The organism is Lentzea sp. NPDC020367 (assembly GCF_044387305.1).
GTDB lineage: Bacteria > Actinomycetota > Actinomycetes > Mycobacteriales > Pseudonocardiaceae > Lentzea.
Genome location: NZ_JBIRVV010000003.1, coordinates 1,025,466 through 1,080,797, shown reverse-complemented (window position 1 = coordinate 1,080,797; position 55,332 = coordinate 1,025,466). Strand labels below are relative to the sequence as shown.

51 protein-coding genes, 4 tRNA genes and 1 other RNA gene (1 of these 56 cut by a window edge) are annotated in these 55,332 nt (G+C 68.7%); 24 read left to right on the top strand and 32 right to left on the bottom strand.

The genetic code is table 11. From position 1 onward, the window contains the following. Nucleotides 1-393: 393 nt before the first annotated feature. The gene (locus ACH413_RS17660) at nt 394-2,460 is read right to left on the bottom strand and encodes a DNA polymerase III subunit gamma and tau (RefSeq protein ID WP_360047892.1); all 2,067 of its coding nucleotides are present in this window, start codon (nt 2,458-2,460) and stop codon (nt 394-396) included. A gap of 30 nt (nt 2,461-2,490) precedes the next feature. Continuing rightward, nucleotides 2,491-2,587: signal recognition particle sRNA small type (gene ffs / locus ACH413_RS17655), an RNA gene on the bottom strand. A gap of 115 nt (nt 2,588-2,702) precedes the next feature. On the opposite strand from ffs, the gene ACH413_RS17650 reads away from it, so the two are divergent. Continuing rightward, complete coding sequence (locus ACH413_RS17650; protein WP_360047894.1) at nt 2,703-4,439, top strand: beta-N-acetylglucosaminidase domain-containing protein; 1,737 nt, start codon at nt 2,703-2,705, stop codon at nt 4,437-4,439. On the opposite strand, the gene ACH413_RS17645 is transcribed toward ACH413_RS17650, so the two are convergent. The 3 genes from ACH413_RS17645 to ACH413_RS17635 are packed head-to-tail and all read right to left on the bottom strand — an operon-like array spanning nt 4,436 to nt 6,529. Continuing rightward, complete coding sequence (locus ACH413_RS17645; RefSeq protein ID WP_360047896.1) at nt 4,436-5,008, bottom strand: maleylpyruvate isomerase family mycothiol-dependent enzyme; 573 nt, start codon at nt 5,006-5,008, stop codon at nt 4,436-4,438. The genes ACH413_RS17650 and ACH413_RS17645 overlap by 4 nt on opposite strands. Next, nucleotides 5,005-6,183, bottom strand: a complete 1,179-nt coding sequence (locus tag ACH413_RS17640; RefSeq protein WP_360047898.1) for a sigma-70 family RNA polymerase sigma factor — start codon at nt 6,181-6,183, stop codon at nt 5,005-5,007. The genes ACH413_RS17645 and ACH413_RS17640 overlap by 4 nt, the downstream gene beginning before the upstream one ends. A gap of 7 nt (nt 6,184-6,190) precedes the next feature. Continuing rightward, nucleotides 6,191-6,529, bottom strand: coding sequence for a YciI family protein (locus tag ACH413_RS17635; protein ID WP_360047899.1), 339 nt, complete (start codon nt 6,527-6,529; stop codon nt 6,191-6,193). A gap of 130 nt (nt 6,530-6,659) precedes the next feature. Between ACH413_RS17635 and ACH413_RS17630 the strand changes: the two genes are divergently transcribed. The 3 genes from ACH413_RS17630 to ACH413_RS17620 all read left to right on the top strand — a co-directional run bounded on the left by ACH413_RS17630 (nt 6,660) and on the right by ACH413_RS17620 (nt 8,113). After that, nucleotides 6,660-6,744: transfer RNA gene (locus tag ACH413_RS17630), tRNA-Ser, on the top strand. Nucleotides 6,745-6,806: 62 nt separating this feature from the next. Then, nucleotides 6,807-7,466, top strand: coding sequence for a GPP34 family phosphoprotein (locus ACH413_RS17625; protein WP_360047901.1), 660 nt, complete (start codon nt 6,807-6,809; stop codon nt 7,464-7,466). Then, complete coding sequence (locus ACH413_RS17620; RefSeq protein WP_360047902.1) at nt 7,466-8,113, top strand: GPP34 family phosphoprotein; 648 nt, start codon at nt 7,466-7,468, stop codon at nt 8,111-8,113. Before ACH413_RS17625 ends, ACH413_RS17620 begins: the two co-directional genes overlap by 1 nt. Before the next feature lie 20 nt (nt 8,114-8,133). Here ACH413_RS17620 and ACH413_RS17615 read toward each other — a convergent pair whose 3' ends face one another. Continuing rightward, the gene (locus tag ACH413_RS17615) at nt 8,134-10,572 is read right to left on the bottom strand and encodes an endonuclease/exonuclease/phosphatase family protein (protein ID WP_360047904.1); all 2,439 of its coding nucleotides are present in this window, start codon (nt 10,570-10,572) and stop codon (nt 8,134-8,136) included. Between the two features lie 199 nt (nt 10,573-10,771). Between ACH413_RS17615 and ACH413_RS17610 the strand changes: the two genes are divergently transcribed. Then, entirely contained in the window at nt 10,772-11,545 is a 774-nt protein-coding gene (locus ACH413_RS17610) for a maleylpyruvate isomerase family mycothiol-dependent enzyme (RefSeq protein WP_360047905.1), read from the top strand. A gap of 2 nt (nt 11,546-11,547) precedes the next feature. Further along, a complete protein-coding gene (locus tag ACH413_RS17605; RefSeq protein ID WP_360047906.1) occupies nt 11,548-12,318 on the top strand; it encodes a maleylpyruvate isomerase family mycothiol-dependent enzyme in 771 nt (256 codons plus the stop codon). A 43-nt stretch (nt 12,319-12,361) separates the two neighbouring features. Here the strand turns inward: ACH413_RS17605 and ACH413_RS17600 are convergent. The 3 genes from ACH413_RS17600 to ACH413_RS17590 all read right to left on the bottom strand — a co-directional run bounded on the left by ACH413_RS17600 (nt 12,362) and on the right by ACH413_RS17590 (nt 13,413). Beyond that, nucleotides 12,362-12,446 (bottom strand) — tRNA-Ser (locus ACH413_RS17600). Nucleotides 12,447-12,478: 32 nt separating this feature from the next. Next, on the bottom strand, nt 12,479-12,910 hold the full coding sequence (locus ACH413_RS17595) for a nucleoside deaminase (RefSeq protein WP_360048017.1): 432 nt from the start codon (nt 12,908-12,910) through the stop codon (nt 12,479-12,481). A 14-nt stretch (nt 12,911-12,924) separates the two neighbouring features. Continuing rightward, nucleotides 12,925-13,413, bottom strand: a complete 489-nt coding sequence (locus tag ACH413_RS17590; protein ID WP_360047908.1) for a tRNA adenosine deaminase-associated protein — start codon at nt 13,411-13,413, stop codon at nt 12,925-12,927. Between the two features lie 60 nt (nt 13,414-13,473). Here ACH413_RS17590 and ACH413_RS17585 point away from each other — a divergent pair, with 60 nt between their 5' ends. The 5 genes from ACH413_RS17585 to ACH413_RS17565 are packed head-to-tail and all read left to right on the top strand — an operon-like array spanning nt 13,474 to nt 20,153. After that, nucleotides 13,474-14,679 carry a M20 family metallopeptidase gene (locus ACH413_RS17585; protein WP_360047910.1) on the top strand — a complete coding sequence of 402 codons (1,206 nt, stop codon included), beginning with the start codon at nt 13,474-13,476 and terminating at the stop codon, nt 14,677-14,679. Between the two features lie 25 nt (nt 14,680-14,704). Then, nucleotides 14,705-15,652, top strand: a complete 948-nt coding sequence (locus tag ACH413_RS17580; RefSeq protein WP_360047911.1) for a prephenate dehydrogenase — start codon at nt 14,705-14,707, stop codon at nt 15,650-15,652. A 9-nt stretch (nt 15,653-15,661) separates the two neighbouring features. Continuing rightward, complete coding sequence (locus ACH413_RS17575) at nt 15,662-17,206, top strand: hypothetical protein (RefSeq protein WP_360047913.1); 1,545 nt, start codon at nt 15,662-15,664, stop codon at nt 17,204-17,206. An 18-nt stretch (nt 17,207-17,224) separates the two neighbouring features. Beyond that, nucleotides 17,225-18,949: a hypothetical protein gene (locus ACH413_RS17570; protein ID WP_360047914.1), complete on the top strand. Its 1,725-nt coding sequence runs from the start codon at nt 17,225-17,227 to the stop codon at nt 18,947-18,949. A gap of 19 nt (nt 18,950-18,968) precedes the next feature. After that, nucleotides 18,969-20,153: a thiolase family protein gene (locus tag ACH413_RS17565; RefSeq protein WP_360047916.1), complete on the top strand. Its 1,185-nt coding sequence runs from the start codon at nt 18,969-18,971 to the stop codon at nt 20,151-20,153. On the opposite strand, the gene ACH413_RS17560 is transcribed toward ACH413_RS17565, so the two are convergent. Further along, nucleotides 20,150-20,860, bottom strand: a complete 711-nt coding sequence (locus tag ACH413_RS17560) for a helix-turn-helix domain-containing protein (protein ID WP_360047918.1) — start codon at nt 20,858-20,860, stop codon at nt 20,150-20,152. The two genes, ACH413_RS17565 and ACH413_RS17560, sit on opposite strands and share 4 nt — an antisense overlap. A gap of 187 nt (nt 20,861-21,047) precedes the next feature. Here ACH413_RS17560 and ACH413_RS17555 point away from each other — a divergent pair, with 187 nt between their 5' ends. Next, the gene (locus ACH413_RS17555) at nt 21,048-21,653 is read left to right on the top strand and encodes a DUF4097 family beta strand repeat-containing protein (RefSeq protein ID WP_360047920.1); all 606 of its coding nucleotides are present in this window, start codon (nt 21,048-21,050) and stop codon (nt 21,651-21,653) included. Between the two features lie 25 nt (nt 21,654-21,678). After that, the gene (locus ACH413_RS17550) at nt 21,679-23,787 is read left to right on the top strand and encodes a prolyl oligopeptidase family serine peptidase (RefSeq protein WP_360047921.1); all 2,109 of its coding nucleotides are present in this window, start codon (nt 21,679-21,681) and stop codon (nt 23,785-23,787) included. Between the two features lie 68 nt (nt 23,788-23,855). Here the strand turns inward: ACH413_RS17550 and ACH413_RS17545 are convergent, their stop codons facing one another. Then, the gene (locus tag ACH413_RS17545) at nt 23,856-24,497 is read right to left on the bottom strand and encodes a putative glycolipid-binding domain-containing protein (protein WP_360047923.1); all 642 of its coding nucleotides are present in this window, start codon (nt 24,495-24,497) and stop codon (nt 23,856-23,858) included. Beyond that, nucleotides 24,498-24,668: an antitoxin gene (locus ACH413_RS17540; protein ID WP_360047924.1), complete on the bottom strand. Its 171-nt coding sequence runs from the start codon at nt 24,666-24,668 to the stop codon at nt 24,498-24,500. A gap of 188 nt (nt 24,669-24,856) precedes the next feature. Here ACH413_RS17540 and ACH413_RS17535 point away from each other — a divergent pair, with 188 nt between their 5' ends. Continuing rightward, nucleotides 24,857-26,170 carry a BNR-4 repeat-containing protein gene (locus ACH413_RS17535; protein WP_360047926.1) on the top strand — a complete coding sequence of 438 codons (1,314 nt, stop codon included), beginning with the start codon at nt 24,857-24,859 and terminating at the stop codon, nt 26,168-26,170. 77 nt (nt 26,171-26,247) lie between these two features. Here ACH413_RS17535 and ACH413_RS17530 read toward each other — a convergent pair whose 3' ends face one another. Further along, entirely contained in the window at nt 26,248-27,483 is a 1,236-nt protein-coding gene (locus ACH413_RS17530; RefSeq protein ID WP_360047928.1) for a thioester domain-containing protein, read from the bottom strand. Between the two features lie 311 nt (nt 27,484-27,794). Next, nucleotides 27,795-29,000, bottom strand: coding sequence for a DNA cytosine methyltransferase (locus tag ACH413_RS17525; protein WP_360047929.1), 1,206 nt, complete (start codon nt 28,998-29,000; stop codon nt 27,795-27,797). 62 nt (nt 29,001-29,062) lie between these two features. Here ACH413_RS17525 and ACH413_RS17520 point away from each other — a divergent pair, with 62 nt between their 5' ends. Further along, nucleotides 29,063-29,821, top strand: a complete 759-nt coding sequence (locus ACH413_RS17520; protein ID WP_360047931.1) for a hypothetical protein — start codon at nt 29,063-29,065, stop codon at nt 29,819-29,821. A gap of 6 nt (nt 29,822-29,827) precedes the next feature. Here the strand turns inward: ACH413_RS17520 and ACH413_RS17515 are convergent, their stop codons facing one another. Next, the gene (locus ACH413_RS17515; protein ID WP_360047932.1) at nt 29,828-31,081 is read right to left on the bottom strand and encodes a hypothetical protein; all 1,254 of its coding nucleotides are present in this window, start codon (nt 31,079-31,081) and stop codon (nt 29,828-29,830) included. Between the two features lie 18 nt (nt 31,082-31,099). Here ACH413_RS17515 and ACH413_RS17510 point away from each other — a divergent pair, with 18 nt between their 5' ends. Further along, nucleotides 31,100-31,240 carry a hypothetical protein gene (locus ACH413_RS17510; RefSeq protein WP_360047934.1) on the top strand — a complete coding sequence of 47 codons (141 nt, stop codon included), beginning with the start codon at nt 31,100-31,102 and terminating at the stop codon, nt 31,238-31,240. Nucleotides 31,241-31,432: 192 nt separating this feature from the next. Here ACH413_RS17510 and ACH413_RS17505 read toward each other — a convergent pair whose 3' ends face one another. Next, the gene (locus ACH413_RS17505) at nt 31,433-31,642 is read right to left on the bottom strand and encodes a hypothetical protein (protein WP_360047935.1); all 210 of its coding nucleotides are present in this window, start codon (nt 31,640-31,642) and stop codon (nt 31,433-31,435) included. 66 nt (nt 31,643-31,708) lie between these two features. On the opposite strand from ACH413_RS17505, the gene ACH413_RS17500 reads away from it, so the two are divergent. Beyond that, the gene (locus ACH413_RS17500; protein ID WP_360047937.1) at nt 31,709-32,566 is read left to right on the top strand and encodes an NAD-dependent epimerase/dehydratase family protein; all 858 of its coding nucleotides are present in this window, start codon (nt 31,709-31,711) and stop codon (nt 32,564-32,566) included. Here the strand turns inward: ACH413_RS17500 and ACH413_RS17495 are convergent. Then, entirely contained in the window at nt 32,511-33,422 is a 912-nt protein-coding gene (locus tag ACH413_RS17495; RefSeq protein WP_360047938.1) for a ribonuclease Z, read from the bottom strand. The genes ACH413_RS17500 and ACH413_RS17495 overlap by 56 nt on opposite strands. A 23-nt stretch (nt 33,423-33,445) precedes the next feature. Here ACH413_RS17495 and ACH413_RS17490 point away from each other — a divergent pair, with 23 nt between their 5' ends. After that, nucleotides 33,446-34,267 carry a serine hydrolase domain-containing protein gene (locus tag ACH413_RS17490; protein WP_360047939.1) on the top strand — a complete coding sequence of 274 codons (822 nt, stop codon included), beginning with the start codon at nt 33,446-33,448 and terminating at the stop codon, nt 34,265-34,267. Here ACH413_RS17490 and ACH413_RS17485 read toward each other — a convergent pair. The 3 genes from ACH413_RS17485 to ACH413_RS17475 all read right to left on the bottom strand — a co-directional run bounded on the left by ACH413_RS17485 (nt 34,251) and on the right by ACH413_RS17475 (nt 36,415). Further along, nucleotides 34,251-34,622: a hypothetical protein gene (locus ACH413_RS17485; protein WP_330271611.1), complete on the bottom strand. Its 372-nt coding sequence runs from the start codon at nt 34,620-34,622 to the stop codon at nt 34,251-34,253. The genes ACH413_RS17490 and ACH413_RS17485 overlap by 17 nt on opposite strands. Next, nucleotides 34,609-35,436 (bottom strand): SDR family oxidoreductase, encoded by an 828-nt coding sequence (locus ACH413_RS17480; protein WP_360047940.1) that lies wholly within the window; start codon nt 35,434-35,436, stop codon nt 34,609-34,611. Before ACH413_RS17480 ends, ACH413_RS17485 begins: the two co-directional genes overlap by 14 nt. 133 nt (nt 35,437-35,569) lie before the next feature. Beyond that, nucleotides 35,570-36,415: a methyltransferase domain-containing protein gene (locus tag ACH413_RS17475; protein ID WP_360047942.1), complete on the bottom strand. Its 846-nt coding sequence runs from the start codon at nt 36,413-36,415 to the stop codon at nt 35,570-35,572. Nucleotides 36,416-36,637: 222 nt separating this feature from the next. Between ACH413_RS17475 and ACH413_RS17470 the strand changes: the two genes are divergently transcribed. Continuing rightward, nucleotides 36,638-38,026: an alpha/beta fold hydrolase gene (locus tag ACH413_RS17470; RefSeq protein ID WP_360047943.1), complete on the top strand. Its 1,389-nt coding sequence runs from the start codon at nt 36,638-36,640 to the stop codon at nt 38,024-38,026. 326 nt (nt 38,027-38,352) lie between these two features. On the opposite strand, the gene ACH413_RS17465 is transcribed toward ACH413_RS17470, so the two are convergent. After that, nucleotides 38,353-38,793: a MarR family transcriptional regulator gene (locus tag ACH413_RS17465; protein ID WP_360047945.1), complete on the bottom strand. Its 441-nt coding sequence runs from the start codon at nt 38,791-38,793 to the stop codon at nt 38,353-38,355. Between the two features lie 109 nt (nt 38,794-38,902). On the opposite strand from ACH413_RS17465, the gene ACH413_RS17460 reads away from it, so the two are divergent. Further along, complete coding sequence (locus tag ACH413_RS17460; protein ID WP_360047947.1) at nt 38,903-39,802, top strand: alpha/beta hydrolase; 900 nt, start codon at nt 38,903-38,905, stop codon at nt 39,800-39,802. A gap of 134 nt (nt 39,803-39,936) precedes the next feature. On the opposite strand, the gene ACH413_RS17455 is transcribed toward ACH413_RS17460, so the two are convergent. From ACH413_RS17455 to ACH413_RS17420, 8 genes are all read right to left on the bottom strand, one after another. After that, nucleotides 39,937-40,227, bottom strand: coding sequence for a hypothetical protein (locus ACH413_RS17455; protein ID WP_360047948.1), 291 nt, complete (start codon nt 40,225-40,227; stop codon nt 39,937-39,939). A 168-nt stretch (nt 40,228-40,395) separates the two neighbouring features. Continuing rightward, nucleotides 40,396-40,468 (bottom strand) — tRNA-Arg (locus ACH413_RS17450). Nucleotides 40,469-40,509: 41 nt separating this feature from the next. Continuing rightward, nucleotides 40,510-40,599: transfer RNA gene (locus ACH413_RS17445), tRNA-Ser, on the bottom strand. A gap of 155 nt (nt 40,600-40,754) precedes the next feature. Further along, nucleotides 40,755-42,698, bottom strand: coding sequence for an acetoacetate--CoA ligase (locus ACH413_RS17440; RefSeq protein WP_360047950.1), 1,944 nt, complete (start codon nt 42,696-42,698; stop codon nt 40,755-40,757). Between the two features lie 75 nt (nt 42,699-42,773). Next, entirely contained in the window at nt 42,774-43,529 is a 756-nt protein-coding gene (locus ACH413_RS17435) for an ESX secretion-associated protein EspG (protein ID WP_360047952.1), read from the bottom strand. Then, on the bottom strand, nt 43,526-44,827 hold the full coding sequence (locus tag ACH413_RS17430) for a PPE domain-containing protein (protein WP_360047953.1): 1,302 nt from the start codon (nt 44,825-44,827) through the stop codon (nt 43,526-43,528). Before ACH413_RS17430 ends, ACH413_RS17435 begins: the two co-directional genes overlap by 4 nt. Beyond that, entirely contained in the window at nt 44,824-45,297 is a 474-nt protein-coding gene (locus ACH413_RS17425) for a hypothetical protein (protein WP_360047955.1), read from the bottom strand. Before ACH413_RS17425 ends, ACH413_RS17430 begins: the two co-directional genes overlap by 4 nt. A gap of 195 nt (nt 45,298-45,492) precedes the next feature. After that, nucleotides 45,493-46,134 (bottom strand): dienelactone hydrolase family protein, encoded by a 642-nt coding sequence (locus ACH413_RS17420; protein ID WP_360047956.1) that lies wholly within the window; start codon nt 46,132-46,134, stop codon nt 45,493-45,495. A gap of 75 nt (nt 46,135-46,209) precedes the next feature. Here ACH413_RS17420 and hisC point away from each other — a divergent pair, with 75 nt between their 5' ends. Next, the gene (gene hisC / locus ACH413_RS17415) at nt 46,210-47,277 is read left to right on the top strand and encodes a histidinol-phosphate transaminase (RefSeq protein ID WP_360047958.1); all 1,068 of its coding nucleotides are present in this window, start codon (nt 46,210-46,212) and stop codon (nt 47,275-47,277) included. Here hisC and ACH413_RS17410 read toward each other — a convergent pair. The 3 genes from ACH413_RS17410 to ACH413_RS17400 form a co-directional block, all read right to left on the bottom strand. After that, entirely contained in the window at nt 47,267-48,016 is a 750-nt protein-coding gene (locus ACH413_RS17410; protein WP_360047959.1) for a sulfite exporter TauE/SafE family protein, read from the bottom strand. The two genes, hisC and ACH413_RS17410, sit on opposite strands and share 11 nt — an antisense overlap. Before the next feature lie 121 nt (nt 48,017-48,137). Continuing rightward, a complete protein-coding gene (locus ACH413_RS17405; protein WP_360047960.1) occupies nt 48,138-51,287 on the bottom strand; it encodes a carboxypeptidase-like regulatory domain-containing protein in 3,150 nt (1,049 codons plus the stop codon). A gap of 166 nt (nt 51,288-51,453) precedes the next feature. Further along, the gene (locus ACH413_RS17400) at nt 51,454-54,051 is read right to left on the bottom strand and encodes an SdrD B-like domain-containing protein (RefSeq protein WP_360047962.1); all 2,598 of its coding nucleotides are present in this window, start codon (nt 54,049-54,051) and stop codon (nt 51,454-51,456) included. A 171-nt stretch (nt 54,052-54,222) separates the two neighbouring features. On the opposite strand from ACH413_RS17400, the gene ACH413_RS17395 reads away from it, so the two are divergent. From ACH413_RS17395 to ACH413_RS17385, 3 genes are all read left to right on the top strand, one after another. Continuing rightward, complete coding sequence (locus ACH413_RS17395; protein WP_360047963.1) at nt 54,223-54,654, top strand: helix-turn-helix transcriptional regulator; 432 nt, start codon at nt 54,223-54,225, stop codon at nt 54,652-54,654. A 10-nt stretch (nt 54,655-54,664) separates the two neighbouring features. Further along, nucleotides 54,665-55,075: a VOC family protein gene (locus ACH413_RS17390; protein WP_360047965.1), complete on the top strand. Its 411-nt coding sequence runs from the start codon at nt 54,665-54,667 to the stop codon at nt 55,073-55,075. Between the two features lie 158 nt (nt 55,076-55,233). Beyond that, a protein-coding gene (locus ACH413_RS17385; RefSeq protein WP_360047966.1) for a class I SAM-dependent methyltransferase crosses the window boundary here: on the top strand, nt 55,234-55,332 show its start. It continues 609 nt past the right edge of the window; the window shows 99 of its 708 coding nt (coding positions 1-99); it begins with the start codon at nt 55,234-55,236; its stop codon lies beyond the right edge, outside the window.

The window sequence follows — 55,332 nt, the reverse complement described above, 5'->3', positions numbered from 1 at the left end:
TCGAGTTGACATCCCTTCCTGGCTGCAGCAAGAGCTATGGCACGACTCGTGACGAAGCCACCCCACCCAGACCGCACGGTAAGGACGGCTCGCCTGCGGCATCGCGGATGATTGGGCGCTTGCCGTGACCGCGCGCTCGGGCTGTCCACCCTCACCCGCCCCGCCTGTCCCGCCCTGCCTGTCCCGTCCCGCCTCGCCCGTCCGCCTGACGGTCCCGCCACTTTGGCTTCGCGGGAGTGTCAGACCTCGTCGCTAAGTTGGGTCGCGGGGGATCCAACTTCGAAGGGGACCCCTGCGCGAGCATGCCCTCCGAGTCCGCGCTGAGGCACCCTGCGCCCGGCATGCGGGCGATCAGGCGTGGGCGATCAGGCGTGGGCGGTTAGGCGTGGGCGGTTAGGCCTTCTTCAGTGGGCGGGCGCCTAGTTCGTCGGCCAGGAGTTGGAGCATTACCGACTCCGGGTCCTTGGCCTGGACCTCGTTCACCTTGTCCGGGTCTGCCGGGCGGGCGGCCTCGGCCAGCATTGCCTCTTCGTCGTCCGGTTCCGGCGGGAGGGGGTCGTCGGGCTCCGGGGGCTCCGGCGGGGGTGGGACGTCGTCCATCGGCTGGCGCGGGGCCTGGTTTTGTTGTGGTTCTGGTTGGGGGCGGGACTGTTGGTTGTTCTGGGCCTGGCTTGGGCGGGTTGGGGCTGGGCGGGCCGCCTTGGCCGGGGTTGATTGTTGTGCGGCCGCGCCTGGGGTGCCGTGGGTGCAGCGGACCTGCCAGGTGCCACCCAGTACTGACGACAGGGCCGTGGCGATGGCCTCGGTGTTGCGGGATTCGGCCAGGCGGCGGGCCAGTGGGGCCGAGGTGTGGGTGATCGTGACTACGTTGCCGTCTACCTCGCTGACCATGGCGTTGGTCAGCATCGCCTCGGTGCTTCGGCTCGTCGCTCGGACCGCGGCCAGCAGTTCGGACCAGATTCGGCGGACCGCCGTCGCGTCCATGGCTCCGCCGGCCGACGAAGCCGCTGGCTGCGGGGGTGCCACGGGCGCGACAGGTGCCGGGGCTGCGGAGGCGGCGGAGGCGGCGGGCGCAGGGGCCTGCACGGCAACAGGAGCGGGAGTCGGGGTTGGCGTCGGTGCCGCGACCGGTGCCGGAGTGGGGGCGACGGCTGCTGCGGGCTGGACCGGAGCCGGGGGCTCGGCGCGCGGTGGTTCCTGCTGCCTTGGTTGTTCTGGTTCCGCCGGTTGCTGGGACCTGCGGGTGAAGACTGGGGCGCCTGGCTGAGCCGGGGCTTCGCCCGGGGCCGCTGCGATTGTGGCTGGAGGGCGGCGTTCCAGCTGTTCCAAGCGTTGGAGGAGGGCGGCTTCCGACTGGCTCACCGACGGCAGGAGCATGCGGGAGACGAGTAGCTCCAGCAGGAGGCGCGGGGCAGTGGCTCCTCGCATGTCGACCAGGCCGGCGTGGACGATCTCGGCGTAGCGGGTGAGGGCCGCTGGGCCGATTCGTTCTGCCTGGGCCGACATCGTGGCCACTTCGTCGTCCGGGGCGCTGACCAGGTTGCGTTCTGCGGCGTCGGGGACCGCGCAGAGCAGGACCAGGTCGCGGAGGCGGTCGAGGAGGTCCGAGGCGAAGCGGCGGGGGTCGTGGCCTGCGTCTACCAGGCGGTCGATGGTGCCGTAGACGGCTGCGCCGTCGCCTGCGGAGAGGCCGTCTACGACGTCGTTGATCAGGGCCGAGTCGGTTACGCCCAGGAGTGAGATGGCTCGCTCGTACTTGACGCCGTCCTCGCCCGCGCCGGAGAGGAGCTGGTCCATCACGGACTGGGTGTCTCGGGCCGAGCCGCCGCCCGCGCGGATCACCAGCGGGAAGACCGACGGTTCTACGGCCACGCCTTCCGCGGCGCAGTTGCGTTCCAGCAGGGTGCGCATGACGCCGGGCGGGATCAGGCGGAACGGGTAGTGGTGCGTGCGCGAGCGGATCGTCGGGAGGACCTTGTCCGGCTCGGTCGTCGCGAAGATGAAGATCAGGTGCTCCGGCGGCTCTTCCACGATCTTCAGCAGGGCGTTGAAGCCCTGCGTGGTGACCATGTGCGCCTCGTCGATGATGAAGACGCGGTACTTCGACTCCGCCGGGGCGTAGAAGGCCTTGTCGCGGAGGTCGCGGGCGTCTTCCACACCGCCGTGCGAGGCCGCGTCCAGTTCCACGACGTCGACGCTGCCGGTGCCGTTCGGCGCGAGGCCGATGCAGCTGTTGCACTCGCCGCACGGGTCGGGCGTCGGGCCCTTCACGCAGTTCAGCGAGCGGGCGAGGATGCGGGCCGACGACGTCTTGCCGCAGCCGCGCGGGCCACTGAACAGGTACGCGTGGTTCACCCGGCCTGCCGACAAAGCGACGCGCAGCGGATCGGTCACGTGCTCCTGGCCAACGACCTCGGAGAACGTGGCCGGACGGTACTTGCGATACAGAGCGAGCGCCACGCCCGGAACAGTACCGGTGGCCACCGACACAAAAAGGGGACCCCGTGCACCCACCAGAGCCCGCTTATCCTTGCTGCCTTCCGGCCCTGGGGAGGTTCGCGAGATGTGTGCCGCACGAGGTCCGACGCAAGTGTAGCGAAGGGTCCTGATCGAACAAACGTTCGAGTTGCCCACAGTGTTGTCCCCAGCTGTGGACAACCGGCCACACACTTACCGGACACGGCTCCTGCACACTGATCGACATGCGCAGAACGGGCCTCGTGGTGGCCGTGATCGTCGTGGCCGCGACCGCCGTCGCCGGGGTCCTGATCTATCGCTCCAAGGGTGACGCGGTGCCGAACCGCGCGACCGACGTGACGGTGTGGCCGACGCCTCAGACACTCGAACGAGTGACTGCGGACGTACCGATCCCCGCCTCCGTGACCATCGAGGGTGACGTCGAGGCCACCACGAAGCAGATCGTCGAGAAGGCGCTCGCGGGCGGCACCGGCGGCGCCGCGCTGAAGATCCGGTTCAGCACCGACAAGGCGCTGTCCGCGGAGGCCTACCGGATCACCGTCGGGTCGACCGAGGTCAGCGTGTCGAGCGCGGACTCCGCGGGTGCGTTCTACGCCGCGCAGACCCTCCGCCAGCTGGTGCGGCAGGGCAAGCTCGCGGGCGTGAAGATCGACGACCGGCCGTCGCTGCCGCAGCGCGGGATCGTCGAGGGCTTCTACGGACGGCAGTGGACCTACGCCGAGCAGCAGGCCCAGCTCGACTTCGCCGCGACGGTCAAGTTCAACTCCTACGTGTACGCGCCGAAGGACGACCCGTTCCACCGCGACCGCTGGCGCGACCCCTACCCGGAAGATCGCCTCGCGCAGATCGCCGAGCTGGCCAAACGCGCCGCCGCCGGGCACGTGAAGTTCACCTACTCGCTCGCTCCCGGCCTGTCGATCTGCTACTCGAAGGACGCCGACCGCGACGCCATCCAGGCCAAGCTCACCCAGCTGCACGGCGCGGGCATCAGGTCGTTCGCGCTGCTCCTGGACGACATCGACTACGCCAAGTGGAACTGCCAGGAGGACCGCGACACCTACGGTCCGCCCAACCAGGAGAACGCGGCCCGCGCGCAGAACGACCTGCTCAACGACACCGCGCAGACCATCCGCGACCAGCTGCCGGGCTCCGGGCCGTTGATCACCGTCCTCACCGAGTACGGCGACATCAACCAGACCCCCTACAAGAGGGTCTTCCGCGACAACCTCGACAAGTCCGTCGTGGTCATGTGGACCGGCACCGCCGTCATCCCCACGACGATCACCAGGGACCACTCGAGGCGCGCCGAGCAACTGTGGGGCCGCAAGACCCTGATCTGGGACAACTACCCCGTCGCCGACTACCCGGACGCCAGGGGACGGCTGCTGCTCGGCTCGTACTCCGGCCGCGAACCGGGGCTCAGCGTCGTCGGCCTGCTCTCCAACCCGATGAGCCAGGCCTACGCGAGCCGCGTCGCGATGTTCGAGATGGCCGACTACGCCTGGAACGACGCCATGTACGACGAGGACGCGGCCGAACTCGGCTACGCGAACCTCCTCGCCGGCGGTGACGAGCAGGTGCGGACGGCGCTGCTGGCGTTCTTCGACATGAGCTCGTGGACGGCACCGAGGCTCGCCGCCGAGCTCAGGGAGTTCCAGGACAGGTGGAAGGCCGGTGACAAGAAGGCCGCCGTCGCCGACCTGCGCACCTACGCGAACGTGCTCGCCGGTGCCCCGAAGACGATCAGGGAACGGGTGGACAAGGGGTTCGCCACGGACTCCGAACCCTGGCTCGCCCAGACCGAGCTGTACGGCAGGGCGTTGCAGGCGACGGCGGACGGACTGGACGGCAGGCGCGAGCGGTTCACCGAGTCGGCAGAGCTCGTGAAGCAGCTCGACAAGAACCTGAAGCTGGGCGACGGGACCCTCGACAAGTTCCTCGCCGCGGCACCCAGACTCTAGATCGAACGTGTGTTCGAGTTGTCCACCGAACCATCCACACCTGTGGGCAACTCGCGTCCCGTGGCCAGCATCAGCAGGTCAGGGGCGGGCAGGTCCGGGATGCCCGACTCGCGGAAACGCTTGCGCGCACCCCAGAACGGACTCTTCAACACGTGCTCCAGCGCGGCCTGGGCCGGTTCGAGCGGCATCTCCCGGACGCGTCCCAACGGCCGTGCGATGTCCTGACCGTGCACGAGGAAGTCGACCAACGGATCGATCGGCGCGGCCATGGGCGCACGCTTCGACGAGCCGGCCGTCTCGCGGATCTGCGCGATCAACTCCGATCGAGTGAACTTCGCCGCGATCGTGCGGGCCTTGTCGTCCTCCATGCGCTCCCAGTCGAAGCGCGCCTTCACCACGCCGATGAGCACGTCCCGCCAACGGGTGCGCGTCGACGTGGTCAGGTGCGCGGCCATCTCCTGCATGCTCCAGCCGGTGCAGAGGGTCTCGCGCCGCCACTCGTCGTCGCTCAGGTCGTCGAGGAGGGCGGCGACGCTCAACCGTTCCGCCTCCAGCCATTTCATGATCATGATCGCCCCTCGATGACGGCCAGCCTGCGGCGCAGGAAGTCCTGTTCGGATTCGGTGCCCGCGAGCGCGATGGCCTCGCGGTAGGCCTGGGCGGCCTCGTCGTCACGGCCCAGGCGGTGCAGCAGGTCCGCGCGGGCCGCCCGGTACGGGTGGTAGTCGCGGAGCTTGGGCACACCGGCGAGCTCGTCGAGCAACGCGAGCCCGGCCGCCGCCCCGTCCCGCATTGCGATCGCGGCTGCCCTGTTCAGCGTGACCACCGGCGACGGGCTGAGTTTCCCGAGCACGTCGTAGAGCGCCACGATCTGCGGCCAGTCGGTGCTCGCGAAGTCCGGCGCCTCGTCGTGCAGCGCGTTGATCGCCGCCTGCACGCCATAAGGGCCGTATCCGCCCGTGAGCGCTCGTTCTGCCAGTGCGCTGCCCTCGTCGATCAGGTCGCGGTCCCAGAGCGCGCGGTCCTGGTCCTCCAGCAGTTCGGCGCGGGCGTCACGGCGGGCGTGGATCAGCAGCATCAACGCCAGCAGCCCCGTGACCTCGCGTTCCGGCAGCAGGCCGTGCAGGATCCTGGCCAGCCTGATGGCCTCCTCCGCAAGATCGGCGCGCTGGGCCGCGTACCCCTCGGTGAAGATCGAGTAGACGGCCTGCAGCACGCCCGGCAGGCGTTCCGGCAGTTCGTGCGCATCCGGCACGCGGAACGGGATGCGCGCCTCCTTGATCTTCTTCTTGGCGCGCACGATCCGTTGCTGCATGGTCGGGACCGGCACCAGGTAGGCCCGCGCGACCTCCGGCGTCGTGAAGCCGGCCAGGCAGCGCAGCGTCAGCGCTCCCCTGTCCTCCTCAGGCAACGCGGGGTGCGCGCACGTGAAGAACAGCTCCAGCCGCTCGTCCGGCATCGGGTCGGCCACGGGAGGATCGGCCCGATCGACCTCCACCTGCAGCAACGCCAGCCGCGCCGCGTAGACCTGGTCGCGCCGCAGGCGGTCGACGGCCTTGCGGCGCGCGGTCGTGAGCAACCACGCGCCGGGCCGGTCCGGCACCCCGTCCACCGGCCAGTGCCTCAGCGCCGCCTCGATCGCGTCGGAGGTGACCTCCTCGGCCAGGTCGAGGTCGCCGAACCGCTTGACCAAGATGGCGAGCAGCCTGCCGCGCTCCTCCCGGAACACCTGCTCGACGTTCATCGCAGGATCAGAAGTCGAACTCGGCGATGGGCCGGACGACGACAGCCCCGCCGTCCCGCGAGCCGGGACACTTCGCGGCCCACTCCAGCGCCGCGTCGAGGTCCGGCACGTCGATGATGTCGTAGCCGCCCAGCACCTCGCGGGTCTCGGCGAACGGCCCGTCGGTGACGGTGCGCCTCCCGTCCTGTCCGACCTGGACGGTGGTCGCCGTGACCAGGTCGGCCAGCGAGTGCCCGGAGACCAGGACGCCCGCGTCCTTCATCTCCTTCTCGTAGGCGATCCAGTCCTGCACGGTGCAGCTCGCCTGCTGGTCAGAGGCCGCGTAGATCAACAGCATGTACTTCACGAATGCCCTCCTCGGTCCGGTCTTACGGGATCACGACGATCGGGCCACCGCCAGATCGACACGGGCCTCGAACTTTTTCCGGCGACCCCCGTTTTGGGCTCCGGAACACCCGTCCGGTAAGGTTCTCGACGGAGGATTCGCATAGCGGCCTAGTGCGCACGACTGGAAATCGTGTTGGGTTCACCCCCTCACGGGTTCAAATCCCGTATCCTCCGCTCTCGCTGCGAAGGGCGCCGAACTTCAACGTTCGGCGCCCTTCGCGCGTTAACGTTGCATGATGCTGCCCGAAGACCTGATGCTGCTGTTCCTCGACGAGGAAGACGGCCGCGTGCTCATGGACTCGACGGCGATCCACAACGCTCTCGCCGGCGCCGTCCTGCTGGAACTGGTCAGGTCCGGGCGGGTCGCGTTCGAGCCGGACGGCAGGAAGCTCGCCGTCGTCGACCCCGCGCCGCTGACCAACGCGTTCCTGCAGGAGTCGTTGACGCGCCTCAACAAGCCCATGAAACCGCAACGGGCAGTGGAACGGCTGCGGACTCACGTGCGGGACAACGTGATGGCGCAACTCGAAGGCCAAGGCGTGCTGTCGGTCGAGAAGACCAAGATGCTCGGGATCTTCCCCACCAAGAGCTACGTGATCCAGGACCACAAGGCGGTCAGTGAGATCCGTGACCGTGTGGGCAACGTGGCGCTGGGGTACACGGCACCGGACGAGCACACCGGCGCGCTGATCTCGTTGCTGTACGCGGTGAAGGGGCTGCACAAGGTCTTCAACGGCGACAAGCGCGAGATGAACGCACGTGCCAAAGAGATCTACGCGGGGAACTGGGCCGGTGTCGCCGTGAAGAAGGCGATGGAGGCGGTCCAGGCCGCGGTCATGGCGACGATGGTGGCCTCGACAGTGGCCGCCACGTCGTTCGGAGGGGGTTCCAGCTGATGTTGCACGAAGACCTGATGCTGCTGTTCATCAACGAGCAGAACGGAAAACTGCGCGCCGACTCGTCGTCGGTGGAGAACGCGCTCGCCGGTGCCGTGCTCATCGAACTGGTGAACTCGGGGCGCGTCGCGTTCGAGCCCAACGGCAAGAAGCTCCAGATCGTCGATCCGACGCCGCTGAAGGACCCGGTGCTGCAGGAGTCGGTGACGCGGTTCGACAAGCCGATGAAGCCGCAGCGCGCGGTCGAGCGCATCCGGAAGCGGTTGCGGGACAACGTGGGCGCGCAACTGGAAGGCCGTGGCGTCGTGCGGGTGGGGTCGCGGAAGGTGATGGGGATCTTCCCGGCGAAGAGCTACGCGATCACCGACGAGGCCGCGCAGAACGACGTGCGCAAGGCGGTCGTCGAGGTCGCGCACGGCTACCGGGGAGCGGATGCGCGCACCGGGTCGTTGATCACGCTGCTGTACGCGGTGAAGTCCGTGCACAAGGTGGTCGAGGGCGACAAGCGCGACATGACCAAGCGCGCCAAGGACATCGCGGCCGGCAACTGGGCGGGTGACGCCGTGCGCAGGGCCATCGAGGCGATCCAGGCCGGTGTGGGTGCCGCAACGGCAGCTGCCGCCGCCGCGTCATCCAGTGGCGGATGACGTGGCGACGGCAGCGTTGGTCACTTCTTCAGGCAGTCGAGAATGTCTTCCAGCGCGAACACGATCCTGTCGACGTTCGCGTCACCCGTGGACGGGCGGGCGCGGACGATCTGCGGGTCGTGGTCGCTCGCCTGGTCGGCGAACTCGGCGTTGATGTGGACCACGTCGTAGCTGAAGCGCGTGATGTTCTTGCTCATCACGAGGTGGTCGAGCGTCTGCGAGTTGCCCTCGAAGACGTAGCTGTACCGCTCGTTCACGGGCAGCGTGTCGATCAGCGCCTTGAGGTTGCCGTCGCCGGTGAGGGCCTTGACGGCGGGCGAGAACTGGTAGTCGTTCAGGTCGCCCGCGAGCACCAGGTTGGCGCCCTTGTCGATCGCGCGGATCTGCTCCGTGAACGTCTTCAGCGCCGCGGCCTGCTTGGCGCGCTGCACCTCGGACGAGCGGTTCGGCGGCTGGTTGCGGCCGTGGACGGCCTCGTCGCCGCCCTTGGAGTTGAAGTGGTTCGCGACGACGAAGACCGTGCGGCCGCGGAACTTGAACTCGCCGGCGAGCGGCTTGCGGCTGTTCGCCCACGCGTCGTTGAGCGGGTCGATCCGGCCCGGTGACACGGAAAGCGACGCGCGGCCGTTCTTCTTCACGACCTGGACGGGCGTCTTGAAGTCGCCGCCGGGACGGTCCACGAAGGACACTCGCTGCGGGTTGAAGAAGAAGCCGACGCGGATGTTGCCGCCGGGCTCGCCGCCGTCCTTGAGGTTCTCCGGGTCGATCTCCCGCCACTGGTAGCGCGGGCCGCCCTTGGCGAAGATCGTGTCGGAGAACTTCTGCAGCGTCTGGTCCGCCGCGACGACACCGTCGTTGGTCGCGCCGTTGTTGTCCTGGATCTCTTCCAGCACAACGACGTCCGGGCTGCGCAGGTTCGTCGTGACGCCCTCGGCGAGCCGGTCGAACTTCTCCTGCGGGTCGGACGGGTCGAGGTTCTCGACGTTGTAGGTCGCGACCGAGAGCTCGGACTCCTTCTGCTGCGCGGTGATCTCGCGCTGCAGGTTGGACGACGCGTGGGTGCCGAGGTTCAGCGCCGCCAGCGTGTAGCCGCCGAAGTTCGTGTACTCGATGGCACCGACGGTCGCGCCGGTGAACACGTCACCGACGTTCGAGACGGGCAGCGTGCCCGCGGTCTTGATCTTCAAGCGACCGCTGTTGGCCTGGTCGTAGCTCGTGTACGTGGTGCCGCCGCGCAGGTTCTTGTTCTGGTCGGGGTTGACCGTCACCCAGACCTCGCCGAACGTGTTGCTCGGGCCCACGACGCGGGCGTCGTCGACCTGGACGAGCGTGCCTTCGAGCGACTCGAAGTAGTCGAGGCCGTACTTCGCGGGCTCCAGCGGGAGCTGCTCGATGCTGCCGCCGGGAGCGGGCAGGTAGCCGGCCGGGATGTTCTTCACGACGACCGGCGCCGGGACGGGGTTGCCCTTGGAGACCGTGATCGTGGTGGGCGCGGTGATCTCGGTGAGGGTCTGGTTGGAGCCCGTCTCACCGCCCGGCCGGTACTCCGCGATCGTGCCGCTGACCACGACGCTGTCGCCGACGGCCACGGTCGGCGCGGTGCCCGCCGTGTAGACGAAGACGCCCTCGCTGGTGCGCGGGTCGTTGTCCGGGGCCGTGTCCTGGATCCAGAAACCGCGGTCACCCGTGGCGCGCGTGCCGGTGACGACGCCGGGGACGTTGGTGACCTTCTGGCCGTTGAGCGGCGAGATGCGCGAGACACCCTGGATGTCGCGGATGCGCTTGTCGCCGGGGGTGGGGTCCTCCGGGTCGGGGTCCGGGTCGCCGCCTCCCGGGGTCGTCTCGCCCTTGGAGTTGATCGGGGTGGGGTTGCCGACGGTGAAGTCCGCGGAGTTGTCGTCCGTGTCGGGAAGCCCGGTCTTGCGCGACGCCGAGGTGGTGTTGCTCAGCGCGCCCGTCGCGGTGGCCTCGCGCACCACGGCCGTGCCGAAGCCGACGAGGTCCTTGATCCGCGTGTCGGCGGCGCAGTCGGCCGCCGTCTTGCACGTCAGCGCCGCGGTGCCGTTGACCAGCGCGATGGTGCCGCCGGTGGCGCTCATGGCGATCGTGCCGGTGGCGTCCGGCGTCGGCAGCTCGACGGTGCCGCCGGTGCCCTTGGCCTCGGCGACGAGGAACGTCTTGCCGGGCGCGATCGAACCGGCCAGCGGGGTGACGCCCCACTGCGTGCTCGCGCCGGGCGTGGCCGAGATGTACTGGACGCTGAAGCCGTCGAGCGCGATCGGGGTGGTGCCCTTGTTCGCGAGCTCGACGAAGTCCTGCTTGAGGGTGGCGCCGGAGTTGCCGCCGCCCCCGTAGACCTCGGAGATCAGCGCGTCTGTGCTGGGTGCGGCGACGGCGGGGACGGCGGCGAGCACGAGTGCCGCCACCGCTGTCCCGACGACGGGCAGGGTGGGTCTCAAAACTTCCTCCAGGGGATGCGGCGGACCGACGCATCTTTCCCCGATCGAGTGAGCTTTGGTAGCCGTTGTTACTAACGGTTAACCGGTTGGCCCATCAATGATCACTCGAACAAGTGTTCGATCATGGTGTAGGCTCCATTTCGGAACGTCGGCCGGTGGGCCCCTCCCAGGCACCGGCCGACGTCCCTACGTTGAGACCATGAAGATGCTGAGCTACGAGCGTCGCTGCGCCGAGATCATCCACCAGACTTCGCTGCTGACTTCGTCCCTGGACGGCGCCGACCTGGGCATTCAGGTGCCCTCGACCCCGGACTGGACGCTCAACCAACTGCTCCGCCACGTCGGCCACGCGCACCGCTGGGCCGACGTGATGCTCCGCGAGAGGTTGCCGGAGATCGACTACTCCCGCAACGGCGCCCAGCTCCTGTCCTCGTATGTGGGTGAGTCCGCGTCCGTGCTGGTCCCCTGGCTGACGGAGGGCGCCGCCTCCCTGTCCGAGGTGCTCAGCGAGGTCGACCCGAACGAGATGATCGCGCCGCTGGCCGGTCACCCCGGTCCCCGCGTGTGGTCACGCCGGATGACGCACGAGACGGTGCTGCACCGCTGGGACGTCGCGAACGCACTGGGCGCGCCGTTCGAACTGGACCTGGAGGTCGCCCACGACACGCTGTCGGAGTGGACCGCGCTGGCCCTGCCATACGCGTTCCTGCGCTGGCCCGCCGAGACCGCGCCGCTGCTCGGCCCCGGCCACACCGTGCACCTGCACGCGACCGATGCCGAGGCCGAGTTCGTGATCGATCTCACGGGCCCGTCGCCCGTGGTGCGGGAGGGGCACGAGAAGGCCGCGGTGGCGTTGCGCGGGCCGTTGGTCGAGCTGGTGCTGACCGTGTACCGGCGTCGTTCGGTGGAGGGGCTGGAGGTGTTCGGGGACGCGGCGCTGCTCGACCTGGTGCTGGACCGCGTACGTTTTTGACCATGGGGTCGCTGAGCTACCAGGAACGTCTGGCCGTCATCGTTTCCGAGACGTCGCTGCTGGTCACCGGACTGGAAGGCGCCGACCTCTCGGTTCCGGTGCCGGCCACCCCGAACTGGACGCTCAACCAGTTGCTGCGCCACGTCGGCTATGCGCACCGCTGGGTCGCGCAGATGGTCGGGCAGCGGTTCCCGGAGATCGACAGGTCGTTCAGCAAAGCGCACTCGGTCTCCGAGTACGCCGGCGAGACGGTCGCGGAACTGGGCCCGTGGCTGATCGAGGGCGCATCACTGATCTCGGACACGATGCTGCCCGTCGACCGGCGGGAGATGATCGCGGTCCTGCGGCCGGGCCGACCGGGGCCGGACTTCTGGTCGAGGCGGATGGCGCACGAGACGGTGATCCACCGCTGGGACGCCTTTGACGCGCTCGGTCTGCCGTTCGAGGTGGACGAGCGGGTCGCCTACGACACCTTGTTCGAGTGGATGACCACCATCTCGGAGATCATCTTCGACCTGCGGCCGGCCGCGGCCGAACTGCTCGGTTCCGGCGCCCTGTACTTCGAGGCGACGGACACCCTGCAGACCTGGACGGTCGATCTCCGCGGGTCCGCGCCTCGGGTGACGGACGAGGAGGAGAAGTGGTCGGTGGCGGTGCGCGGACCGGTGATGGACATCGTGCTGGCGCTGTACCAACGGCGTGGGCCGGAAGGTCTTGAGGTGACCGGGGACGCCGGGTTGCTGGCGAAGTTCCTGGACGCGATGAGGTTCTGAAGACGCAAGAAGGGCCCCGGATCGCTCCGGGGCCCTTCAACAGCGGTGGCGGTGGGATTTGAACCCACGGAGGCTTTCACCTCACACGCTTTCGAGGCGTGCTCCTTCGGCCGCTCGGACACGCCACCGATAAGAACAATACACAGCCCGCGCGACTGGCTTAACGCTGGGTCCGGAAGAAGCGTTCGAGCAGGTCAGCGCACTCCTCCTCCAGCACACCGCCCTGCACCTCCGGCCGGTGGTTGAGCCGGCGGTCGCGCACGACGTCCCACAACGACGCCACAGCCCCGGTTTTGGGCTCCCAGGCGCCGAAGACGAGACGCGAAACACGGGCAAGCACCAAGGCGCCGGCGCACATCGTGCAGGGTTCCAACGTCACCGCGATCGTGCAGCCGTCGAGCCGCCAGCCGTCGCCGTACTTCGACGCGGCTTCCCGCAGCGCCAGGATCTCGGCGTGTGCGGTCGGGTCGCCCAGGGCTTCGCGGGCGTTGCAGGCCTCGGCGAGCACGGAGCCGTCCGGTGCGAAGACGACGGCGCCGATCGGGACGTCCGTGCCGGCGTTCGCGGCCGCGCGAAGGGCCGCTCTGACCATGTCCTCTGCGGAGATCACGCTTGGATCGTGTCGAGCAGCTTCGTGAACTCGTCGATGAAGCCGATGCGCTGGGCGATCATCTGGAGCTGCTCGTCCGGGTAGAGGTCGACCTCGTCGACGATGATCTGGAGTTCGTGCGAGGGCATGCCGAGGTCGGTCAGGACGCCGAGGTCGCCTTCCGGCCAGAGTTCGTTGTCCTCTTCGTCCGGTGGTTCGACGCGGAGGAGGTCGAGGACGTCGGCCGCGATGTCGTAGTCGAGCGCGGCGGCCGCGTCGGACAGCAGCAGGGCGACGCCACCCGGCACGGGACGCAGGATGATGAAGAACTCGTCGTCGACGGCGAGGAGACCGAACACAGCTCCTGTCGACCTCAGTTGGCGCAGCTCCGTGATAGCCGCGTCCAGCTCCGACAGCGCGGAGCTGTCCATCCTGCTGCACCGCCAGCGGCCGTCCTCTCGGACGACCGCGACCGCGAAGCCGTTGACCGGCTCCTGCTGTGTCATGTGCACACCGTAGGGCCCAGACGACCTTCCCGGTAGCCGAGGTGGTGGCACCATCGGTAGATGAGCACAACTACGCCGGACCCCCGTCTCGCCGGATTGCTCGAAGGGGCTCGTTCGCTCCAGCCCCGCACGGTGGCGCTGCGCCGTCAGATCCACCGGCACCCTGAACAGGGACTTCACCTCCCCAAGACGCAGGCCGCCATCCTGCACGCGCTGGAGGGGTTGCCTGTCAAGGTCACGAAGGGCGAGTCGTCGACCTCGGTCGTGGCGGTGCTCGAGGGCGACCAGCCGGGCCCGACGGTGCTGCTGCGCGGCGACATGGACGGCCTGCCTCTCCAGGAGGAGACGGGCCTGCCGTTCGCGTCCGAAGTGGACGGCAACATGCACGCCTGCGGTCACGACACGCACGTGGCGATGCTGGCCGCCTCCGCCCGGCTGCTGGCGGACCGGCGTGACTCGCTCAAGGGCCGCGTGCTGTTCATGTTCCAGCCGGGCGAGGAGGGCCACCACGGCGCCCGGCACATGATCGACGAGGGCCTGCTCGACGACGGCGTGGAGAAGGCGTTCGCACTGCACATCACGTCCACGATGAAGTCGGGCGTGGTGACGTGCCGCCCAGGCCCGATGATGGCCTCCGCGGACTCGTTCCACGTGCACGTGAAGGGTCGCGGCGGTCACGGCGCGATGCCGCACAACGCACTGGACCCGGTGCCCGCCGCGGCCGCGATGGTCGGGGCCATCCAGACGATGCTCGGGCGGCGGGTGAGCGTCCACCAGCCCGCGGTGGTGACCGTCGCGCAGATCCACGCGGGCACCACGACGAACATCATCCCCGAGGTCGCGACCCTCGACGGGACGATCAGGACCCTGTCGGAGGAGACGCGCGCGCTCGTGCACAAGGAGCTCAAGCAGGCCATCAAGCACACGGCCGCTGCTTACGGGTGCCATGCCGAGGTCAGCATCGTGCCGGGATATCCGGTGACGGTGAACGACGACGTCGTCGGGCAGCACGTGGTGGACCTGGCGGCCACGGCGATGGGTGCCTCGTGGAGCGAGCCGATGCAGGATCCGCTGATGGGCGCGGAGGACTTCTCCTACGTGTTGCAGCGGGTTCCCGGCGCGCTGGCTTTCCTCGGGGCCTGCCCGCGGGGCGTCGACCTGGAGGAGGCCGCGCCGAACCACTCGAACCGGGTGCTGTTCGACGAGGCCGCCATGGAGCACGGGGTGGCGATGTACGCGGCGTTCGCGCTGGACGCCCTCCGCTAGTTACAGGTACGCGTCGCACGGAATGATGGGCGCCGTGCGAGACGTGTGCGTGATCGGACTGGGACTGATCGGCGGCTCCGTGCTGCGAGCCGCCAAGGCTGCCGGGCGCACGGTGTGGGGTGCGACGGCGAGCAAAGAGGACGCGGACAACGCGCGCGCTGAGGGCTTCGACATCGTGAGTGTGGACGAGGCCCTCAGCCGGAACCCCGAGGCGCTCGTCGTGCTCGCCGTGCCGATGCCCGCGCTGCCCGACCTGCTGCGCAAGATCCCCACCGGCACCCGGCTCACGGACGTGACCAGCGTCAAGGGGCCCGTGCACGACGCCGTGCACCGGCACGCGCCGGACGTGCGCTTCGTCGGCGGGCACCCGATGGCCGGCACCAGCAAGAGCGGGTGGGGTGCCGGCAGCAGGACGCTCTTCGAGAACGCCGCCTGGGTCGTCACGCCCGAGGAGGCCGACGACCACCTCAACGACGTCATCCAGCTCGCGCTCGACCTCGGCGCGCACGTGGTGCCGACGACGCCGGAGGAGCACGACGAGGCGGTGGCGCGGATCAGTCACCTGCCGCACATCATGGCGGCGATCCTGGCCGCGGTCGGGGCCGATGGCGGGCCGCTCGCCATGGCGCTCGCGGCGGGCAGTTTCGGGGACGGCACGCGGGTCGCGGGCAGCAGGCCGGAGCTCGTCAGGGCGATGTGCGAGGGGAACCGGGACGCGCTGCTGATGGCCGTCGACGACGCGCTCGGCAGGCTCGGCGCGGCGAGAGGTTCGCTGGCGTCCACCGGGGGTCTCGCGAAGACCATCGAGGCCGGACACGAAGGCCGGAACGTGCTGGTCAACCAGCCACAGCGGACGAAGATCACGATCGATCTGACCAAGCCGGGAGCACTGGCGGCGTTGCGGAACCTTGGGTCTCGTGGCGGACGTGTGGTTGGGCTGAACGGCAGCACCGCGCAAGCGGAAACGTCGTAGGGTCGCCGAGTGGATCGACGGACGCTCGCCGGCGGACTCGGTGGACTCGCGCTCGTCGTGGCCGCGGTTGTGGCGCTCCGGGCCGGTGACGCGCCGGACACACTCAAGAAGGAAACGGCTGACGGTGTCGAGGTCGTCGCGCTCCAGGAGCCGATGAAACCGTCCAACGCCAGGGCTCAGGCGCTGGACGTGGACGCGCTGCAGATCGCGTGGAACGGGTCGGCGCCCGCCTACGAGGTGCGCTGGAACGGCAACGAGCAGCTCGTGCCCGGTCCCGAGGTCGAGCTGCCGAACCTGAGTCCCGACACGCAGACCGAGGTCGAGATCCGGGCGGTCAGCGCGACCGGCAAGCGCAGTGAGCCGCTCAAGATCGCCGCGACTCCCAAGGACGTCTACAACGGCAAGTGGGAGGACCAGCTCGTCGGCCAGGCGGACAGGTTCGACGGCCCGGAGGCACTCGATCCGCGGAAGTGGCGGGTCGAGGCGGAACCGGAGTGCCTGGGGCTCCGGCCGTTCGGGCAGAGCAAGCGCATCGACGTCGACTGCCCGATGGCCGCCTTCCAGAGCAACACCCCGATCCGGTTCGGAGTGCCTGCGAGTGACGGCGCGACCGGCCGGGCGATCATCAGCGTCGCGGGCGCGGTCGAGTCGAGTCACGTGCGGCTGACCTTGCTGCCCGATCCGTGGCAGTACCTGAAGGAGACCGACGCGCAGCCGAAGGGCGCGGTCAGCCTCGACATCACGACGCAGGGCACGCGGATCGTCGCCGACCCCGACCTTCCCCGCACCGGCAAGCAGATCGACCTGGGAGACGCACCGATGACCGGGCTGACCGCCGGTGTGCGGCACCGCTGGGAGATGCGGGTGCTGCCGGAGGCCGTGGTCGCGCTGCGGGACGGCGTCGTGGTCGCCTACGAACCGGTCGCGATCAGGGAACCGCTGGTGCACCCGCGAATCCGCATCGACGGCGGCGGCTTCCTGGACGCGTTCGGCGTCGGGGGCGTGCCGGAACGCGTCGTGCCCACCGAGGTCATCCCGCTGGACAAGGACGTCGAACTCCCGCAGGACGCCGTGGCGGCGAAGCTCGTCAAACCGGACGCGGGCCAGGTCACGGTCACCGAACTGCCGGTCAGCGCAGGCAAAGTCGCTGCCCAGGAAGCCCAGCTCGTCGTCATCCGCAAGCCCGAGAGCCGCCCCGGCACGCTCCCCCGGCTCGCGGACCGGCCCGGCGGCATCAAGACCGGCGCGCCACGGTTGCACGTCATGCACGAGGACGGCACCAAGCCCCCGCAACCGTTGCCCGGCAAGGGACGCGTCCTGATCACGGCCGAGGTCAACGCCATCGGGCACCGCGGGATCGAGCTCGAACTCGACGGCAAGCGGATCGTCTCGCTGCCCACCAACGAGCAGGGGCCCGGCGTTCCCGGCAGGCACGAGTTCTGGCTCGACACCAGGACGCTGACCCCCGCTGCGCACGCTCGGCTCAAGCTCAGCGTCCTTCCGGCGGACGGTGGCGAACCCGTTATCGCGGAAACCGTGTTCGAGCTGGGGTGAACGCCTTAGCGTGACGCTATGAAGCGGGTCGCCTTCGTCGTCGTGGGCCTCGCGCTGGTGGCGGGCGTGATCGTGCTGCGCGACACCGGCGGGAGCGACTCGGGCCTGCCCGTCGCTCCCCCGGCGCCGACGAAGCTCAAGCCGTACGTGGCGGAGCAGGTTCTGGTGCCGGGCCCCCAGGGCCGCCCGGCCACACCCGCGGGCGTCGTCGCGCGCGCGGGTCACCACAAGATCCAGCTCAACTGGACCGGCGACGCGCCCGCGTACGAGGTGCGGTGGGGCGACAAGGTCAAGCTCGTCACGCGCCCCGGCACCCAGCTCAACGGCCTCGAGAACGAACGCGAGCAGCAGATCGACATCCGCGCCGTCGACGCGTTCGGTCAGCGTTCGCAGCCCGCCAGGACCAAGGCGACCCCGCGCGCCGACAACGCCCCGTACACGTTCGTCGACCGCTTCGACTCCCCCGACGAACCCGACCTCCAGCTGTGGAGGCTCTCCAAGCGCACCGACTGCGCCCGCGCCACCAGCGGCGACGAGGACGACCACGACCGGCTCGTGATCAGCAGCAGTTGCGGCACCCGCGCGGTGACGCTGAGGTCGCGCACGCCGTTCGTCCGCGGCGACGACGAGAGCCGGCTCGTGATCGAGACCGACGCCCCCGGCACCGGCGGCAAGCTGCTGCTCGACCTCGTGCCGGGCCCGGTCAGCGTGCAGGGCGAACCGGTGCCGCCGAACACCATCCGCGCCACGGTCTCCACCGACAACTCCGGCAACTCGATCGTCGAGCTCGTCCCGAACGGCACGTCGGTCAAGCCCGTCCCGGCCGCGCTGCCCGGCGTGACCGTGCGCTGGGAACTCGTGCTGACCCCGGCCGGTGTCCAGGTCGTGCGCGACGGAGACGTCGTCGCCACCTCGCCGTTCGTGCCGCAGTGGCGCGAGGCGACGGCACTGGTCGGCGTCGCGGCGCTCGCCGGCGACCGGATCCGCGCCGGAGTCGACCTGATCGGCTACCGCACCGCCAAGGCCGACGCCCCGCTCGCGGGCCCGACGCCGCAGGTCCGCGTGGACGGCCCGGCGAGCGCGAGCGCCACCCCCATCGCGGACGTCACCGCAGGTCAGTTGCGCATCGCCCTGATCCCGTCGCGCGAAAGCGAGCCGGTCACCGCCGTGAAGGTCAACGGCATCCAGATACCGCTCAGGCCGGCGATCGAGGGCACGCCCTGGAAGCCCGGCGCGGAGTACCCGGCCGTCGCCGACCTGCCGAGAGAGGCCTTCACCGACAACCTGAACGTGCAGCTCGTCACCCAGGAACGCATCCAGGTCACCCACACCGACGTCGAACTGACCGGCCCGAAGAAGGAACCGCGCCGCCAACCCGGCACACCTCTGGTGGACGCGAAGCCGACGCTCGCCGACCCGATCCCCGAGGTCCTGGACGCGAGCGGCCAGCCAGTCGAGAACGGCGCCGCCTTCAACCGCGGCCGGGTCGTGTTGGAGGTCCGCGTCAACGCACTCGACGTGGCCGTGGCGGGACTCGCCGGGTTCGAGATCAGGCTCGACGGCAACCACGTCGCCACCGTGCCGACGACCGCAGACGGACCCGCCGCCGCAGGCCGGTGGCGGATTTCACTCAACACGGGAGCGATGACCGCGGGAGCGCACGCCATCGAGGTGAAGGCGTTCAGCACCGATTCAGAGGTGAGCCCCGAGACGGGTTACGTTCCCTTTTTGCTCAAGCCGTGAATGCTCCAAGATGGGGTGCATGGCACGCGCACTGATCATCGACGCCGCCCGCACGCCGTTCGGCAAGTACCGGGGAGGTCTCTCCGGCATCCGGGTGGACGACCTCGCGGCGCTGCCCATCGTCGACCTGCTGCGCCGCTACCCGTCGCTCGACCTGGCACGCATCGACGACGTGCTGCTGGGTGACGCGAACGGCGCCGGCGAGGACAACCGCAACGTCGCCCGCATGGCCGCGTTGCTGGCGGGGCTGCCGGTCTCCGTGCCGGGTGTGACGCTGAACCGGCTGTGCGCCTCGGGTGGCGAGTCGATCATCCAGGGCGCGCGGGCGTTGATCACCGGTGACGCCGACCTGATCGTCGCCGGTGGCGTCGAGGGGATGTCGCGGGCGCCGTTCGTGACGGCCCGCCCGGACAAGGCCTTCCCGGACCGGTTGGAGACCGTGTCGACGGCGCTCGGCTGGCGGCTGGTGAACCCGCGGATGCCCAAGCACTACACCGTGCCGCTGGGCCTGGCCGCCGAGAACGTGGCTCACGAACTCGGGATCACCCGCGAGCAGATGGACAAGTTCGCGCTGCGCTCACACCGTCGCGCCGCCGCGGCGTGGGATGCCGGTGTGCACGAGGGTTTCGCGTTCCCCGTGCAGTTGCCGGACGGCACGGCGATCCGGCGTGACGAGAACGTCCGCGCCGACACCAGCCTCGAGAAGCTCGCGAAGCTGAAGCCCGCGTTCTCCGAGCAGGGCTCGGTGACGGCGGGCAACGCGTCACCGCTCAACGACGGCGCGTTGGCCGCTTTGCTCGGCACGGAAGCGATCGCGTCCGAACTGGGCGTCGAGCCGCTGGGTGAGGTGCTCGGGTCGGCGACCACCGGCGAGGAGCCGCACCGGTTCACCATCGCGCCCGTGTCGGCGATCCGGAAACTGTTGAAGCGCCTGCACATCGAGGCCGAGCAGGTCGACCTCTGGGAGATCAACGAGGCCTTCGCCGCGATGGCTTTGTCGGTGGTGCACCACCTTCCCGAGATCGACAAGGAGAAGGTCAACGTCCACGGCGGCGCGATCGCCTACGGCCACCCGCTCGGCGCCTCGATGCCGCGCGTGATCGTCGACGTGTGCCGCCACCTGCGGCAGCGTGGCGGCGGCATCGGCATCGCGGCGGCGTGCGTCGGCGTCGGTCAGGGTGTGGCCTTGGCGGTGCGCGTCTAGTCCTTGGGGTGCAGGATGTCGCGGGCCTGCTCGGCCGCGCGGACGATGCTCTCGCTGACGAAGTCCAGGAACCGCGCGATGTTCTCCAGCCGGGTGGAGGCCGGGGTGCCGGAGCCGAGCACGCCGGAACCCTGCCGCGCGGCCTCGGCGAGCTTCGTCGTGCCGGCGGCGCTCGCGATCATCGACTGGTACCAGATGTCGCCCTCGTCGACGACGTACCGCTCGCGACGGCGTTCGTCGCGCTCGCGCGCGATCAGGCCCTGACCTTCCAGGAAGGACATGGCCTTCGAGACCGACGCCGGACTGACCTGAAGGTGCCCCACCAGTTCTGACGCGGTCAGGCTGCCGGAGTCGGTCGCGTAGAGGCTCGCGAGCACCCGCGCCGGCATCTTCGACAGGCCCTGGCCCATGAAGATGCCGGCGAACATCTCCTCGAACTCCCGCACCGCCTCCAGGTCACGACCGTCCGCGCGCTCCGCCACCGGTCGGCGAGGTGCGGCCTGCTTGCGCCGCTGCGCACGGCGTTCGGTGGCGAGGTGGGCGATGTCGGCCTTGTACCCCGCCGGACCACCGTTGCGCATCACCTCGCGCGTGATCGTCGAGGTGGGCCGGTCGAGGTTTCGCGCGATCTCCGCGTAGGCGAGGCCGTCGGACAGGCCGATGGCGATCTGACGGCGTTCCTGCTGGGTGAGTCGACCTCCTGGCATGCCAGGACCATAGCTTTCACCTTCATCTCATTGCAACAGTCGTTGCATTAGATCTACATCCCGTTGCAACGATCTTGTGGCTTTGAGCTGCTGTTATGCGCTTCCATCGCAACGAACTTGTTGTCCAGATCTGGAAACGCAACGTAGCTTTTCGCTCATCAGAAACAACGAGCCACAGGAGCCCGAGATGCAGACCTTCACCACCCCCGCCCCCATCGCCGCCATCCTCGACATCCCCGCCGGGCGCGTTCAGTTCATCGCCGCCGACCGCGCCGACACCGCCGTCGAGGTCCTCCCGGCCGACGCCGCGCAGAGCCGCGACGTGAAGGCCGCCGAGAAGATCAAGGTCGACTACGCCGACGGCGTCCTGCGCATCACGACCGAGGCGGGCAACAAGATCCTCGGCTCGTCCGGAGCCGTCGAGGTCACCGTCCAGCTGCCCGCCGGTTCGCGGGTCGAGGCCAAGGCGGCGAGCGCCGAGTTCCGCGGCGTCGGCCGGCTCGGTGACATCGCCTTCGAGGCCGCGCAGAGCGACATCAAGATCGACGAGGCCGCGCACGTCCGCCTCGTGACGCAGGCCGGTGACGTCACGGTCGGCCGCCTCAACGGTTCCGCCGAGATCACCACCCAGAAGGGCGACATCAACGTCAGCGTCGCCGCCGGCCTCTCGGCCGCACTCGACGCCGGCACCTCGTACGGCCGAGTCAACAACGCGCTGCGCAACGCCGACGCGCCGGACCTCACCATCCGCGCCACCACGTCGTACGGCGACATCACCGCCCGCAGCCTCTAAACCACTTACGCACTGGGGAGAGACCATGAGCACCACCGCCCACTACCAAGCCGCAGAACAACTCCTCCGCCGCCCGGCCGCCCCCGGCGAACTGGTCGTCGCCGACAAGGTCCGTCCACAGTGGATCGAGGACGGCCACCGCTTCTGGTACCAGCTCCGCGACGGCGCCGACCGCCAGTTCGTCGTCGTCGACCCGGCGGAGGGCACCCGCACCCCGGGCTTCGACCCGATGCCGTTCGTCGCCGCACCCGGCAACCCGCTGGAGGTCTCCTCCCCCGACGGCAAGGTCGCGGTCTCACGGCGCGGCCACGACCTGTGGGCGCGCTCGGGTGAGCGCGAGTGGGCGCTGACCTCGGACGGTGTTCCGGGCCACGGCTACGGATACGGCCCGGACGCCATGAGCTACGGCACGCTGATGCGCAAGTTCGGCCTCCCCCACATGCCGCCGGCTCTGGCCTGGGCGCCCGACTCGTCCAAGGTGCTCGCCCACCGCACCGACCAGCGTTCGGTCCGGAAGACCCACCTGATCGAATCGCGCCCGGCCGACGGCGGCGCCCCCGTGGCCCACACCCAGCACTACGCCTACCCCGGCGACGCGGACATGCCCCTCGCGGAACTGGTCGTGTTCGACATCGCCGAAGGCAAGGCGGTGCACGCCCAGTGCGAACCGCTGCTCATGCCGGAGTTCTCCCCGATCATGGCCGGCTGGGCGTGGTGGTCCGACGACAGCACGGCCGTCTACTTCCTCTCCCGCCCCCGCGACCAGCACACCCTGACCCTGAACCGGATGGACGCCTCGTCGGGCGAGGTCACGGTCGTGGTCAGCGAGACGGGCTCCAACCGAGTGGGCCCCAACCAGCTGATCTACGGCGCGCCCATCGTCCGCGTGCTGGCCGACGAGGTGCTGTGGTTCTCGCAGCGCGACGGCTGGGGCCACCTCTACCGCTACGACCTGCACACCGGCTCGTTGCTCAACCAGGTCACCACGGGCCAATGGCTGGTCCGCGAGATCCTGCACGTCTCCGACGGCGTCGTGCACTTCACCGCGTCGGGCCTGGTTTCCGAAGACCCGTACCGCCGCACGGTGTGCCGCGTCGCCTTGGACGGCACCGGTTTCGCCGTCGTCACCGACGACTCGCTGGACCACGTCGTCACGGTGTCGCCCAACGGTTCGTACTTCGTCGACTCGGCGTCCACTGTGGACACACCGCCGGTGACGGTGGTGCGTTCGTGGAGCGGCGAGGTGCTGGTCTCGTTGGAGCAGGCCGACATCAGCCGCCTGCTCGCCACGGGCTGGACGCCCCCGGAACGCTTCCGCGTCAAGGCGGCCGACGGCACCACGGACATCTACGGCGTGCTCTACAAGCCGCGCGACTTCGACCCGTCCGCCAGCTACGCCGTGGTGGACAACGTCTACCCCGGCCCGCAGGTCAACCGCGTCGAACCGTGCTTCGACCCCGGCGGCATGGGCCTGGACGCGGAACCGTTGGCAGCACTCGGTTTCGTCGTGATCGCCCTGGACGGCCGCGGCACACCGGGCCGCTCGAAGGCCTTCCACGACGTCTCGTACGGCAACCTCGCCGCCGCGGGCAGCCTGGAGGACCACGTCGCGGCCCTGCACCAACTGGCCGAGTCGCGGCCGTGGATGGACCTGGAACGAGTCGGCGTGATGGGCCACTCGGGCGGCGGATTCGCGGCGGGACGGGCGGTGCTCGCCCACCCGGAGACCTACCGCGCTGGTGTCGCGCTGTCCGGCTCGCACGACGCCCGGTACATCGGACTGGGCTGGGCCGAGACCGTCGACGGCCCGGACAACCCTTCGGCGTGGCTTCGCGCCTCGAACGTCGAGATCGCGGACCGGTTGGAAGGCAAGCTGCTGCTGATCCACGGCGAACTGGACGACACCGTGCATCCGGACCACTCACTGCGGATGGCAGACGCGTTGATCGCCGCGGGCAAGGAGTTCGAGCTGGTGATCGTGCCTGGAGCCGAGCACCTGTTCATCGACCGGATGGCCTACGTGCGCACGAAGGCCTGGGACTTCCTCGTGCGGTCGCTGATGGGGGTCGAGCCGCCCGCCTACCGTCCGGCGCCGATCGTCATCGACCCCGAGGTGCTGGGCGAGATGGTCTGACGACCTCGGCCACGACCGCCGACCGCCCTGTCACCGACACAGGTGAGGGGGCGGTCGACGAAGCGGTTCTAGATCCGCTTCGAAATCAGCGGGTACTCGAGCACCAGGCCGTTCGGGTCGACCTTGACGTTCTGCTCGAACCCGCCGCTCTTGAACCGCACGACCGAGACGTCGTCCGCGACGGACACCGTCTTGTAGGTCTGGGTCACGGCCTTCACGGACAGGTCGGGCAGCGACACCCGCACGACGGGCAGCGCGTGCTCACCCGGCTCGCGGTGCAGGTTGAGGCGGCGGATCGGGATGGCGTTGAACAGCACGGCGAACTGGACGTCGACGTCCAGCGCGTCGTTGAACGTCTCGCGCTTGCTGCCCTGGCCGTGGTCGACCAGCCAGGCACCGTCCTCGGTGCGCGACAAGGAGCACTGGCGCTCCTCGAGCACGGTCGCGGTGCGGAGCAAGAGCCTGTTCACCTGGCCGCTCTCGCCCACGGACACCTCGAAGGAGGCGTTGAACTGCTCGTCGGGGCCGGCGGCGACCAGGCGGCCCGACGCGCGGAGGCGTTGGTCGCTCGAGAGGAGCAGGCGCACCTGCTCCAGCCGCGGCTCGTGGATGCCCTGCCAGGTGATCATCTCGGGCCTGCGGGCAGAAGGAGAGCGGGTCTCTCCGGTGGAGGTGACCCGCCCCGCGTCAGTGGCGTTGAAGGAGTTCACTCATCCACCTGGAAGGATGTCCTTGATCTTCTCGGCAACCGAGTCGACCTGGTCTGCGTGACCGAACTTGCCTGCGACGAAGTCCGCCGCGGCATCGACGCCCTGGTCGACCTTCTCGTGGTTCTGCTCGGCCAGGTCCAGGGCCTTGTTCTTGATCTCGTCGAAGTTCATGTGATGCTCCTTCGTCCCTGACGCAGGGTACCCGAGTGGGGCCCGCGTGTTGATAGCCAGCGATCACGCTAACTCCGCCTGGACAAGTTGGCTCGGCGACAACGAAGATGTCGCTACCGCCGCCTGGTCGGCCGCCGTCGCGGTCAGAACCAGGAGGAAGTTGCATGACACGGCTCCTGCGTGGAGTTATGTCCGCAGTACTGCTGTTGCCGCTCGTCGCGGTCCCCTCGGCCAACGCCACGGCCGATGTTCAGGGGAAAGCGAAGTTCACGGTGACGACCACGGCCACGAACGTCGCGGCCCGCAGTGACCGGCGTCCGGTCGCCGGTGGGGTCTACGACAAGAAGGCCGGCAAGACGTTCATCTCGTGGGCGGGTCAGTACGAGGACAGCTACGTCCAGGCGTACGACCACCGCAAGGCCACCTGGTCCACGCCCAACCGGGTCGCGGACGGTGACTCGGACTCGCACAACTACCCGACCATGGTCCAGGCCGGGGACGGACACCTGCTGGTCTTCCGCGGGATGCACAACATCGAGCTGCGCATGTCCCGTTCGCCGCAGCCCAACTCGGCCGACGGCGTCTGGGAAGAGACGCTGATCTCGAAGAACGCGGCCACGTACCCGATGCCGTTCGTCACGCGCGACGGCACGATCTACGTCTTCTACCGCGAGACGACCCGCGACCTCGACAAGGTCACCCCCACGGACACCCGGCCGATGCTCTACGTGGTGTCCAAGGACAACGGCAAGACGTGGAAGACCTCCACGGAACTGACCGGGGACAGGTTCGCGATCGGTTCGACCTCCCGCGCGGACAACATGAACGAGATCTACATCGGCCAGCTGCGGCTGGAGGACAACGGCCGCGTGCGGATCGTGTACACGCTCGCGGGTGGTGGCACGGAAGGACATCTGCACGACCGGTACCACCGCAACATCTACTACACGTGGTTCGACCCGAAGAACCGGCACTTCTACTCGGCGTCCGGCAAGGACCTGGGCACCCAGATCGACGACGCCGACCAGGAGACGCACCTCAAGGTCGCGGAGACCCCGCTGACCCTGCCGAACGCCGTGAAGTCCCCCGACTACATCCAGCAGGTGGGCACGACGCTGGGCAAGCCGTTCCTGTTGTGGTTCATGGGCGACGAGGACAAGGGTCCGCTGCGCAACTACCTGTCCACTTGGAACGGTCGGAGCTGGGAGACCAAGGAGGTCGCACGGGGACTGCGCACCCGTGAGATCGAGGAGGTCGACCTGTTCACCTGGCGGGTCTACGCGACCGAGGACGGCAAGCCGAACGTGAACACCTACCTGGTGCGGTTCGGTCGTTTCTGGTCACCGGAGTCCGTCATCCCGACGGCCAAGCCGGTGCAGCGCGTCGAGATCGTGGAGAACTTCCGCGACCCGGCCCGCGCGATCTTCTCCGGGGCGTCTTCCGCCCGGGACGTCGCGATCGCCGACGGGGACATCTACGTGGCGGGCGTCAGCCGCCGGTAGTCCCCTTCGGAAATGGCAAACGCCCCCTGCTCCGGCGCGGAACCAGGGGGCGTTCGTCTGGGGGCTGGCTGCCTAGATCAGGCGCCGGCCTTCTTGCGACGGACCACGAACAGCGCACCGACACCGGCGCCGACGAGGACCAGACCGCCGATCAGCGGCCACATGATCGACGCACCGGTCGACGCGAGGTCGTCCTCGCCGCCACCCGGAGCCGGGTTGGCCGGGGTGGAGGACGTGGTCGGCGTCGTGGTCTCGGGGGTCGAGGTCGGCGGCGTCACCGAGGAGGACGGCGTGCTCGAGGTGGGCGGCACGACGGCGGCCTTCCAGTCGGCCTTGGCCTCCTTCTCGACCTTGGCCTTGGACGGCTGCGCGACGACGAGCGACTGGGACTTCTTGGTCTCGCCGTTGTCGGCCTTGTCCTTCGCGATGAACAGGCGGCCGACCTGCAGCGTGGCCTCGGCGGAGAGCTTGAACGACGCCTGGCCGTCCTTCGCACCGGCCGGGACGTTCACGAAGAACTCGGAGACCTTGTCGCCCGTGCCCTGGACGGCGAGCTTGTCGTCCTTCTTCTGCACGGCGAGCGGGTTGCCGGCGGCGTCGGTGATGGTGACGCCCTCGGGCAGGTTCGCGGTCAGCTTGACCTCGGAGGCCGTGGTCGTGACCTTGAACGGGCCGATCTTCTCGCCGGCCTTGCCGGACTGCGAGACGGGCTCGATCTCCAGCGTCGGCTTCGGCTGGTCCTTGATCTCGTTCTTCTCGGCCTGCTCGACGAGCTTCGCGTAGAGGTCCTTGACGTCCTGCTTGTTGCGGCCGTCGTTGGTGTCCAGCTCAGCGCCGTCGGTGAAGTGCCAGATCGCGGTCTGCGTGGCCGCGATCGTCTCCTCCTTGGAGAACTGGCTGCCCCACTTGGTCTTGACCTCGTCCATCGAGATGCCGGGGAACGAGTTGGTCAGGACCCAGAGGACCTTGCCCGCGTTCGCCGGGAACTTCGACTTCGGGTTGGGGTGCGTGCCCCACGGCGTCTCGCGGAGGTTGTCGCCGTCCTTGAGCGGGGTCGGCAGCTCGACGCAGTACGCGTAGACCTTGGACTCGTCCTGGTCCTTGATGCGGAGCTTGATGACCGAGGTGTCGAGGTAGTTCTCGCCGTGGTCGGGAAGGTTGCCCACGCCCCGCTTCAGCGCGACGTGCTCGCCCTTGGGCTGGTCGCCACGATCCGGGGTGATGACGACCTCAGCGGACGCCGGAAGGGTGGTCATTGCCAGGAGGGCGGTGGCGCCGAACAGCGCTGCGCCGATCCTCAACCGGGAAGCCATGGGTCTCCTTGCTCGCTGAAATTAGCCCGAACGCGGCGGGAAGTCAGTCATCCGTCGGGACGGTCGGCACGTCGTCATCGACACTGAACCGACAGGAAGCGAGCGGGACGTTAGCCGATGGGGTGACACACGTATGGGTGAGGTATGGCGAGCACCCAACACCGGGCGTGAGCAGCGCAAACACACTCACGGTGTCCACAGTGGATAGGCCTGCGATGCATTCATTCCGTCAGGTGACGTTAAATTCGTTGCCGAACAGTTATCAATAGCGGCGTCCCGCTACGGATGATCACCCAGGTCGGTTCAGAGACCTACGCCACCATTTCGGTAACTTCTGCCGGACGAATGTCGCCGGGACGCAGCGAAGTGCCGCGCAGGCACATCTCCTTGGGTTCCGGTCGGCGGCCGGTGAGAATCCAGCGGGTCAGTCCGGCCAGCTGGTAGGCGATCAGCGGCGGAACAGCGTCTCCGACGTGCCGATACGCGTTCCCGAGAATCGAGACGTCGAAGCGGAACTGGCGCGGAAACCCTTGCAGCAGGGCCATCTCGCGGACCGTGCAGAGGCGGTGCTGGACGGGGTGGGCATATCGCCCGTTGCCGACATGTCCGCATTCCCGCTTGATGGTGCGAGCCGGTTCGTCCCACCACAACCGGCCGTAGACATCGGGGTGCGAACCCCAGTTCTGCTGTTCGACGATCTTGCGTTGTGCAGGATTCAACAACTCCGCGGTCTCGGGTGAGCGGAGCAGATCAGCCCACGATCCGCCGTTCGCAGGAATTGCACGCATTCTTTCGAGACTGCGGTCCTGGGAAAAGGTCGGCGACACGTGAATGGGGTCTTCCAGGTCCGCCACACCCGCCGCGACGACCGGCAGCTTGCTGATCGCGCGCCGGACCGTGATGGCGGACGGGCGGATGACGCGGCCCGCCCACAGGTCGTCCAGCGTCAGCAACGGCAGGCCGCCGTCCACGGCGACCATCAGCGTCCGCTCGCGCAGCTGCGGCAGGCCGAACCTCGACAGCATGTGCGTGCCGCCCCAGACCGAGTACCCGAGCCGGGTGAGCTCCTGCGCGAGGCTGTCGAAGTGGTGCCGCTGCTTGCCTTTGACGAGCTCGCGGGCGTTCTCCATCAACACGACCTTCGGGCGCAGCTCCTCCGCGTAGACCGCGATGCGGCCGACGAGGGAGTTGCGCGGGTCGTCGCGCAGGTGGTTCTGGGAGGTGATGCGGCTGAAGCCTGAACACGGCGGGCACGCGAGCAGCACGTCGAGTTCGCCGCGCTTGAGGCCCCAGACCTCGCGCAACGCCGCCGGAGAGACTCTCGCGAGGTCGACCTCCAACGGGTCGACACCGATGTTCGCGCGGTAGGTGTCGTTGCAGCGCAACGAACCCAACTTCGAACTCGGCTTGCCGATCTGCGCGTCGGCGGCGCCCACGACCCGGAAGTCGCGGTGGGCGTGGAAGCCGAAGCTCATGCCGCCCGCACCCGAGAAGATGTCGGCCACCGAGAAGGACACGGCGAGATCGTACGGGCGAGGCGCCGAGGACCTTTCCGTGACATCCCGTACCTTTCCCGCCTATGGAGCTGCCGCGCGCCTGGCAACGGCCTGACCCGTTGCGCGGACTCGACAGGATTTCCTGGACCGAGGTCTACGACGGCCGGGGTGGCGCCGGTCGCGTGCCCCGTCTGCTGCGCTCCCTGATGGACCCCAGCGAGGACGTGCGGCAGAACGCGCTCTCACAGCTCGCTGACCGCCTTCTCACCGACGACACGGTGTCCGAGGCCTCGTTCTGCGCCGTGCCGTTCCTGGTGGAGCTGGGGGCGTCCTACAAGGTCGCCGGCGACGTGCGGGACCGGGTGATCTTCCTGCTGGCGGCCATGGCGTTAGCAGGCAAGGGCTTCACGGAGGACGGACGCCGCACGCACCGCAGGTGGAACGCTCTCGGCCGCGAACTGCCCCGCACGGCCCCGGACTGGCTGACGCAGACCCGGCACGCCGTCGCCCAGGGCGCGCCGAAGATCTTCGAGGCGCTCGCGTCCGAACGGGTTGCGTGCCTGGTCGCGCTGGCCTGCGCGGTGCCGGAGAAGCTGCCCGCGTTCGTGCACGGGCTGATCACGGACATGATCGACCTGCCGGGCGAGGAGATGCTCGCGGACGCCGCCGAGATCGGGGTGGCGCTGCTGAAGGACTCGCCCGAGTTGCTGGGCGTGGACCAGCCGAAGGTGCTGGGCGAGGGGCTGGTGCGTCCGGTGCACCAGCCGCCAGAGGTCGCCGCGGCCCTGATGGGCTACCAGTTCGCCCTCGTCTCCGCGTACGGGGACGAGGGCGCCTGGTGATCTTCTCTAGGCGGTGACGGCCTCTTCGATGGCCTGCTCGACCTGAACCTCGTCCTCGACCGCGACGGCGGGTTCCAGGGCACCGAGGCCCGTTCCCCACTCCTGGTCGGCCAGCGCGAACGCCGCGACCGTCAGCGCCGCCACGGGGGCGCCCACGGGCATGTTCTCGCGGTGCAGATCAAGATCGAGGCGGCCGCCGATCGGTGACGGGCTCAGCCGCAGCGTCGCGTGCGCGGGCTCGTCGGCGTGCGCGAGCCGGCACGCCCAGCCGGTGAAGATCACGCGGCGTTCGTCGACCTCGGTCGGCTGCACGGCCCGCACGTTGGCGCCCACGGCACCGGCGCGGTGGTTGTCCGCGGCCTGCAGCACGAGCTCCTCGAACTCCATCGAGGAGATGCCCAGGTTCCAGCCGGCGACCAGGGCGACCTGCACCAGCGCGAGCGGCAGCGTCGGGACGGCGTCCTCGAAGCACACCATCGCGCCGCCGTAGCGGGTGTTGATCTCGGTCGGCAGGAAGCCGTCCTCGGTCGCGATGCCGTCCAGCGTGAACGTGCCGCGGTAGCCGACGGTCTCGCGCAGGTGCTCGCCGACGCGGCGGGCCAGGTTGCGCATCTCGTCGCGGATCCACACGGGCGGGTCGTAGTACGACGCGCAGCCCGCGTAGAGGAACTTGGCCTGGCCCTGGCGGCGCGGCACGACCATCTCGATCGGGCGCAGCACCGCGGTGCCGTCCGGGAAGACGATGCCGTGCACGCTGACCGGAATGCCTTCCAGGAACGGCATGACGCGGACCTGGTCGCACTTGGGCGCGAGCACGTCGAAGGCCTCCATGGCCTCCTCGTACGACCGCACGCGGCGCACGAAGTTGGCGCCGCCGTTGATCGCGGGGCCGTCGCCGGACCAGACGACGCCGGCGCCGCGGTCCAGGATCTCCGAGGCGCCCCAGAGACGTTCGAAGTCGAGGTCGAACACCATCGCGGGCGCGCGGCGGGCGGACAGCTCGTCCCACAGCGCGTCGATGGTGGTCTTGTTCTCCAGCGCGACCCACTCGGGCTCCCGCGCGTTGAGCACGGGACGACCCTGGAACGAGCTGATCTCGTTGTAGGGCGTGCTGATCACGACCGCTTCGCTGCCGGGGTCGAAGTCGCGCAGGATCGCCTTGACCTCGTTGCCCGGCTTCGTGAGCAGCTTGCCGAGACGGCGCTGCTCGACGGCGACCAGGCTGCCCTTGATGCCCAGCGACACCCAGCGGGCGATCACGGAATCATGAAGCGGGGCATGATCGTCGGTATCGAGCACGAGCGTATGGCGAGCGCCGAGCGTATGCAGCTCATGCGCGCGCTTAGCCAGACGCGTGCCACCGGCCAGAACTACCAGCCGGTCACCGAACAACCTGCCGAGGCGCTCGTTGAGCGCTGAGAGGACATGATTCATCGCCGAAAACTCGCTTAAGAGAAGCGGAGGACGTGACCGGCGATCGCCGGGTGACGCGTAGCGTAGAGCCACCCGGTATGTGTGTCGAAGCACGGTCCGGCAACGGCCGGATGAATCTTGCGACGGGCCTGTCGGCTCAAGCCTCGAAGCAAGTGGATCAGTCGTTGGCGCGGGTGCTCACAGAGAGCGGGCCGCGTCCCGAAGGACCTGGTCAACGCGGGCGAGGAAGCTGCGCTTGGGGTTGATCGACGGCAACGGCGTGGTGAGCTCTGCGGGACCGGGCGCGGGTGCGGCTCCCACGATCTCGGCCACGTTGCGCAGGAACTCCTGCCGCTTGAACTCGTGCACGGCGTGATCGTGCAGGAGTCCGGCGATGCTCGTGTGCACAGCGCGATGGGGGTAACTCACTCGTGTGTTATCGGCGCAGTCTCCGTCGACCTTTAGGGTCAACTCGTGCGAGTTCTAGTGACCGGTGCCACTGGGTACGTCGGCAGGGTCGTGGTGCGTGAGCTGCGGGTTCATGGTCATGAACCGGTTTCGTCCCGTCAGCGCCTGTCAGAGCCGTTCGAGTTGGCCGATGTGGACGCCGTCATCCACTTGGCCGCGGTCGCCCGTGTCCGGGAGTCGTTCCTTGATCCACTCCCGTACTACGAGACGAACGTGGGCGGGACGCTGAATCTGCTCAAAGCCCTGAAGGGCCAACGATTCCTGCTCGCGTCGACTGGCACGGTGTACCGGCCGTCGGACGCCGTCCTGACCGAGGAGTCGGCCCGGGAACCCTCCTCTCCGTACGCCGCCTCCAAGGCCGCCGCGGAGGACCTCGTGGCGTGGGCAGCGCAGTCAGGGCAGATCGGGGCGACCACTCTCCGTTTGTTCAACGTCGCTGGAGGTGGTGACACGGACACCAGTCGAGTGATCACCCGGGCTGTCGCGTGCGCCGCCGGAACCGTGCCTGGCATGGACGTCTACGGCGACGGCGGAGCCGTGCGCGACTTCGTGCACGTACGCGACGTTGCTGCTGCCTTCGTCGTGGCTTTGGAGGCTTGTTCCGTGGGCACGTCGGCGGTCTACAACGTCGGGGCGACCGCTGCGTCCGTTCGGGACGTGCTGGACGCCGTCGCCGACGTGACGGGGCGGGCCGTGGACGTGACCTGGAAGCCCGCGCACGCCGGTGAGATTCGATCACTGCGGGCCGACTCGTCACGGCTGCGCGCGTTGGGCTGGGAGCCGCGTTCGTCGGCGTTGGAGGAGATCGTCAGGGACCAGTGGCTCGCTTCGGCACCGGCACCCGGTCCAGGTCCTTCGCGATGACGATCTCGCCGTCGAACTCCGCGGCCGCCTCGGCGTGGAACTCGGCGGGGTCCTCGTAGCGCTGGGAGAAGTGGGTCAGCACGAGCTTGCGGACCCGGCAGTCCTGCGCGACGCGGGCGGCCTGCTGGGCGGTGAGGTGGCCGTGGTCGCCGGCGAGCCTGGTGTCGCGGGCGAGGTAGGTCGACTCGATCACCAGCATGTCGGCGTTGTCGGCGAGCTCGAAGACGTTGTCGCAGAGCCTGGTGTCCATGACGAACGCGAACCGCTGGCCCTTGCGGGGTTCGCTGACGTCCGCGAGCTTGATGCCGTTGAACTCGCCCTCGGTCTGCAGCGTGCGCACCTGCGGGCCCTGGATGCCGTGTTGTTTCAGCTTCTCGGGGAGCATGCGGTGGCCGTCCGGCTCGATCAGGCGGTAGCCGACGCTGTCGATGCCGTGGTCGAGGCGGTAGGCCTCCAGCGTGCCGAACTTCCCGTTGGCGATCTCGCCGTCGTCGACCACCGGGACCTCTTTGATGTCCGCCGCGTCGTAGAAGGCGCTGGCGTAGCGGAGGCGTTCGAAGAAGTGGGCACCCGACTGCGGGTAGTGCGCGTGGACGGTGTGCGGGACGCGGTCCAGGGACAGCCGCTGGACGATGCCGGGGACGCCCAGGCAGTGGTCGCCGTGGAAGTGCGTGATGCAGATCCGGGTGATGTCGCTCGCAGCGGCGCCTGAGCGCAGGAGTTGCCTTTGGCTGCCGTCGCCCGGGTCGAAGAGGAAGCCCTCGCCGTCCCACCTGAGCAGATAGCCGTTGTGGTTGCGCTGGCGCGTGGGAACCTGGCTGGCCGTTCCCAGGACGATCAGTTCCCGGACTGTCACACCCTGACGTTAACGTCTGTCCCATGCGGAGCGTGGAAGTGGCGGCGTCGTGGCCTGTCGAGAACGTGGCGGTGGCCGTGGTGGCCCCGGACGGCGTGGTCGGCTCGTTGGGTGATCAACAGCACGTGTTCCCGCTCGCGTCCGTCACGAAGCTGCTGACCTCGTACGCCGTGCTGGTGGCCGTCGAGGAGGGCGCGGTCGAGTGGGACCAGCCCGCCGGTCCCGAGGGTTCGACCGTGCGGCATCTGATCGCGCACACGGCCGGTTATGCGTTCGACAAGGCCGAGGTGCAGGCCGCTCCCGGTACCCGCCGGATCTACTCGAACGCCGGGTTCGACGTGCTGGCCTCTTTTGTGGGTTCGGCGTGCGAAATGCCGTTCGCGACCTATTTGCACGAGGCTGTTTTCGCGCCGTTGGGGATGAATTCCTCGGCTTTGGTCGGCTCGGCCGGTGCCGGAGCGGAGTCCTGTGCCGCTGACCTGGCGTTGTTCGCCGCGGAGTTGTTGTCGCCGCGGTTGGTCTCCGCCGATCTGGTGCGGGAGGCGACTTCGGTCGTGTTTCCCGGACTGAACGGCGTGCTGCCCGGTTATGGCATGCAGAAGCCGAACGACTGGGGTCTCGGCTTCGAAATCCGCGATTCGAAGTCGCCGCACTGGACCGGGACTTCTTTTTCTCCCCGCACTTTCGGCCACTTCGGGCAGTCCGGCACGTTCCTGTGGGTCGACCCGGAGATCTCCGCGGCCTGCGTCGCGTTGACGGACCTGCGTTTCGGGCCGTGGGCGGTCGAGGCGTGGACGCCGTTCTCCGACGGCGTCCGCGCGGAGCTTCTCAGTCGGCGAGCCTGATCGCGAGCTGACGCAGGACCTCCTGCACGTCGGCTTCCTCATAGTCGTTCTCGTAGGCCTGCGCGACACCGTGGAAGGCGTAGAGCAGTCCCGCGGTGAACCAGCCGAACTGCGACAGCACCTGGTCCATCGCCTGCTTGAGGGCCTGCTGACCCGCTTCGTTCAGCTCGCCGTCGACCTTGACCTCGTAGCTGAACACGCCCTCCTGCAACGACTTGAGCGCCATCCGCAGGTAGTCGTTGGATCCGGCGCCGTCGTAGGTGAGCGTCAGGACGCCGAGCGCCCGCTGCATGATCTCCCGCTGCTCCACGCCGCCACTCTGCCTGGTGATCAGGCGTGCGTCACCTTCCGACACCCCAACGGACCCAGGCGGGGTCCTCGGGTTCGAGCCGCTGCTCGAAGGCCTCGGCGATCGCGTCGACGTCCCACAGGGCGTTCTCGAGGACGGGTTCCTTCGGCGAGGTCTGCCCCATGACGTGCAGGCGCCCGTTGGCGAGCCGGATGAGCTGCCCGGTGACCTTCGCCGCGAGGTCGCTCAGCAGGTACGTGACCAGCGGCGCGATCGTCTCGGGCGGCCCACCGGGCTTGGCCTTGGTGTCGGCCGCGGCCATGCGCGTCCAGGCGACGGGGCACACGGCGTTGACTCTGATGCCGCGCTCGTGGAGTTCGGCGGCCGCCCCGGCCGTGATGCTCGCCACCGCCCCTTTGGAGGCGCTGTAGGTGAGCGCCGTCGGCTGCCCGACCATCGCGACCGAGCCGAGGTTGACGATCGACCCGCCGCGCATGCTCCTGACCGCGGCGTTGGTGCAGTAGAGGGTGCCGAGCACGTTGATCTCGACGAGCTCGCGCATCGCACGGGGATCGTCCTGGCCGATCTCGGCCTGGTAGCGGATGCCGGCGTTGTTGACGAGCCCGTCGATCCGGCCGAACGCGGCCGTGCAGGTGTCGACCATGGCCTCGGCCTGATCGGAGTCCGCGACGCTGCCGGCGCTGACGACGGCCTTGCCGCCCTTGAGCGTGATGAGGTCGGCGACCTGCCGAGCGAGCGGCTCGTTCACGTCGTTGATCACCACCGCGGCCCCCTCGGCCGCCGCGTGGGTGGCGAACGCCCGCCCCAACCCCTGCCCGGCGCCGGTGATGACCACGGCCTTGCCCGCCAGTATCGCCATGCTTCGAGTGTGGCCATGCGGACCGCGGACCGCCCGTCACGTCGACGAACAGCCGCTACCCGCGCCGAACGGCGTACGTGGAGCGGCAACCGGTAGTGCCCGGCACACCAGGGCGTGCCGGGCCTGTCAGTGATCAGCCAGGTTTGCGCGCGACCCACCGCGCGACCGAGAAGACCCCGGCGGCACGAGCGGCGTCGAGCACGCGCTTCCCTTCGTGGATCACGGAGTCGTTCTCGCCGGCCGTGTACTCACCCCAGCCCTGACCGTCGTCCGGCGGCGTGCTGCCCCAGCACTCGACGTCCGGGTAGAGGTCCTCCGCGGCCTCGATGACGAACCCGGAGGCCGACATCATCTCGCGGTACTCGTCCAGCGTGCCGAGCTCGGGAATGGAGATGACCTCCTGCACCGGCCCGATGAACGGCGCGATCTGCTCCTCGGTCTGATACTCGCCGAACGGCCGCCGAACCCAGTCCACCCCGACCAGACAGGCGCCAGGCTTGAGGGCGCGGAACGCCGCGGCGAAGAAGGCGGCCTTCTCCGGCAGGTGACACACGGACTCGTAGAAGCTGACCATGTCGAGCGACCCGTCCGGCCACGCGATCAGCGACTTGTAGTCCTCGTCCCCCACAGTCAGAAACGCGGCCCGCTCACTCATCCCCTGCTCGGCCGCGTACGTGCGCGCCTGCGCCGAGAGCCACTCGTTGTTGGAGATGCCGACGACGTTCGCCCCGGAGATCTCGGCCATGTAGACCGCGGTCCCACCGACACCGCTGCCGAAGTCCAGCCCGGTCCCGCCAGGACGCAACCCCGCGGCGTCGATCTGCTTGCGCGCCAACGCCTTCGCCGCGTCCTCGGGCGACAGGCCGGCCCGTTCGGCCTCCAGGTCCCCGTGGTGCCAGAACTGCCCCATGAGCGCGTGGTAGGCGGGCCCTGCGTGGTCGTAGTACTCGCGGACCTGTTGCTCGACAGTGGTGTTCACCAAACCCGGCCTTTCGTGATCAGCCCGTCCGGACATGGATTCGCCGGTGCAGGGAGGCCCGCACCGGCGAATCCCAACGCTAGTGTCCGCTCGTCGGCGTTGTCCACGATCCCGGTTGTCGTACCAGAGGTGGATCTCGATGCGCTCCCGCAGTGCGATGCCCGCGCACGCGACGTCGATCCACTCTCGAACTCGTCCTGCACAGAAGAGTTCGGAGTGAACATGAACGTCGGCAAGTTGGCGGGTCTGGCCTTGGCGGGCCTGCTACCCCTGTCGCTCACGGGCACGGCGGTCGCCGCCGAACGCCCTCAGGTCGAGTGGGGCACGTGCGACCGCAGTGGTCTCCCGACTGGCCCGGACACGGAGTGCGGCAGGCTGACCGTGCCCGTCGACTACGCGAAGCCGTCCGGCGGGACGGCGAAGCTGCGGGTGTTCCGGAAGAAGGCCAAGACCGCCTCCAGGGGCACGATCCTGAACTTTCCCGGTGGCCCAGGCACCTCGGGCGACATCGGCTTCGGCATCCTAGGCCACGCGTTCCCTGGTTACGACCTGATCGCGCTCGACCCGCGCGGCGTCGGCGAGAGCCACCCGATGACGTGCGACACCAAGGCGACGCTCGCCATCCCGTACGTGGCGCCGACCGACAACGCGGCGTTCGAGGCGTTGCGCCGCAACCAGGAGAAGTTCTGGCGCTCGTGCACCACGGGCGTGCCAGGCCTGGACGCCCACCTCGACGCGTACACCAACGTGCGGGACGCGGACGCGTTGCGTCAGGCACTGGGCATCAAGCGCATCAACATCTACGGCTTCTCCTACGGAACGGTGTCGGCGGAGCGCTACCTGGAGAAGTACGGCCAGCACGTCAACGGCTCCGTGATCGAAGGCGTGATGAACCCGGCCCAGAGCCGCCGCGAGTTCATCTCCGCCGAGGCCGCGGGCCCGCAGGCGGTCTTCGACAAGTTCACCAGGTGGTGTGCGACGACGCCGGATTGCGTGCTGCACGGCCAGAATCCGGCCGAGGTCTTCCGCAGGGCGCAGCAGAACGCCGACGCGGGCCGCATCTCCGGCACGATGTTCGGCCTGCGCTGGTCCTCCGTCGCGGTCACGCGCTACTTCGAGAAAGCCAGTGGCGATTTCACTGATGCCGCGAAGGGCCTACGCGACCTCGCCGAAGGCCGCAACCCGCTGCCCGACAAGCCCGGTGAGGAACTTCCCGAACGCATTGAGTACACGGATCCCATCGTCTGCCAGGACTTCGCGCTGAACGTGGGCACGGTGCAGGAGGCCAGGCTGGACCTGGCGGCCACGAAGAAGGCCGCGCCCGTGCTCGGGTTCTCCACCAACGCCAGCAACTACACGGCGATCTGCCTCGGCGGCCCCAAGCCCGATCCCAAGGCATCATCACCCGTGTCGTCACGCAGCTCGCACTCGACGATGGTGCTCGCCAACACCCTCGACCCGATCACGCCCATCCGCTGGGCCGAACAGGTCCGGAAGCAGTTGGGCGCCAAGGGAGAGCTCGTCGTCACCGACCAGGTCGACCACGGCGGCGGGCTGGAAAACCCGGTGACGCTCAAGAAGGTCCAGGACTACATGAACCGCGTCAACTGATCCGCTGCCACTGAAACGACTCAGGGCCCTGCGGAAACTTCTCCACAGGGCCCTGAGTCAGTGCGCTCGGCAGGATTCGAACCCGCACCCTTCTGATCCGCAAGTCATTCAAGTTGCTTTCCAGGTCTCGCAACGCCGTCGACCGCGCGGACAGCCGTTCGGCCTTGCTTTCGAGGTGCTCCGCGCACTGCGCGGCGAGGCAGCGGCCATCGCGGCCGCGGCGCCTGCCAGTCGAGTCCATGGCTGCCGGAGTCACTGTCGCCCGCTGGCACGACGGTCGATCTCTCGGTGGTGTCCGGCCTCTCATCAAGGCCGGACACCGTTCGTCACCCGGCCGGCGTGGCCGCCCGGCGCACCGTGTCCAGAGCTTCGGCGAACTGGGCAAGGGCGCCGGCTGACAACGGCGCTCGCAACTGCCGATCGAGTTCGTCATCGAACGTGGCCCGGGCTGCCTCGAGAACGCTCCGGCCGACCGGCGTCAGTTCGACGATGGACGAGCGACGGTCCTCCGGATTTGGCCTTCGAGACAGCAGGCCGGACTTCTCAAGCCGATCGACAGCCTGACTGACGCCACCCACCGTGATGGCCAGAGCCTGAGCGATGTCATACACCCGGCACAGTGCTGTCGCCTCGACCACCATCAGGACGTTCAGGCCGCCGAGCGTGAAGTTGTGCTCACGCCGGAGCCGGGCGTCGACGGTGTTCCACAGCACCGTCTCGAACCGCACCAGATCATCAAAAGTCTTCCTCAGGCCGGCATCGTCCATGGTCCTACGTTAGCTTAGCCACAACTAGCTTAGCGCTAAGCTAGTTAGCGCTAACGTGTATTGACGGCGGCCCAGCAAGCGTCGCCACCACCTGCCGACAGGAACGATCATGAGCAAAGAGCAGCGCACCGCGATCCACGAACTCCTCCGGAACGCAGACTTCGATCTGGGCGGCGACGTCGACACCCAGCGATCCCTGCTGGAGCACATGCTCACCGCCCACCCCTTGCCAACCGATGTCCGCACTTCCACCGGCGAGCTCGGTGGCGTGTCCGTCGTGTTCACAAACCTGGCCGGCGTGGACGCCTCCGGAGTGCTCTTCCACCTGCACGGCGGCGGATTCGCTCTCGGCTCAGCCGCCGGATCGGTCGGCCTGGCCATGAGCCTGGCCCGCCTGGCCGGACTGAGCGCCGTCGCGCTCGACTACCGCCTGGCTCCGGAGCACCCCTATCCCGCCGCCGTCGAGGACGCGGTCAACGCTTACCGCGCCCTCCTCGAACGCGAAGGAGGCGCGGCGAAAATCGTCGTGACCGGTGAGTCGGCCGGCGGGAACCTCGCGGTCGAGCTGCTCCTGGCCATCCGATCAGCAGGGCTCGCACAACCGGCTGCAGCCGTGCTGTTCTCTCCGATGACCGACCTGACCGTGAGCGGGGAGAGCTTCCGCACCAAAGCCACCGCTGATCCGAACATCACCGCGGCGGCCATCCGCACCAGGGTCGCTGACTACCTGATCGGCACCGACGTCGATCCGGCCGACCCGAGGGTCAGCCCGGTCTTCGCCGACCTGACCGGCCTGCCCCCGCTTCTGATCCAAGCGGGATCGAACGAGGTCCTGCTGGACGACGCAACTCGCCTGGCGGCCCGGGCCGCAGCCGACAACGTGCCGGTGATCCTGGACGTCGTCCCCGACGTGCCGCATGTCTTCCAGGCGTTCGCTGCCGTGCTGGATGAAGGCACCGCGGCTCTCGACCGAGCTGGCCGCTTCATCCGCGATCACCTGCGTGGCTAGTGTTTTGAGTCTGTGATCTGCGCGGTTCGCAGCACGATGTCGGCGGCAGTTCGATCCAGACGCGAGGGCCTGGGTCGTTGGTCCAGCCGACCAGAACGCAGTCCGCCGTGACGGCTCAGCGAGAACCAGACCCATCACATGCACGGGAGCCGTCCGGAGTCCTCCCGCAGCATCGTGTCGATGGCCGGCTTGAACGAAACCAGCTTCGACGCCCGCGGCGGATAGATCTTGCGTTCCTGCGACCAGGCCGAGGTCAGCGCCTGCTTCATCGTCCACCAGCCCACGCCGTACCGGCGCTCGACCTCACGCCCTCGTCGATCAGCGACCGGTTCGAGCGGCTGTGCAACGCGGCTGGATTGCCACCGATCCGGCTGCACGACCTCCGGCACGGCCGCCATGCTGATGCCGGCAGCCGGTATCGACATGAAGGTGATCCAGAAAACATTGGGTCACTCGCAGATCCAGACGACCGCAAAACCCTCGGGCCCCTTTCGGGCCCCGACAAGATCCACATAGAAGGCGCGGGGGCGAGGAAATTGACTAGGACACAACAAAGCCCCAGCTAGACCGAGGTCGAGCTGGGGCTTGTGTAGTGCGCTCGGCAGGATTCGAACCTGCAACCTTCTGATCCGTAGTCAGATGCTCTATCCGTTGAGCTACGAGCGCGTGTATTCAATTATAACCGATCCCCTAGAGGCTCGGCCTTGCGGAGGCTCCGGGATTTGAACCCGGGATGGGGGGTTACCCCAAACCGCATTAGCAGTGCGGCGCCATAGACCAGACTAGGCGAAGCCTCCCGGGACCATCCTCGGCCACGGGACATAGGTTACACAGGTCGTCATCCGAGTTGCAAAACGCCCCCCTCCTTACTCAAAACCTGCTGGTCAGAGCATGTTCAGAGGGGTGGAGAGGGGCGTTAAACGCCTGGTCACCGCAGACGGAGTGACCTAGATCATTCCGCGGCGAGTTCCAGGAACGGTTGGAGGGACTCGGGATTGCGGAGTGCGCCTCGGCTGACGGCTCGGTCCGGGTCCATGCCGGCCAGGATCTTCTTGACCGGGACCTCGCACTTCTTGCCGTTCAGGGTCCTCGGGATCTCGGTGACGGCCACGAAACGGTTCGGGACGTGGCGGGGCGAGAGGGATGCTCGCAATTCTCGGCGCAGCAACGGTTCCACGTCGGCCAGCGGCACGCCGTCGAGGACCACGAAGCAGAGGAGTTCGCCTTCTGTGACGCCGCTGGTGTCGATGACCAGGGAGTCGACGATGCCGTCGATGGACTCGACCACGCGGTAGAACTCCGAGGTGCCCATGCGGACGCCGCCTCGGTTCAGGGTCGAGTCGGAGCGGCCGTAGATCACCGCCGAGCCTCGTGGGGTGATGCGGATCCAGTCGCCGTGGCGCCAGATTCCCGGGTATGTGTCGAAGTACGCGTCGCGCAGCTTCGAGCCGTCCTCGTCGCCCCAGAAGAAGACCGGCATGGACGGCATCGGCTTGGTGATCACCAGCTCACCGACGGCATCTTCCAGGACGTTGCCGGCGTCGTCGTAGGCGTGGACGGCTGCTCCCAGGGAGCGGCAGGAGAGTTCGCCCAGCCAGACCGGGCGGTCCGGGGAGGCGGCCACGAACGCGGTGCAGACGTCGGTGCCGCCGGAGACCGAGGCGATCTGGACGTCCTTGCCCACGGCGGAGGCGATCCAGCGGAAGCCTTCCGGGGTCAGGGGTGCGCCGGTCGAGCCGACTACGCGCAGGCCCGTCAGGTCGTAGCGGGACGACGGGTCGAGGCCCTCCTTCAGGCACGACTGGACGTACGGGGCCGAGGTGCCGAAGTAGGTGACCCGGTGTTGTTCGGCCAGGTGCCACAACGTGTTCAGCGACGGGAACGCCGGGCTGCCGTCGTACAGGACGATGGTGGTGCCGACCATGAGGGCGCCCACCAGGTAGTTCCACATCATCCAGCCCGTGGTGGTGAACCAGAAGAACCGGTCGCCGGGGCCGAGGTCGCTGTGCAGGCCGAGCATCTTGAGGTGTTCCAGGACGATGCCGCCGTGGCCCTGGACGATGCCCTTGGGCAGGCCCGTGGTGCCGGACGAGTAGAGCACCCAGAGCGGGTGGTCGAACGGCACCGGCGTGAACTCCAGCTCGGCGCCCTCGTGCGAGGACACCAGCTCGGAGAACGACAGCGTGTCCGGCAGCGAGGCGCCGTTGTCCAGGTAGTCGATCAGGACCGTGGCGCGCAGGCCGGGCAGTTGCGCGCGGATCTCCTCGACCACCGGGCGGCAGTCGAACGACCGTCCGTTGTAGACGTAGCCGGAGACGGCGACGAACACCGCCGGCTCGATCTGGGTGAAGCGGTCGGCGACGGCACGCGCGCCGAAGTCCGGGGAGCAGGACGACCACGTGGCGCCGAGCGAGGCGGCCGCCAGGAAGGCGATGAGGGCCTCGGGGGCGTTCGGCACGAGCGCCACCACCCGGTCGCCCTCGGAGACGCCCAGAGAGGCCAACGCGGCCCGGAAAGCGGCCACGCGGGAACGAAGCACACGGAACGTCAAAGAAGAGGCGACGCCGTCTTCGCGATGGAAGATCACGGCCAGGTCGTCGTCGGCACCGCGGCGCAACGCGTGCTCGGCGTAGTTCAAAGTCGCGCCGGGGAACCACTCCGCGCCGGGCATCTCCGTGGAGCCCAGCACGCGAGATGGCGAAGTGTGGAACTGGACGTCGAAGTACGAAGCTATGGCGCCCCAGAACCCCTCGAGGTCGGAGACTGACCACTCCCACAGCGACTCGTAGTCGGGGAAGTCGTGTCCGCGGCCTTCGAGCCACGTCCGGAAAGCGGACATCCCGTTGTCCCTTGTGGGGTCCGGGCGCCACAGCAGTTCGACGTCGGTGTCGGTCATGCCCCATGTCTAACTGAGGCACAACCGAACGTCCATGTGTGATTGGCGGACTTGCGGTAGCCCGCTGGTGTGGAACTATCCCGCCGCGATCAGTTCGTCGACGGCGCTGGTCAGCCGGGAGGCGTCGGCGGGAGCCAGCACCAGCCAGCCGTCCTGCCTGCGCAGGAGGTACCGGCCCTCGCGCGTGTCGAGCCACGAGACCGAACGGCCGGTCGGGCGGGGCACGCCGTCGCGGTTGCGGGCGGTCAGGCCCAGTTCGCCGCCGCCGATGCGGGACGTGACGATGCGCATCAGGTTGTGCGCCTCCGGCTCGCGGATGCCGACACCGCGCAGGACGTCCAGGAACGCCTGCTTGCCATCCTGCTCACCCGCCTGACCTGCGCGGACGTAGTCGTCCCAGCGCACGTTCACGGCACGGCCGGAGCCCGGCGCGAGGCCTGGCAACGATGACACCGTGGCGGAGGCCAGCGACGTCGGGTGGAACGGGTACAGGTGCACCTCGCCGTTCACGCGGGCGGCGAAGGAACCTCCCCAGCCCGCGCAGGCGATGCCGCGAGCCAGTTCGGTGCCCTTGAAGTACGCGATCTCCAACGCGCGGTCGAACTCGCCGAGACCGCTGACCAACGCGCGAAGATCGGGATCCGGACGCTGCACCGTTCCCAAACGACGAGCCTGCAACGTCTGCGAGCTCTCTTCGACGAGACGCTGCCGCGCCGCTCGGGTGGCCCCGAAGTGGGGCGTCCCGAGCGGCACGACGCGGTCCTCGCCGTGCACGGCTTGCCACAGCAGGAAGAACTCCTGCGAGCTCACCGTGAACTGGCGTTCTCTCACTGACCGATCACCGGCGGGGCCGCCTTGCGGTCCAGGCCGAAGACGTTGTCGTCCTCTTCCAGGTAGCTCGCCGTCTTGTGTTCCTTCGAGTCGTTCTGGCCGCCGGCCGCACCGGGGGCACCGGCCATCGGCGCGCCGCCCATCGCGAGCGGGTTCTGGAACGCCTTGGTCGTGTTGCCGGGCGCCGCCGAGGCCGCGGCCGCCGCACCACCGGCGCCACCACCACCGCGCGAGCCCTCGCTCACGCCGGCCGTGCCACCACCGGACGCGGCCGCGCCACCAGCGCCACCGCCACCGGAGCCCTGGTTGCCGGAGTTGGAGCCGAACGGACGAGCCATGCCACCGCCGAAGCCACCGAACCCACCGGCGCCACCACGACCCGCACCACCGAACCCACCGGCGCCACCACCGCGCGAGGACGCGTTCGTGGTGCCGCGGTTCTGGTTCTGCGTGCCGGTCGCGACGGGACCACCGGCGCCACCAGCGCCGCCGGCGTTGGTGCCGTCCGGCCCCGTGTGCGAGCGGTTGGTGAGATCCGTGCCGGTCGGCGTCGGGTTGATCGGGTTCACCGGAGGCGTGAACTGCGACGGCACGGTCTGGTCGACCGCCGCCGAGTTGCGCTGGAACGCCGCCATCACGTCCGCCGCGAGACGGTGCGAGGCGTCGTTGGCCGCGAGGGTCTCGACCGGGCTGGCGCCGACGGTGTCGAAGCCCGCGAACGCGCTGGGGTTCTTGGCGACCAGGGCCGGGTTCTGCAGAGCCGTCGCACCGAAACCGTCGACCTGGTCGACCATCACGAGGCGGTCCGACGTGTTCAGGATCGGCGTCGGCAGCTTGGTCTCCGCGGGCACCGGTGACGCGGGCGCCTGGGGAGGCGGCGGCATCGCGGCACGCGCGGCCTCGACGTTGCTGGTCTCGGTCGTGATCGCGGCCGACACCTTCGTCGCGTAGTTCGCGGTGTCGTCGACCCAGTTGGTGACCTCGGTCAGGCCGTCCCGCGCGAGCCGCGCGGAGTCGCTGTCCCAGCCGACGGACGAGTCCTCGACGGCCTTGAGCAGGCTCGTCCGCACACCGGCGATGTCCTCGCCGATCTTCTGCCAGTTCGTGGCGGCGGCCTGCGCACCGGCGAGGTTCACGCCCGTGTGCACCATGTTGTAGAGCTGCTCGTGCGTGTACGTCATCCAGTCGACCGGCTCGTGCAGGTCGTTGCGGTCGTACTTGTCGTCGTCATCGTGGTGGTTCGACGACTTGTTGTCCTTGTCGCCGTTGCCCTTGTTGTCGTGCGATCCGTGACTCACCAGGACCCCCCGGCGTTCTTCATCGACTTCTCGGCTTCTTCGTCGGCATCGCGGATGGTGTCGCGGTTGCGGCTCAGGGCGTTGCTGATGTCGTCGAGGACCTTGAAGAGGTCCAGCAACGCCTTCGCTGCGCCTGAGTCCTCACCGACCGCCAGGTCGGAGAACCGCGCGCTGATCGCCTTCGCGACCGGGTTCTCCCCCAGTTGCAACGGTGTGGCGAGCTGATCGGTCGCGCGCTTCCACAGGTCCATCACCTGGTCCCGGGCCGCATCGACGGCCTTGATCAACGCGTCCGCCGCGTCGACGTCGAGCGTCAGCTTGCCGCTGTCCGCCGCCGCGTCGAGCTTGGCCGCGGCGTTGCTCGCTTCCGCCTTGTCCACCAGCAGACCTTGCTGGAGAACAGGTTTCGCCGCCGCCAGCTGTTCAGCCGTGATCGGCGCGGTGACCGACGTCGTGACGTCGGGTGTCACCGGCGGGGTGTCCGCGCCAGTCGTTCCGGTGGTCCCTGTCCCAGTTCCTTCAGCCATCCGTCATAACCCCCTGCACTGCATATAACTCGTCACCGCAGCACTGGGCGTTACTCACTGCTACACCCAGTCAGCCGTCCGAAGCACTCCTTAGATGTACCCGGACGACGGTTCGGTTCCAATCCGCCGTAAAGACCCTTACCTCATGTGAGCGTCGAACCAGTTCAACGCACGAACCCACGCTTCGTCACTGGAAACGTTGAAACGGACCAGATCTGACGCAGTTTCGGAGCTGATCACAGCATCGCGAAGCTTGCTCACTTCTTCCGAGTCCTCGTCGCTGAAAATTCCAAGCCACGGGCACGTGAGGTCGCCGGCCACGTCCACCAGCGCGGGAAGACCGTCGGAGAGCGGTTCGAGGATGCCGGGCGCCTGCACCGTGACCGCGGCGCCGATCGTGCGGCTCGCGGCTACCACCATGGCGACGGTGCCGCCGATGTCGAACCCGACGACGCCCATCCGGTCGGCGCTCACGCCCTGCTGGCCCAGCCAGACGAACGCGACGTCGGTGTCGGCGAGCAACCGGTCGCCGGAGAGCTTGCTGACCTGGTCCTTGATGTCGTCGCCGTGCACGCGGTCCTCGTTGTAGAGGTGCGGCGCGATCGCGAGCCAGCCCTCGTCGGCGAGGCTGCTGACGAGCGTGCGCACGCCCGCGGTGATGCCACGGGCCTCGTGCAGCACCACGAGTCCGCCCCGCACTGCGGAGTCGGGTTCGGCGATCGTCACCCGCAGCTCACGGCCGTCGGTGAGGGAAAGCGTCTCGATGCGGGTACTCGTCATCGCCCTACCCTTCCACGACGGGGTGAACTCCAGTCAACGTGACCAATCGGACGGAGCAATGCGAGGATCGGGGACATGACCGTGCGAACCCGTGCTGACCTGGCGTCCCTGCCGTCCTACGTGCCCGGCAAGAGCATCCCCGGCGCCATCAAGCTCGCGAGCAACGAGGTGTCCGCCGGACCGCTGCCGAGCGTCGTCAAAGCGATCTCCGAGGCGGCCTCCGGCATCAACAGGTACCCCGACTCGGGCGCCGTCGAACTCACCGGACGGCTGGCCGACAAACTCGGCGTCCCCGCCGACCACCTCGCGATCGGCTGCGGCTCGGTGACCCTGTGCCAGCAGCTCGTCCAGGCCACCTGCGCCGACGGCGACGAGGTGCTGTTCGCGTGGAGGTCGTTCGAGGCCTACCCGATCGTCACGCACGTGGCGGGCGCACAGCAGATCCGCGTGCCGTTGAACTCGGAGCACACGCACGACCTGGACGCGATGCTCGCGGCGATCACGCCGAGGACGCGGATGGTCTTCGTCTGCAACCCGAACAACCCGACCGGCACCGCGCTGCGCACCGAGGAGATCGAGGCGTTCATCGCGAAGGTGCCGCGCGACGTGCTCGTGGTGCTCGACGAGGCCTACAAGGAGTTCGTCGACGACGCGCACATCCCGGACGGCGTCGAGCTCGCGAAGCAGCAGTGGGCCGCGGGCCACAACAACGTCGCGGTGCTGCGGACGTTCTCCAAGGCGTACGGCCTCGCGGGCCTGCGGATCGGCTACGCGGTCGCGCCGCCGGTCGTCGCCGACGTGCTGCGCAAGGTCTACGTGCCGTTCTCCGTGAACGCGTTGGCGCAGGTGGCCGCGATGGCCTCGCTGGACGCCGAGGACGAGCTGATGGTCCGCTGCCGCGCGATCGTGGCGGAACGCGGCCGGGTGCGCGGCGAACTGCTCGCGATGGGCTACGACGTGCCGGAGACGCAGGCGAACTTCGTGTGGTTGCCGCTGAGCGAGCGCACCGCCGCGTTCAACGAGCACTGCCTGGCGCACAAGGTCGTCGTGCGCGCCTTCGTCGGCGAGGGTGCCCGCGTGACGATCGGCGAGCCGGACGAGAACGACGCCTTCCTGGCCGCCGCCCGCGCGTTCACTTCATGAGCAGCTGAACGATCGCCGCGACTCCCACCACCACGATGACGCCGCGCAACACGGCGGGTGGGAGTTTGCGGCCGATCTTGGCGCCGATCTGGCCGCCGACCACGGACCCGACGGCGAGCAGCAGCACGACCAGCCACGCCACGTCGGCGATGAAGATGAACATGACCCCGGCGACGAGGTTCACGAACGCGGTCAGCACGTTCTTCAGCGCGTTCATCCGCTGCAGGTGCTCGCTGACGAGCACGCCCATGATCCCCATGACCAGCACGCCCTGCGCGGCACCGAAGTAGCCGCCGTAGATGCCCGCGGCGAAAACGCCGAACCACAGCAACAGACCGCCGTCGTTCTCACTGCGGCGGTGCGAGAGCTTGCGGTTGAGCCACGGCTGGATGACCACGAGCACCAGCGCGATCACGATCAGCACCGGCACGATCGCGGTGAACGCCTTGGCGGGCAACGTGACCAGCAGGATCGCGCCGACGATGCCACCGAGGATCGACGCGGGCAGCAACCGCTTGATGCGGTCCGCCTGCCCCTTGAGCTCCTCGCGGTAGCCCCACGCGCCGGACAACGAGCCGGGCACGAGGCCGAGGCTGTTGGACACGTTCGCGACCACAGGCGGGTAACCGACGGCGAGCAACACGGGGAACGTCACGAGCGTGCCGCTGCCGACGACGGTGTTGATGCCGCCTGCGAACACACCCGCGATCACCACCGCGACTGCTTCCCAGACCGTCATGTCCACCCCCGTACCCACTGGTTAGCGACGCTAACACTCCACTCGGGACGACAGAGTGTGGCGCTTATGACAGCAGGCCCGGCACTCAGAGTGAGCGCCGGGCCTGCTGTCGGGTGTTCCGCTAGGCGACCTTGCGCCTCATCGCCGCGCCCGTCATCACGAGCAACGCGCCGAAGAGCACGAGTCCGAGCACGCCCACGCCGGTGTTCGCCAGCGCATCCGTGTTCTTGGTCGCCGGCGCCAGGATCGTGCCGTTGCTCCAGCCGCCACCGTTCCCGCCAGCGCCTCCGGGAGTGACGACCGTCGGGTCGGTGACCTCGGGGCCACGCTCGATCCAGATGTACGACGGCCACTGGCGACCCCGGACGTTGCCGAAGGGCTCACCCTCGCCGAGGTCGATGACCTTCCACGGGCCCACCACCAGCGGGACGTACTCGCCGACCGGCAGGTCCGGGAAGGTCCAGGCACCCTGGGCGTCCGTGGTCGTGCTCACGACCGGCTTGCCGGTGTGCGGGTCGAGCAGCACGAGCTTGACGTTCGGCACCTTCTCCGGCGCCATCCAGTCGCCGGTGACCACGAAGCCGGTGAACGTCTCCGTCGCACCGGGCACCTTGCTCGTGGCGGACGCGTGCGGGTTGCCGTTGCCGTTCTCCGGCCCGAACGAGCAGCCGACCGTGACGTAGCCCCAGTCCGGCGACGACGCGGGCAACGCGGTGCTGAAGTGGACGTCGAACGTCTGGCCCGCCGCGATCTGCACACCGGCGGCGCCCCTGCCCAGCTGACCCCACTCCGGAAGGTCGTTGCCGAGGTAGGGGCCGTGGCTGCCGCCCCCGCACTCCCCCTTGACCTGCAACGACTTCGTGGTGCCATTCGTGATCGACACGGAGACGCCGACGGCGTCGCCGGCCTGGTACTCCGGCTTGTCGAACTTGATCGACGCCTTCAGCTCGTCCGACAGCGGCCGGACCAGCCGCACCCGTGCCGTGCCCTCGTCGCCGGGGTTCACCACGACAACGCGATCGGCCTCGGGGGTGTCCTGAATCCAGCCGGAGTCGCGGTCGTACTGATCCGAGGCGGAGTACATGCCCGCGGGCACGTCGGTGACGCGGATCCGGCCGGAAGCGTCGGTCGTCGCCTCCTTGTTCACGTGCGGCTTGCCGCCGCCGACCCGAACCTTGCGGTTCGCGAGCTCCTCACCCGCGTCCGGCTGCCCGTTCAGGTTGCGGTCGCCGTACACGAGGACCGCCACGGAACCGGTGCCCCAGCTGACGTCCGCCCGCGCCTCGGCCTTGTTGTTGTCGCGGTTCGGGTCGCCGGTCTGGGATCCGACCTCGGCCACGTAGCTCACCTTGCGGAGCTTGTCGGCGTCGTCGCCCCCGTCCCTGAGCCGGCCGATGAACGTGGCCTGCTTGCTCTCACCGGGGTAGAGCACGATCTCGGGGTCCAGGAACCTGCGGAGCTCCGCGTAGTCGAAGTAGGGCTCTTGCTCGTTGTGCGGAGTGCCGTTCCAGCGACCCCGCGCCGGCTCCGCGCCGGTGCCGATGTTCTCGACCTTGAGCGTCATGCGCACCATGTCGGAGAGGTCGTAGTTCGACTTGTCGAACGAGACCGAGACCTTCAGGTCCGGTGCGAAGACCGTCGGGTCGTTCACGACGGGACCGCTCACCACGTCGAGATCGGCGACGACCTCCTGCTCGGCGATGACGTCGACCAGCCGGTGCACGCTGCCGTCCTCGAGCTTCCAGCCGCCGACGACCTGGAAGGCGACCTTGCCCTGGCGCAGGTTCTGGATCCGCCACGAGCCGTTCCAGTCGGTCCACGACTGGCCGACGATCCGCTTGGTCGCGGGGTCGATCGCGACGATCTTGGTCGAGGCGATGCCGGAGCCGTCCACGCGGAGGTGGCCGGAAACCGTGCCGTAGATGCCGGCGACGTCCGCCCCGACCGTGAGGCCGGGGTTCGCGGAGCCGTAGCCGGCGCCAGGACCGTCGGCGTTGCGGCCGTCGACGCTGAAGGCGCAGGCGAAGTAGACCTTGCCGTTCGGGAAGTCGACGTCGGGCACGGTGTCGGTGACCGTGAACGTCTTCGTCTCACCCGCGGCGATCGTGACGCCGCTGCGGTCCGGGCGCAGGTCGCCCCAGCCGTCGCCGGTGCCGTCGAGGGTCGCCGGGTCGTTCTCCGGGTCGCAGACGGTGACGAGGTCGGTGATCGGCGTCGTGCCGTTGTTGCGCAGCGTGACGCTCACCGAGATCGGGTCGCCCTTGGCGTACCTCGGCTTGTCGAACGAGTGGCCGGAGATCCACAGCGAACGCGAGAGCGCCGGCACGGCCTGCAGCGCGACCTCGGTGGTCTCGCCCTGCTTGACGGTGATGAACTGGCCGGGCTTGACCGTCAGGGAGTTGGGGCTGCCGGAGCTGCTGCCGGTCCACCGCACCTGGTAGGTGCCAGGCGGAACGTCACGCATCGTGAATTGGCCGCCGTTGGACGTCTGGCCGGAATTCGGGAACGCGGGACCACCGCTCAGCTTCAGCGTCTGCCAGTCGATGCCCTCGCCGGGGCCCGCGACGCCGTTGCCGTCGCGGTCCTCGAACAGCACACCGCTGATCTGGCCGCCGTTGCTGACGATCTTCGTCTCGGCTCGTGACAGGTTGTCGTTCGGCGTCTTGTCGGTCGCGCCCTCGGCCCAGGTGCGAACGGTGAGCGCCACGCTCGGGACGCCCCACTGCGCCGTGGCACCGAGCTTGATCACCTTCTCCTCGCCGGGAGCCAGGCTCGGGCGGGAGATCAGGTCGTCGACGCCCGTGGTCAGGTTCATCGACAGGACCTCGCTGGCGAACCGGATCTGGTTCGCGGCGACGTCACCCTCGTTGCGAACGGTCACCGTGACGCCCAGCGGCTCGCCCATGGAGTACTCGGCGCGGTCGAACTTCACGGAGATCTTGAGGTCCGGTGCGGCCTGCTGCGTCGCCTGCTTGGGCTCTTCCGCCTTCGCGGGCTCGCTGGGCGGCGTGACCGGCGTGCTCGGGACGGACGTGCTCGGGACGGGCGGGTTCTCCTGCGGAGGCGTCGAGGTCGACGGCGGAGCGGGGTCACCCGACGGCGGCGGGACCGATGGGTCGCTCGACGCGGGCGGCTCCGGCTCGTTCGACGGCGGCGGCGTACTCGGTGCGGTCGTCTGCGTCGGTTCGACGGTCGACGTCGGTGTTTCCGGCTCCTGCGCCTGCGCACCGCCGGTGGCGGTGCCGAACGCGAGGACGGCAGCGGTGGTCAAGGCCCCGAATCTGAGCAGGGCACGGCTGACCGATCTCTCGGACACTAGGAATCCCCCATAGACCCCGTAGGAATGGTCTGCCTGAGCATCAAGCCCCCGCACGTGCCCGGCAGACTCGGGCAAAGTACCGGATCAACGACATTTCAGGAAATGATTCCTGCCTCGGTCAGGTCCTGCGGCGGCCGGCGACCCTGGCACCGATGCCGAACGCCACGAGGAGCGCGGCGACCAGACCGAGTCCGAGCACACTGGCGCCGGTCCTGGCGAGCGCGCCCTTGGTGCCACCGCTGGAGTGCTGCTGGGCGGGCGGCGGGGTGGCTTGCGGCACGGGCACCACGAAGAGGTCGCGTTCCGTCAGTTCGCCGCCCCTGATGTCCGTCTTGCCCTCGTCGCCCTCGAACCTCCACGATCCGTCGACCGACGCCCAGAACTCACCGGGCGGCAGCTCAGCGAAGCGCATCACCCCGTCCGCGTCCGAGACCGCCTCCGCGAGCTGGAAGCCGTACTCCTTGTCGGTCATCAGCAGGACGCGGGCGCCGGTGACGGCCTCTCCGGGGTCCACGACGCGGTTGTTGTTGCGGTCGTGCGCGAGCCTGCCCTTCAACGAACCGGTCCCGCTCTGGACAGCGGCCCAGTCGAAGGCGAAGGGAATGTCGCTGTTCTCGACGGGGTCCGGCCCGAAGCGGCAGGCCAGCGCCGCCATCTGCCAGATGGCGGCGCCCGCGGGCACCGCTTCCTCGACAACGATCGTCTTCGTCCCGCCGGCGGCGAGCGTGACACCGGGACTGTCCTCGCGGAGGTCTCCCCATCCCGGCGGCATGGGGTTGTCGAAGTTGCCGCCGAAGTGGTGCACGTCGCCGTTGAAGTTGCACATGGCCTTGATGCCGCGGATCTCGCGGTCGGTGGTGCTGACGAACCTGATGGTGATCTTGGCGGTCTCCCCCAGCACGTAGGAGGTCTTGTCCAGCTCGGCGGTCGCCGTGAACAGTTCGGTGTACGGGCGCTCTGCCCGGACGGTCAGGTCGAGCGGCTTGCCCGGTTCGACCCGCACCGTCGAGTCCTGGCTCTCGGCGTGCACGATCCACCCGCCGGCCAGCCGGAAGCTGATGTTGTAGTCACCGGACGGGATGCCCTTCGCCGAGAACCTGCCCTCGGAGTCCGTCACGACTTCGCGGGAGTCGTGCGGAGCCCCGCCGCTGAGCGAGACCACGGCGTCAGGGGCCGCCTCGCCCTCGTCGATCCGCCCGTTGCGGTTCTTGTCGGTGTAGACGACGCCACCGAGATCGCCCTTGGTCGGCACGACCTCGGCCGTGGCCCGGAAGCGGGAGAGGTCCGCCATGCCGAGGTGGGCGACGGCCCCCACCACCGCGAGCTCGCCGTCGGCGATGGCGCTGATCTGGCCCGAGACGCTGAGAGTGCGGGACTCGCCGGCGGGAATCCGCCCGCCGCCGAAGTACGGTCTGAACTCTCCCCACTGCTCGGCCGGCAGCGACAGTCCGTCGAGCCATTCGACCCAGACCCGTTCGGCGGTCTGGCCACCGATGTTCGTGATGGTCAGCTCCAGGTGAACCGTCTCGTGCGACTCGTAGCGAGGTTTGTCCAGCTTGACCTCGACCCGCAGTTCCGCAGGAATCGCAGGCTTCAGGAACCGGACCCCGCCGCCGCCCTTCCCGGTGATGACCACCCGCTCCTGTCCCGCTTCGGCGAACGTCCACGGCCCGTTGACGAAGGCCCGGTACTCACCGATCGGCAGGCCGGCGAACTCGATCCGGCCGTCCGCCCCGCTGGTGGACTCGGCGGCGAACTCCCCGGTCCGGCTGTCCAGCAAACTGACGTGGAGGCCCTCGAGCGCTTCGTCCCCCTCGATGCGCGAGTCGGCGTTCCTGTCCTCGCCGAACACCATGACGTACGCGCCCGTACCGCCGCTCGCCCGCGCCTGGACGCTGATCATCGGACCGTCGGTGTTCCAACCGGCGTTGGGAGCGAACCGGCAGAGGAGACCCACCGCGCCCAGCAGGCTGGCCGCTTCGGGGATCTCCTCGTCGATCGTCATCGTGAACTTCTGCCCGGCGTCGAGCGTGAGGCCGTTCGCCAGGAGCGCGTCCCAGCCCCTGCCGCGGCCGAGTCCCTCCGGCTTGCTCCGGCTCTCGCACTGCGGCTTGATTCCGTAGATCTTGCGGTTGCCGACGTTGTGGAAGTTCAGCGTGATCCTCGCGGTCGCCGGAAGGCGGTAGTTCTCGCGGTCGAACGTCGCGCTGACCTGGATCTGCTCGCTGTACGGCCGCTCCGCGCGCGCCGTGATCCGGGTCGTCTCGTTCGCCTTGACGTCGATCAGGTCACCGCCGGGATTGACGTGGTGAACCACCCAGCCGTCGTCCAGCGAGTAGGTCGGCGCGTACGTGCCGGGCGCGAGGTCGCGGAAGACGAACTTCCCGTCCGCGTCGATGGTCGTGGAGCGCTTGGCCGGTTCGCCTGCGCCCAGGAGCTCCACGAAGCCGCCCGAGACCGCCTCGCCGGGGTCCTGCACTCCGTCGCCGTTCTTGTCGGCGTACAGCACGCCGGAGACGCTGTCCTGCTGAGGAGCCTGGGCCGGCTGCGGTGGCGGCGAGGGCTCCGAGGACGGCGACGCGGATGTCCCGGTGGGCGCGGGCGATGTGCTCGCGGGCTCGGACTGCGCGAAGGCGGTGCTGCTGAAAGCCAGTGCCACGACGGTGGTGAGAACACCGATCTTGAGCATGGCACGGCTGATCGAGCTATCGGACAACGGTTCCCCCCGAGTCCCCAGTGACGTGCGGAAAGTACCCCAGGAACAGGAGCTGCCGAAAGGGTCGGAAGCAGGCTGAAAATGCGTTCAAGATCTTCCTCGGGGAGGGCAACCAATGGCACGCGGGAAGCGTGAGCATCGCGGGGACTCGTCTGTGCTCACGGCGGTGGCATGCTGGTGTTCGTGACGCCGGAGGACCTCGCGCACCTGCGCCGGGCGCGCGACCTGATGGACCGCGAGTACGCGCGGCCGTTGGACGTGCCCGCGATGGCCCGAGCCGCGCTGATGTCGCCGTCGCACTTCGCCCGCCAGTTCCGCGCGGCCTACGGCGAGACGCCGTACGGGTACCTGATGACGCGGCGGATCGAACGGGCCAAGGCGTTGCTGCGGCTCGGAACGTTGTCGGTGACGGAGGTCTGCGTCGAGGTCGGGTGCACGTCGCTCGGCTCGTTCTCCGCGCGGTTCACCGAACTGGTCGGGGAGACGCCTTCGGCCTACCGGGCGCGCGCTCATGATTCGCTGGCGGCGGTTCCCGGATGTCATTTGATGGGGCTGACGAGACCGAGCAGGTTTGGAGAAGCGACGCGTTCGCGGCGTGCCTAGGGTTTCGCCCATGAAGCTCTCGCACACGTTCCTCTTCGTCCACGACCAGGACGCCGCGCTGAAGTTCTACCGCGACGTCATCGGACTCGAAGTGCGCACCGACGAGTCCGTCGAGGACTACCGCTGGCTGACCGTCGGGCCGGCCGAACAGCCGGACGTCGAGATCGGCCTGTCCCGCATCGGGCCGCCCATCCCGCCGACCGACCACGAGGCGCTGCACGCGTTGCTGGCCAAGGGATCGCTGCACGGCGTCATCTTCGAACTCGACGACGTGGACGCGAAGTTCGAGCAGGTGCGCGCGGCCGGCGCCGAGGTGCTGCAGGAACCGGTCGACCAGTTCTACGGCGTTCGCGACTGCGCCTTCCGCGACCCGTCCGGCAACATGATCCGCTTCTCCACGCCGCGTTCGGCTCAGCCGTAAAAGCACTTCCGATCTACCTGCTGGACGTGCTTCAGTAATGCCTTCAGACGTTCTCGAAGACAAGGTCGATGCCATGGGCAGCCCCGGACACACCGGGTGCCTTCGCAGTACCCGGTGACTCTCGCGTTCTGTTTCTCGCGATCACCAGGAGCACTACCTTGACGTGGTACACCTCGTTCTTCACCGATCTCGCCAACACCTTCTGGCGTGGCGCCGTCCCGGCTTCCGTCACCTCGGCCGAGATCGACTTCATCACC

What these genes read in the sequence shown, in the direction of transcription:
- ACH413_RS17535 (WP_360047926.1), top strand. Translation starts at nt 24,857, where the DNA reads ATGTCCGCAGTACTGCTGTTGCCGCTCGTCGCGGTCCCCTCGGCCAAC.
- ACH413_RS17555 (WP_360047920.1), top strand. Translation starts at nt 21,048, where the DNA reads ATGCAGACCTTCACCACCCCCGCCCCCATCGCCGCCATCCTCGACATC.
- ACH413_RS17540 (WP_360047924.1), bottom strand. Translation starts at nt 24,668, where the DNA reads ATGAACTTCGACGAGATCAAGAACAAGGCCCTGGACCTGGCCGAGCAG.
- ACH413_RS17590 (WP_360047908.1), bottom strand. Translation starts at nt 13,413, where the DNA reads ATGACACAGCAGGAGCCGGTCAACGGCTTCGCGGTCGCGGTCGTCCGA.
- ACH413_RS17420 (WP_360047956.1), bottom strand. Translation starts at nt 46,134, where the DNA reads ATGACGAGTACCCGCATCGAGACGCTTTCCCTCACCGACGGCCGTGAG.
- ACH413_RS17465 (WP_360047945.1), bottom strand. Translation starts at nt 38,793, where the DNA reads ATGGACGATGCCGGCCTGAGGAAGACTTTTGATGATCTGGTGCGGTTC.
- ACH413_RS17560 (WP_360047918.1), bottom strand. Translation starts at nt 20,860, where the DNA reads ATGCCAGGAGGTCGACTCACCCAGCAGGAACGCCGTCAGATCGCCATC.
- ACH413_RS17395 (WP_360047963.1), top strand. Translation starts at nt 54,223, where the DNA reads ATGCTGGTGTTCGTGACGCCGGAGGACCTCGCGCACCTGCGCCGGGCG.
- ACH413_RS17390 (WP_360047965.1), top strand. Translation starts at nt 54,665, where the DNA reads ATGAAGCTCTCGCACACGTTCCTCTTCGTCCACGACCAGGACGCCGCG.
- ACH413_RS17480 (WP_360047940.1), bottom strand. Translation starts at nt 35,436, where the DNA reads ATGGCGATACTGGCGGGCAAGGCCGTGGTCATCACCGGCGCCGGGCAG.
- ACH413_RS17490 (WP_360047939.1), top strand. Translation starts at nt 33,446, where the DNA reads ATGCGGAGCGTGGAAGTGGCGGCGTCGTGGCCTGTCGAGAACGTGGCG.
- ACH413_RS17570 (WP_360047914.1), top strand. Translation starts at nt 17,225, where the DNA reads ATGAAGCGGGTCGCCTTCGTCGTCGTGGGCCTCGCGCTGGTGGCGGGC.
- ACH413_RS17640 (WP_360047898.1), bottom strand. Translation starts at nt 6,183, where the DNA reads ATGAACGTCGAGCAGGTGTTCCGGGAGGAGCGCGGCAGGCTGCTCGCC.
- ACH413_RS17530 (WP_360047928.1), bottom strand. Translation starts at nt 27,483, where the DNA reads ATGGCTTCCCGGTTGAGGATCGGCGCAGCGCTGTTCGGCGCCACCGCC.
- hisC (WP_360047958.1), top strand. Translation starts at nt 46,210, where the DNA reads ATGACCGTGCGAACCCGTGCTGACCTGGCGTCCCTGCCGTCCTACGTG.
- ACH413_RS17410 (WP_360047959.1), bottom strand. Translation starts at nt 48,016, where the DNA reads ATGACGGTCTGGGAAGCAGTCGCGGTGGTGATCGCGGGTGTGTTCGCA.
- ACH413_RS17610 (WP_360047905.1), top strand. Translation starts at nt 10,772, where the DNA reads ATGAAGATGCTGAGCTACGAGCGTCGCTGCGCCGAGATCATCCACCAG.
- ACH413_RS17650 (WP_360047894.1), top strand. Translation starts at nt 2,703, where the DNA reads ATGCGCAGAACGGGCCTCGTGGTGGCCGTGATCGTCGTGGCCGCGACC.
- ACH413_RS17595 (WP_360048017.1), bottom strand. Translation starts at nt 12,910, where the DNA reads ATGGTCAGAGCGGCCCTTCGCGCGGCCGCGAACGCCGGCACGGACGTC.
- ACH413_RS17605 (WP_360047906.1), top strand. Translation starts at nt 11,548, where the DNA reads ATGGGGTCGCTGAGCTACCAGGAACGTCTGGCCGTCATCGTTTCCGAG.
- ACH413_RS17580 (WP_360047911.1), top strand. Translation starts at nt 14,705, where the DNA reads ATGGGCGCCGTGCGAGACGTGTGCGTGATCGGACTGGGACTGATCGGC.
- ACH413_RS17550 (WP_360047921.1), top strand. Translation starts at nt 21,679, where the DNA reads ATGAGCACCACCGCCCACTACCAAGCCGCAGAACAACTCCTCCGCCGC.
- ACH413_RS17470 (WP_360047943.1), top strand. Translation starts at nt 36,638, where the DNA reads ATGAACGTCGGCAAGTTGGCGGGTCTGGCCTTGGCGGGCCTGCTACCC.
- ACH413_RS17620 (WP_360047902.1), top strand. Translation starts at nt 7,466, where the DNA reads ATGTTGCACGAAGACCTGATGCTGCTGTTCATCAACGAGCAGAACGGA.
- ACH413_RS17460 (WP_360047947.1), top strand. Translation starts at nt 38,903, where the DNA reads ATGAGCAAAGAGCAGCGCACCGCGATCCACGAACTCCTCCGGAACGCA.
- ACH413_RS17585 (WP_360047910.1), top strand. Translation starts at nt 13,474, where the DNA reads ATGAGCACAACTACGCCGGACCCCCGTCTCGCCGGATTGCTCGAAGGG.
- ACH413_RS17520 (WP_360047931.1), top strand. Translation starts at nt 29,063, where the DNA reads ATGGAGCTGCCGCGCGCCTGGCAACGGCCTGACCCGTTGCGCGGACTC.
- ACH413_RS17565 (WP_360047916.1), top strand. Translation starts at nt 18,969, where the DNA reads ATGGCACGCGCACTGATCATCGACGCCGCCCGCACGCCGTTCGGCAAG.
- ACH413_RS17625 (WP_360047901.1), top strand. Translation starts at nt 6,807, where the DNA reads ATGCTGCCCGAAGACCTGATGCTGCTGTTCCTCGACGAGGAAGACGGC.
- ACH413_RS17440 (WP_360047950.1), bottom strand. Translation starts at nt 42,698, where the DNA reads ATGACCGACACCGACGTCGAACTGCTGTGGCGCCCGGACCCCACAAGG.
- ACH413_RS17455 (WP_360047948.1), bottom strand. Translation starts at nt 40,227, where the DNA reads ATGTCGATACCGGCTGCCGGCATCAGCATGGCGGCCGTGCCGGAGGTC.
- ACH413_RS17510 (WP_360047934.1), top strand. Translation starts at nt 31,100, where the DNA reads ATGATCGTCGGTATCGAGCACGAGCGTATGGCGAGCGCCGAGCGTATG.
- ACH413_RS17645 (WP_360047896.1), bottom strand. Translation starts at nt 5,008, where the DNA reads ATGATCATGAAATGGCTGGAGGCGGAACGGTTGAGCGTCGCCGCCCTC.